The organism is Actinomyces johnsonii, assembly GCF_006546835.1.
GTDB classification, from domain to species: domain Bacteria; phylum Actinomycetota; class Actinomycetes; order Actinomycetales; family Actinomycetaceae; genus Actinomyces; species Actinomyces johnsonii.
The window spans coordinates 1-57,671 of record NZ_VICB01000010.1; the positions used below are offsets into that span (position 1 = coordinate 1).

Here is a 57,671-nt window from a genome sequence, read left to right on the forward strand (position 1 = left end):
CGGGCCAACTGCATTCTTACAGCCGCCGGAAGCAGACTGAGTCGCCCCGTCCCTCACGCCGCGGTTAGGGCCGCGAAGAGCGGCTGCTCCCAGCAGCGGAGTCGTCCCCAGCGGGCGCCTCGCCCGTGAAGAGATACTCGATGAGTGGATCCGCCGGGCGATCGTAGTCGAGCGCTGACAACGTCGTCGCCAGCATGCCAACGGCGAGAAGACTTCTGGTTTCATTTCGCGGAATACCCAGATCGTCGTGCAGCAGGTGGCTGACTCGAGTGAATCCTTCACGCGCCAGCGGGCCGAGTTTCTCATCGGTGCCGCAGACGAACAGCTGGGCCAGGAGCCTGAGCTCGTCAGATGAGAAGGCCAGCTCCTGGAAACGCTTGCCGAACTTGTGGCGCTGGCCGGGGTCGCTCAAGGGAGCGGTGTCGCGGAACAGCTCCTCGATGTGGGTGGAGGCCTGCTCACACAGAGTCCGGATTAGCTTGGTCTTGGAACCGAAGGCACGCACCACGTATGCCTGGCTGACGCCGGCCTCGCGGGCGATGCGGTCGGTGGTGATGCGAGCGAACCCGTATCTGCTGAACAGGTGCAGTGCCGCATCCAGGATGCGTTCGCGTCCCGATGTCCTTGGCTCAGTATCGCTGGATGCCGGCGGCTCCTTCATGGGGCCAGTCTAGACGCTATGGCGCATGTAGTCATTGGGTGATAACCTCGTCTGGTTATCAGTCAATGACTACAGGAGGTTGCATGTCATGTCGTCTGACGAGATCGCCTGGGAGGCCCGCATCATTCCACGCGCGACTGTCGTTCGTGCGGTACTTACCGTGGCCATCTCCGCGTTGCTGACCGGGGTGCTCTTCAGCTACTTCTACATTGAGGTGTTCAACGCGCCGGAGCCGCACCGTCTGCCTGTGGCTGTCGCAGGTGCTGACACGGCACATCTGCAGGATGCTGTGGGCGACGGGTACCGGTTGGTTCCTGTGACTGATCGTCAGAAGGGGCTCGATCGACTCTCCCGTCACGAGGTCTACGGCGTCATTGCGCTGGATGGGAAGGGCAGGAGTATCGAGCTGTCCTACACCAGTGTCGATGGGACTTCCGTGCTGTCCTATATGCGGCCGCTCGCCGAGCGAATCTCGGAGCGATCGGGGATGCCGCTTCGGATCTCCAACACGACCCCGGGTGTGGCCGCGAACGCGTCTCCGGGCCGCAGCGTGTTCTTCGCGGTGTTCGGCACCGCTCTCACCGGTTTTGTTCTCTCCCAGGCCCTGTCCTCGGTCGCTTCCCAGGTTGGGCTATCGCTGCGGGCTCGACTGATGGTCATGGTGGGGGTGTCTGCAGTCGCGGGATTGCTGGTGTCCCTCATGCTCGATCCCTGGTTTGCTATCGCTCCCGGCGCCTTCTGGAGTAGCTGGCCAATGGTCTTGCTCCTGTGTTTATCGGCGGTGACGACGGGGTCGGCCATGCTCGACGTCGTCGGGCCGTTGGGACAGGTGGTCACGGCGGTCCTGTTCGTAACCCTGGGCAACGCCACAGCCACCGGAATCCTGCCGATGCCGTTTCTGACATTGCCCTATCAGGTCATCAGCAGGCTGCTTCCCACCGGTAATGTGGTGCGCGCGGTGCTCAATGAGGCCTACTTCGAGGGCGCAGGATGGCAGTGGGGTTACCTCGTCCCACTCGTGTGGATCCTCACCGGTATCGGCTTGCTGGTTGTCTTTGACCATCGGTCGCGGAGGCACCGTTGATCCAAGTTGGGCGCCTCGATCTGCCTCGCTGCACCTCGCTGCCTCGGTCCTGCAACGGTGCTGCCGGGCCGTATGCGCTTTAGATCCAGGACTGCAGGAACATGTGCGTCAGCCAGAAGGCGCGCGAAACGGTCCGCCCGGTCCAGATCGGCCACCAGAAGGCTGCAGCGGTGCAGGCGAGGGCGGTGACCACGATGATGAGGGAGATACCCTCGCTGCGGATCTGCCATGTGGGTACCGACGTCCAGTTCGCCAGCCACGCCCACCGGTTGCGCCGGCCGGTGTCGTCCAGGCCGTCGTCTCCGCCGTCAAGGGAGGGTGGCACCGCAGTTGTCGTGGCCGGGTACCCGGTCAGTTCGGCCATGGCCTGCGCCCCCGCCGTGTCGGCCTGGCGGGCGGCGTTGGCGGGGGCCTCGACCTCGGGGTCGCCATCATCCGCTTTGGTATGGATGCGGTACATACCAGGATCGGTCTCCACTACCGGCGGTGTCCACACTGGTGTGCGTCCGAACTGCGGGCCGAAGCCCAGGAACCGGGCACCCACCCCGCGCCAAGGACGGATGCCGGCGCCGATCTGCCCGTTCCTGAGGGCGGCCACCTGCGCCTCCGCTCCCGCAGAGCCCGGCAACGGGGGCAGCAGACCGGCTCCCATACCCAATGCCAGCACGAGGACGAGCACGACGCAGGGGACGAAGGCGACCGTGTAGAAGGTGAAGATCGTGCGGTCCCGGTACTGGAACCACGGCACGTACATGCCCAGGTAACCGATGAGGGGCACCCACGCCCGCCAGTCGCGGTTCTTCACCCCAATGATGACGACGACCGCCAGCGCCACCACGGCGGACCACCAGATGGCGATGTTTCCGATCGAGGTGATGGCCTGGACACAATCCCCACCCGAACAGGTTTGCGGGACCTGGGCCTTGTCCTCCCAGAAGAAGGAGGTCGGCCGTGTCTGCAGCAGCCAGCCGTAGGGCTTCGACTGGTAGGTGTGCGGTGAGGCCAGGCCGACGTGGAACTCGTACATCTGCTGGTGGTAGGCGATGAAATCGTTGATGCTGTTGGGCAATGAGGGGAAGGGTACCGGCTGGTGATCCCTGATCTGCTCCAGCGTCCATCCGTGCTTGTAGGCGCTGGGATGGGTGAACCAGGACCACCAGCACCCGACGTAGACGACCACGGCCACCGGAACCGTCTGCAGGAAGTCGCTCACGCCCTGGGCGACCGTCCCCTCCAGGAACCAGGCCCGGGCCCCTACCCGTCGCAGCGCGAGCGTGTCCCATATGACGACGGCGAGACCCACGACTGCCAGCAGGTAGATCCCCGACCACTTGATGGAGCAGGTCAGACCCAGAACGATACCGGTGGCCAACAACCAGGGGCGGAGTGTGGCGTGCGGCGCCCTCGCCCCAGGCCTGGTCCCCGCCAGCAGGCGAGCCAGTCTGGCGCGTGACCACTCGCGGTCTCGCACCAGGCAGTACAGGGACAGGGTGGCGAAGAAGCCGATGAATACGTCCAGCAGCCCGATGCGCGACTCGGTCAGGGCCACGCCGTCGACCGCCAGGAGCAGGCCGGCCAGACCGGCCAGCAGCGGCGAACGAGTCAGACGCATTGTCAAGCGCGTCAGCAGCAAGACTGTCGCGATCCCGGCAATGGCCGGCATGACGCGCCAGCTAAAGGACGACTGCGGCCCGAAGACCTCCATGCCGGCGCCGATGAGCCACTTGCCCAGCTGCGGGTGGACGACGTAGGCGGCCTGGGTGGACATCCCGGAGAAGTCTCCGGAGGCGAAGGCCGCGTCGGAGTCCTTCGCCCAGTTCGCCTCGTAGCCCAGGTGCCACAAGGCGTAGGCGTCCTTGACGTAGTAGATCTCGTCGAACATGAGCGTCTTGGGGTGGCTCAGCCCGATGAGGCGCAGCAGTGCGGCGATGACACCGACGACACCGGTGACGATCCAACCGTAGATCCTCATGGCGCGAGGCATGGCCCAGTCCAGCGGGCCGAGCCCGAGTGCGGTGCGCAGCTCGTTCTCAGTGCGTTCCCCGCCGTCGGTCTGCCCGATGGTGGATTCGGCGGCGCTGTCGGCACCGGCGGAGGCCTCGGCCGGTGCGGTATCCGGTGTCTCAGCCCGCGACGGGGCCGGTTCCTGTGCTGGTTCCTGTTCCGCGTACGGGCCAGGGGAACCGTCGCGGGACTGCTCGTGGGATTGTTCAGGAGACAGCGCGCTCGGAGTTGTCACCCTCCGAGTGTATGCGGCCGCGTCGATCGAGACGGCGGAGACATACTGTGTCCTATGACCGAGAGCATCCCGCCCGCAGAGAACCTTGCCGTCGGGGACCGCCACGATGACAGGATCGACGAGGGTGGCCAGGCCAGTGCCGCCGATGTTGCCGCCGATGCCGCTGGCAGTGCCGATGCCGTGCCCACTGCCCACAGCCCTGACCTGCGTGCCGGGACCATCACTCTGGCTGCCACCCCGATCGGCAATGCGTCCGACGCCTCCCGGCGACTGCAGCGGGGCCTGGAACAGGCCGATCTCATCGCCGCCGAGGACACGCGCCGGCTGCGCGCCCTGGCGCGACGCCTCGACGTCGAGCCCCGCGGACGCATCATCGCTTTCCACGAGCACAACGAGCGCGAGCGCGCTCCCGAGCTGCTCGAGGCCGCTCGCGGCGGTCGGCGCGTCCTGGTCGTCTCAGACGCCGGTATGCCGTCGGTCTCCGATCCCGGCTACCGACTCGTCCGGGCCGCCGTACAGGCCCGGGTTTCCGTCACCGTCGCCCCGGGCCCCTCTGCGGTCCTGGCGGCCCTGGCCCTGTCCGGGCTGGCCTCGGACCGGTTCTGCTTCGAGGGCTTCCTACCCCGCAGGTCGGGGGAACGGCGCCGCGCCCTGGAGGCCCTGGCCACCCAGGAGCGCACCATGATCTTCCTGGAATCGCCCCGACGCGTCCACGACGCCCTGGTCGCCATGGCCGAGACCCTCGGCGGCGAGCGCCCGGCGGCGCTGTGCCGGGAGCTGACCAAGACCCACGAGCAGGTGCTGCGGGCGCCGCTGTCCGAGCTTGTCCGGGCCACGGCCGACGGCGTCCTAGGAGAGGTGGTCCTCGTCGTCGCCGGCGCTGAACCCGCCCTCGCCGGTCCGCAGGAGGCCGCGCGCCGGGCGATAGAGCTGGCCGAGACCGGCATGCGTCTCAAAGCCGCGGCGGCCCGGGTGGCCGGCGAGGTCGGCCTTCGCCCCAACGAGGTCTACCGCGCCGCCCTCGAGCTGCGTGAGACCAACGCCTGAGCCGGGACGGCTCCGCCCCGCACTAATTCGCACCGATTCGCCTCGATACACCTCAATACACCTCGCACGGCGCGGACATCCTCGCACCGGAGAACCGTTTGGCCCGCCATCGCGCTATGGTCGGGCTATGAGCGAGCAGCACACCGGCCCGGCTGCCAGCACCCGCCGGGCCCTCATCGTCGTCGACGTCCAACCCACCTTCTGCGAGGGCGGCGCCCTGCCGGTCGCCGGCGGCAATGCCGTCGCCGAACGGATCGCCGCCTACGTGTCCTCCAGCCGGGAGGACTACGACCTGGTGATCACCACCCAGGACTGGCACATCGATCCCGGTGCGCACTTCTCATCCGAGCCCGACTTCATCGACACCTGGCCCGTCCACGGGGTGGCCGGCACCGCTGAGGCCCAGCTGCACCCCGCCTTGGACGGCCTGGTCGCAGACGTCGCCGTCAAGAAGGGGCAGTACGCCGCCGCTTATTCCGGATTCGAGGGTATCGACGACGAGGGGCGCGCTCTGGCAGACGTCCTGAGCGCCGCCGGCATCGAGACCGTCGACATCGTCGGCCTAGCCGAGTCCCACTGCGTCAAGGAGACCGCCCTGGACGCGGTCCGGCAGGGCTACCGGGTCCGGGTCCTGACAGACTTGACCGAGCCGGTCAGCCCCGAGCTGGGGCGCGCCGCCCAAGTCCAGATGCGCGCCGCCGGCATCGAGCTGACGCCCTCGCGCTGAGGTCGTCAAGACCGCGCCGCTTGAGCAACGGGCGCCCTTGCCGAGCAAGAGTCGGCAAGGGCGCCCGAGCGACATCAAGGTGCGCTACTGCGCCGGCCAGCCACCGGGCTGGTTGTACTGGCCCGGGTGACCGGGTTGGCCCGGCTGATACTGGTCTGGCTGACTGGGTTGGCCTGGTTGGTACTGGCCCGGCTGACTGGGCTGGGTGAATACCGACGGTTGTTCCGGCTGGGCCTGCTGCTGAGCCGGTTGCTGGCCCGCCCAACCGAGCTGAGTGGTAGGAGCCATCGGCGAGTACTGGGGCGCTTCCGCCCCGGCGGCCGAGGGCGCGTAGGGGGCCTGCTGCGCTGCGGGGGCGGGCTGCTGGAATTGAGACTGCTGGGCGTATTGCTCGTAGGGGGCTTGCTGGCCGGACTGCCATGCGCCCTGCGTATAGACGGCGGGGGAACCGGGCGCCGTCCCGGTCGCCGTGTCGAAGGATCCGCCTGCCGCGGCCGGAGCGGGCGTTGCTCCAGCCGCAGCCAGCTTGGAGCGCCAGGCCATGCCGCCGGCGCCCATCCCGAGTCCCAGGACGGCGAGGATGATCGAGCCGACGACTCCGAACAGCGACAGCAAGGTCGCCTTCGCCGACGAGGGAGCGACGATCTCGCCCACGGAGACTCCCGAGGCATTGTTGCAGTCAACGGTGTAAGAGCCCGACTCGCTGGAGGAGAAGGTCGTGAAGAGCGTGCCGCCCTTGACCTTCGTGGACGACGAGCTGGACTTGGTGGCGACGTCGTCGCCGCCGGGCGAGGTGACCGAGCAGTCCGGTGCATCGTCGCCGTCGCTGTAGAAGAGCCCGTAGGTGCTGCCCTTGTCTAGCCCCACCGTGGCTGCCTGCTCGTCCGGCAGATCGGCGATAGTGGCATCGAACTGGCCACGAGTCACCGCCGAGCCGATCCCGCCGATGATGGCGATGAGAAGGACGACGAGCCCGGCCGCGGCCAAAATCGTCGGAGCCATCAGATTCTTCGATGCCGCCGGCTGACCCGCCGCCCCCGGGTAGCTGGTCTGAGGGGCCTGGAACGGTGCGGCCGACGGGTACTGCGAGGGCTGACCGCCGGGCGGGGCCGGGTCGTAGCCGTTCGCCGACCATCCTGCTGAGCTCGCGGAGTACGCGGAGCCGGGGTACTGGGACATAACTGGCCTTCCTGGTCCATACGTGTCCATGTGGAGGCGTGTGGGAACACGTCATGAGGGCGTACGCGGCTCGAACGCGATGCGAGGACATGCCGATGCGAACCAGGACGATCCAAGACGAGCGCTGAGCGGGCGCCGCATGACTCGGGACAGACTACCGGGTACCGGTCCGCCCGCGCAGGTCGTATCCGATGCCGCGCGGGTGGACCGGTCTCGGGTCGAGGAGAGGGGCTCGGGCAAGAAGGACGCGGCTGCCGTGTTGCGCGCGGCCTTGCCCGGCCGGGCCCTCTGAATGCTGGCGGCAGTGTGGGAACGGTTCGGACCGGGGTGCGCTGGTGTGTACCGGCTCGTGCGCCGCGTGGTGAGCCACGGCCGGTGGGGACTGAAGCGGCCGGGAACCGGATAGGCTGACCCCATGACCCACATCCTGTCCGCAGTCGCCTGGCCGTACGCCAACGGCCCGCGTCACATCGGCCACGTCGCCGGCTTCGGTGTTCCCTCAGACGTCTTCTCGCGCTACATGCGCATGGCCGGTCACGACGTCCTCATGGTCTCGGGCACCGATGAGCACGGCACCCCGATCCTCGTCGCCGCCGACGAGGAGGGCGTCAGCGCCCGCGAGCTCGCCGACCGCAACAACCGTCTCATCGTCGAGGACCTCGTGGCCCTGGGCCTGTCCTACGACCTGTTTACCCGCACCACCGCCGGCAACCACTACCGCGTGGTCCAGGACATGTTCACCACCGTGCGGGACAACGGCTACATGGTCCAGCAGATGACCCGCTCGGCGATCTCCCCCTCCACCGGGCGCACCCTGCCGGATCGCTACATCGAGGGCACCTGCCCGATCTGCGGCGCCGAGGGCGCCCGCGGGGACCAGTGCGACACCTGCGGCAACCAGCTCGACCCCACCGACCTCATCGGCCCGCGCTCGCGGATCAACGGGGAGACCCCCGAGTTCGTGCAGACCACCCACTGGTTCCTGGATCTGCCTGCACTGGCCGATGCCCTGGGCGCCTGGCTCGACGAGCGCGAGGCCTCCGGGACCTGGCGGCCCAACGTCATCAAGTTCTCCCAGAACCTCTTGGGCGACATCCGCCCGCGCGCCATGACCCGCGACATCGACTGGGGCATCCCGGTGCCCGGCTGGGAGGACCAGCCCACCAAGCGCCTCTACGTCTGGTTCGACGCCGTCATCGGCTACCTGTCGGCCTCCGTGGAATGGGCGCGCCGCAGCGGCGACCCCGAGGCCTGGCGCGCCTGGTGGAACGACCCACAGGCCCTGTCCTACTACTTCATGGGCAAGGACAACATCGTCTTCCACTCCCAGATCTGGCCTGCCGAGCTCCTGGGCTACAACGGTCAGGGCGACAGCGGCGGTGAGCCCGGCCGCCTGGGCGTGCTCAACCTGCCCACCGAGGTTGTCTCCAGCGAGTTCCTCACCATGGAGGGCAAGAAGTTCTCCTCCTCCCACGGCATCGTCATCTACGTGCGCGACTTCCTCGCGCGCTACCAAGCCGACGCTCTGCGCTACTTCATCTGCGCGGCCGGCCCCGAGACCGCGGACGCGGACTTCACCTGGGCGGAGTTCGTGCGGCGCACCAACGGCGAGCTCGTGGCCGGCTGGGGCAACCTCGTCAACCGCACCGCCTCCATGATCCACAAGCGCTTCGGGCGGATCCCCGAGCCCGTTGAGCTTCAGGACATCGACCGGGCACTGCTCGACGCTGTCGAGGCCGGCTTCGCCTCCGTGGGCGGCCTCATCGCCCAGCACCGGCAGAAGGCGGCCCTGGGCGAGGCCATGCGACTGGTCGGCGAGGCCAACAAGTACGTGGCCGACACCCAGCCCTTCAAGCTCAAGGGCGAGGACCCCGCCACCCAGGCCCGCCTGGCCACGGTCCTGCACACGCTGGCCCAGGTAGTCACCGACCTCAACCTCATGCTCTCGCCCTTCCTGCCGCACGCCGCCAACGATGTCGACCGGGTCCTGGGCGGACGCGGCCGGATCGCCCCGATGCCCCACATCGAGGAAGTCGACGAGCTCGACCCCGAGCGCCTGCCCGAGGCTTTCGACGGGCGCACCGGCTACCCGATCATCACCGGCAACTACGAGGACGCCCCCACCTGGGAGCGCCACCCGATCGAGGTCGGCACGCCCGTGGCCAAGCCGGCCCCGGTGTTCACCAAGCTGGACGAGTCGATCGTCGAGGCCGAGTTAGCCCGTTACACCGGTTCCGCGCCCGACGACGTCACCGGCGCCTGAGCGCGGTGCCCGCCGCGGCGCTCACCGTCATAGCCACTGTCACGGCCACTGCGGTGCCCACTGCGCTGTCCCGTGCGGATCGGCTGGCGCGCCAACACCCGGCGCACCCATCCTCTGAGGAGCACGCATGACCCCCAAGAAGCGCGACCGCTCCTGGCCGCCGGCCGACGCCGTCGAGCCGTTGGCGGCCCCGGTAACCGACAACCACACGCATCTGCCAGTCCCCGCGGACACCGGCGGGCCCGGTTCCGAGGCGCCGCTGACCGCGGCGGAGCTGGTGTGCCGCGCCGCCGCCGCCGGCGTCACCCGCGTGGTGACCTCCTCCTGCGAGGTCACCACCTGGGCGGACAGCCTGGCCCTGGCCCGAGAACTGCCCGGTGTGCGCGTGGCTCTGGCGGTGCACCCCAACGAGGCCGTCCTCCACGCCGGGGTGAGGGAGACCGGACCCGACGGGCTCGAGCCCCGCGCGCAGGCGCATCACACCGAACCCCTGGACTCGGTCATGGCCCGCCTGGAGGGGACGCTCAAGGCGAACGCCGACGTCGTCGTCGCCGTCGGGGAAAGCGGGCTCGATTTCTTCCGCACCGGTGAAAAGGGGGCGGACGCCCAGCGCGAGGCCTTCCGGGCCCACATCGCCCTGGCCAAGGAACTCGACCTGCCCCTGCAGATCCACGACCGCGACGCGCACGCCGCCTGCGTGGAGGTACTGGAGGCCGACGGCGCCCCCGAGCGCACCGTCTTCCACTGCTTCTCGGGCGGGGCGGAACTGGCCGCTGCCTGCGTCGAGCACGGTTGGTACGCCTCGATCGCCGGTCCGCTTACCTATCCGGCCAATGGGCCCCTGCGCGAGGCGGTCGCCGTCCTGCCCAATGAGCTCCTTCTGGTGGAGACCGACGCGCCCTACCTCCCTCCCAAACGTTGGCGCGGGCGGCCCAACGCCTCCTACCTCATGGGGGATACGGTTCGTTTCCTGGCTGAGCAGCGGGGACTGGGCGAGGAGCGGCTTTGCCTCCGCCTGCAGGCCACCACCGACGCGGTCTACGGGACCTGGTAGGCCGCGCACGGACCTGGCCTAGTGATCGCCGTCGGCTGTTCCGGATGAGGACTGGGGCGGGTGCCGACCGTCGGCCCCCTGACGTCCTGCAGGGTGCGAGCCGTGAGTGCGAGAGCCTGACAAAGAGACGGGCGGAGGCGTCATGAGACCGAATTTGTCCGGACGAACGACATTCGGGCTGTCATTATTCTTTCAGGGGTGTGTCAGGTGGGGGACAGTGGGGAATCAGGGCTTCTCCGCACGGTTCGGTCACAAGCCGCTGGGGTGTGAGCAGGTGCATTGGCACGCCCCCGAGTCATCGGCTACGGTGACACGCAGTCGTCAAACGAAGGAAGTTCTATCGTGGGTCGTCACTCCCAGACCAGCTCCCTGAGTACTACACTCGCCGGCCTCGGCTCCATGGCCGCTAAGAAGCGGACCGCCTCCGGTGTTCGCGGCCGTCGGCGCGCTGAAGGGCCCGCCAAGACCGCTCTGACCCCCATGCTCTTCAAGGCGGGAGGCGCCGCAGCCGCCTTCTCCCTTGCCGTCTCCGGTGCCGCCTATGCGGCCATCTCTGCGGGGGATGATGAGGGGCACTCCTCCTCGGGAGGCTCCTTCGGACTGCTCGGCGCTGAGTCCGACGGGCAGGCCAAGGCCACCGAGGATGCGGGTGCCGGCAAGATCGCCAGTGCGGAGATCTCCACCACGACCGTCGACGAGCCCCAGCTCCACGGCACGGTTCAGAAAGAGAGCGATGCTCTGCCCGCGGGCCAGACCCAGGTGGAGACCCCCGGCGTCGACGGGCTGGTGCGCACCACCTATGAGGTCACCACCCAGGACGGCAAGGAGATCTCACGCACCCCGGTCGCACAGGTGGTCGTCACTCAAAAGGTGGACGAGGTCGTCATCGTGGGCACGGGCGCGCAGCCGGCCCAGCAGGAGGCCGCGGCCACCCCGCAGCAGGCGGCGGGCGACACCGCTGCTCAGACCCCCCAGGCTGCCGAGACCCCCGCATCCAGTGCGCCCGCCGCCCCCGCAGCGGACCCCGGCGCGGGAACCGACCCCGCCGGTGCCAAGGCCATCGCCCGGTCCATGATGAGCAGTTACGGCTGGGACGACTCGCAGTTCTCCTGCCTGGAGAATCTATGGAACCGCGAGTCCGGCTGGAACTACCAGGCGGAGAACCCCTCCTCGGGCGCCTACGGCATCCCCCAGGCGCTGCCCGGCTCCAAGATGAGCTCCGTCGCCGACGACTGGTCCACCAACCCCTCCACCCAGATCACCTGGGGACTCGGCTACATCTCCGGCCGCTACGGCAGCCCCTGCTCGGCCTGGGCTCACTCTGAGTCCGTCGGCTGGTACTGAGCCGACAGGCCGGCCGGGACGCCACTTCGCCCTGCCGGCACTCGACACTATTCGACGGCGTCCGTCCCCCGGTGGGGCGGACGCCGTCGCGATACGGGAGAGGCGTATCTCACACGGGGGTGAGATGGCTTATTGTCAGGACCTTCGTCATTCCACTACCGTGGCACTCGCCGTCGATCGGAAGGACGTCTCCCCATGAGTCCCACCACCCATCGTCATGCCCATGCTCTGCCCGAGGAGCCGGTTGTGCCAACCTCCCGGGAGAAGGCTGAAGGTCGCGGGAATACGCGCACCATGGCGCTGCGCGCCGGTCTCGTGGCCCTGGCCCTGTCGGTGGCGGTCTCCGGCGGCGCCTACGCCGCCGTACGAGTCGGTGAGCACGGCCGGGCGGCCGGTGGAGGCGCAGCGGACCATCGCATCGACGCCCTCGGCGCCGAGGGCGGTCGCAACGGGGTCTCGGTCACGAAGAGCACTTCCACGCTCACCACCGAGACGGTTGACACCACCGACCCCCACAGCTCTCTCCAGCAGGAGAGCGGCGACCTGCCCCAGGGGGAGACCCGGGTCGTCACACCGGGCGTCGATGGCCTGGTGCGCACCACTTATGAGGTCACCACCGTCGACGGCAAGGAGGTCTCACGCACCCCGATCGCACAGGTGGTCGTCACCCAGAAGGTGGACGAGGTCGTCATCGTGGGCACCGGCGCCGCTAAGCAGCAGGAACAGCCCCGGACGCAGGCCCCTGCTCCGTCCGCCTCGCCTGACTCCTCCGGCGGATCGTCGTCTTCCGGTGGCTCGACGTCCTCCGGCGGTTCCGACGGCGGCGCTGGCACCACTACCGAGAGCGGGGTCGGGGACGACGTCTGGGCCAAGCTCGCCCAGTGCGAGTCCGGCGGCAACCCGAGGACCAACACCGGCAACGGCTTCTACGGCATGTACCAGTTCACCCTGGAGACCTGGCAGTCCCTGGGGGGAACCGGCTATCCCCACGAGGCCGACGCCGCCACCCAGACCGAGATGGCCAAGAGGCTCCAGCAAAGGGCCGGCTGGGGCCAGTGGCCCGGCTGCTCCGACAAACTCGGTCTGCACTGAAGTAACCGCGCCTTCGAAGCGATCGAGGTGACCGGCGCCCCGCTGGCCGCGGCTGCCCGCCCCGCGCGGTTCGCGAGGCATTGCCGGCCGTCAGAGAACATACTGCGTGTTCCCAGATATCTCACAGTGACAAAGGGCGGGCGCCGATTACTGTGTCCCCATGACATTGCCGGTACCCGATTCACAGGTGCCCCCGGCAGGAGGCGCCCGAGCGAACGGGCCTGGCCCTGCAGGAGCCTGCGAGGCCGCCTCTGAGGCCCCATCCGACCCCGCTTGCGCGGACCTCATCCCGGAAGACGCCCGGCGCCCCCGGAACCAGCACGCGCCCACGCCCCCGGGCTCCCGAGCCGCCGGCCTCCTGGGACCTTCCGAGGTCCGGGGCCTGTCCCGAGCGTTGGGCATCCGCCCCACCAAGACGCTGGGCCAGAACTTCGTCCATGACGCCGGCACCGTGCGCCGCATCGTCAGGAGCTCCGGTGTTCTGCCCGATGACACTGTCCTGGAGATCGGCCCGGGCCTGGGCTCCCTCACCCTGGCGCTGCTGGAGACCGGGGCGCGCGTCATCGCCGTCGAGATCGATCCCGCCCTCGCCCGGGCCCTGCCCATCACCGTCGCCGACCGCATGCCCGAGGCCGCCGACCGCCTCGGCGTCGTCGAGGCCGACGCGCTGAGCATCACTGGGCCCGAGGCCCTGGGCGGGGTCGATGTCCCCCCGCCCACTCGCCTCGTGGCGAACCTGCCCTACAACGTGGCCGTCCCCGTCCTGCTCACGGTCCTGGAGACCCTGCCCAGTCTGGAGACCATCACCGTCATGGTCCAGGCCGAGGTCGCCGACCGCCTCGCCGCCGCGCCCGGCTCGCGCACCTACGGTGTCCCCAGTGTCAAGGCCGCCTGGTACGCCGCCGCCCGCCGCACCCTCACCATCTCCCGCCACGTCTTCTGGCCCGCGCCCAACGTCGACTCCGCCCTTGTCGAGCTCGTCCGCCGCAGGCCCCCGGACACGCGCGCCACCCGCGAACAGGTCTTCGCCCTCGTCGACGCCGCCTTCGCCCAGCGGCGCAAAACCCTGCGCAAGGCCCTAGCGAAGGCGGCCGGAGGAGCCGACGCCGCAGAGACCGCCCTGCGCGCCGCCGGCATCGACCCCACGCGGCGCGGCGAGACCCTCGACATCACCGCCTTCGCCGCACTGGCCGAGGCGCTGCATCCCATCGACGCCGATGAGGCCGCCGCGCCAACGCCTCCCATCACCTCTCAGGAGCAGTCATGAACCACCTGCGCGCCGTCCCCGGCGTTCCCGCCGGTCCTCGCGATCCCTCGACGCCGCCGCCCCGCAGCGGCTCGGCCAGCTCCGTGCGCGTCGAGGCCCCCGGCAAGGTCAACCTCTTCCTGTCCGTCGGCGCCTCCGGCACCGACGGCTACCACCAGCTCACCACGGTCTTCCAGGCCGTGCGCCTCATCGAGACCGTCACCGCCCGTCGCCAGTCCGCCCGGGACCACGGAACCGTCACCCTCACCCTCGAGGAGCCCGACGCCGACGTCCCCACCGATGCCTCCAACCTGGCCGTGCGGGCCGCCGAGCTCCTGGCCGAGACCACAGGCGTGAGCGAGGGCGTCGACCTCCTCCTGCGCAAGCGCGTTCCCGTGGCCGGCGGCATGGCCGGGGGATCGGCCGACGCCGCCGCCACCCTCGTGGCCTGCAACATCCTGTGGGGCACAGGCCTATCGCTGCTCGAGCTCTCCGCCCTGGCCGCCCGACTCGGGGCCGATGTGCCCTTCCCCTTAACCGGGGCCACCGCCGTCGGGTCCGGCCGCGGCGATCTCGTCACCCCGATCATGACCCGGGGCTCCTACCACTGGGTCTTCGCCCTGGCCGAGGAGGGCCTGTCCACGCCCGCAGTCTTCCGTCGCTTCGACGAGCTGACCGGTACCGGAGCGCCCGCAGTGCGGGATGTGCCCGAGGCCCTCACCTCGGCCCTGCGCGCCGGGGACGCGCCCGCCCTGGCCGCCTCCCTGCACAACGATCTCCAGGCCGCAGCCCTCGACCTGCGCCCCGAGCTGGCCCAGGTCATCGCCGTGGCCGAGGAGGCCGGGGCCCTGCGCGCCATCGTCTCCGGATCGGGCCCCACCATCGCCGCCCTGGTCGAGAACCCGGCCGGCGCTCAGCGGGTCTCTCGCGCGCTGATGGCCTCGGGCCTGGTCACCGACGTTCTGCGCGCCGACGCCCCCGTGGCCGGTGCCCGGGTGGTGGGCTGATGGCGCACCTGCTCGGTGTGGAGAACCTGCGCCTGACCGTCGGTTCGCGCCTGCTCCTGGAGGACGTCACCCTGGGGCTCGAGGACGGCGCCCGCGTCGGCGTCCTGGGCCCCAACGGCGCCGGCAAGTCCACCTTCCTGGCCGCCCTGGCTGGCCATCGGGAGCCCGACGGCGGCCGCGTCACCCGCACCGGCGGCGTGAGCGTGGCCGTTCTCAGCCAGGCCGATGACCTGCCGTCCGGCGCCACCGTGCGCACCGCCATCCACGGCCAGGCCCCCGAGCACGAGTGGGCCTCCGATCCGGCCGTGCGCGATATCCACGCCGGACTCATCGCCGACCTCGACCTCGACGCGGACGTTGCCACCCTCTCCGGTGGTCAGCGCCGCCGTGTCGCCCTGGCTGCGGTCCTCACCCGCCGCGCCGACGTCGTCATCCTCGACGAGCCCACCAACCACCTCGACGTCGAGGGCGTGGACTGGCTGGCCCGCCATCTTCAGGCCCGCTTCTCCGGCTCTGGCGGACGGGGCGCCGGGGCCCTGGTTACCGTCACCCACGACCGCTGGTTCCTGGACGCCATCTGCACCAACGTGTGGGAGGTCGTCCCCGGCGTCGACCCCGGCGGCGGCCGCCCCCAGGTGGCAGGCCGCATCGAGACCTACGACGGCGGATACGCCGCCTACGTCCTGGCCCGCGCCGAGCGCGCCCGCCAGGCCGCCCTGGCTGCCGTCAAGCGCGAGAACCTCCTGCGCAAAGAGCTAGCCTGGCTGCGCCGCGGAGCCCCCGCCCGCACCTCCAAGCCCCGCTTCCGCATCGAGGCCGCCGAGGCCCTCATCGCCGACGTGCCACCCCCACGCGACACGGTGGCCCTGACCGCCATGGCCACCGCCCGCCTAGGCAAGAGAGTCCTCGACCTCGAGGACGTCACCGTGCGCTACCCGGTCTCCTCCGACAGAGCCGGCGCCGGGGCCCGGGCCGAGCGGGAGGTCCTGCGCCACGTCACCCTCAGGCTCGCGCCGGGCGAGCGGGTCGGCGTCGTCGGCGTCAACGGAGCCGGCAAGACCACCCTGCTGCGCCTGCTCGAAGGCGTCCAGGAGCCCACCGGCGGCCGCGTCGTACGCGGCAAGACCGTCCAAGTGGCCACCCTGTCCCAGTCCACCCATGAGCTCGACGCGCTCGCGGATCTGCGCGTCGTCGAGGCCGTGGCCATGGTGGGGGAGCGCGTTGTGGTCGGTGACAAGGAGATGACCGCCGCCCAGCTCGTCGAACGCCTCGGCTTCACCCGCCAGCGCGCCTGGACCCGGGTCGGGGAGGTCAGCGGCGGGGAGCGCCGCCGTCTCCAGCTGCTGCGCCTGCTCATGACCGAGCCGAACGTGCTCCTGCTCGATGAGCCCACCAACGACCTGGACACCGACACCCTGGCTGCTGTTGAGGACATCCTCGACTCCTTCCCGGGCACGCTCGTCGTCGTCTCCCACGACCGCTACCTCCTGGAGCGGGTCACCGACCACCAGGTCGCCCTGTTGGGCGACGGGAGTGTGCGCGACCTGCCCGGAGGGGTCGAGCAGTACCTCCGGCTGCGCCGTGAGGCCGCGGGCCCGGCCCGGGGCGCCGCCGCATCGGCGAGCTCCTCGACGACGTCGATCGCGGGCGGGGCCCGGGCGGAACGCGGCGCCACGAGCGGGGCCAAGCGCCACGAGGCGAGGAAGGCCCTGGCGCGCATCGAGCGGAGGATGGAGCGCTCGTCCCAGGTCGTCGCCGCTCTGCACGTGCGCATGGAGGAGATTTCGGCCGATCCCGCTCGGGTGGGGGAGCTGGCCGAGCTCGGCCGCGAGCTCGTGGCCGCTCAGGCGGCCCATGCGGAGCTGGAGGAGCAGTGGCTCGAGGCGGCGGAGGCGCTGGAGGCGTGAGGCGGCGCGGTCGTGCGTCCTGACGGAGGGGGACAGGGGAGAGACGGGAAGGGCTTGATGAGGCGGCTATGAAGCGGGGGAGGGGGCGGGATGGGGAGACGGGAGCGGCCGGTGGCAACCTTGCCGACGACCTCGGTGACGGTCGGTTCGGTCCGAAGACCGTTCAGACGACGGGGGCGACTTGACGGGCCAGCTCGACGAGGTGGTCCAGGTTGGGGGCGATGTCCTCGGCGGCGGCGCCCCACAAGCGCATCACCAGGTCCACCGGGACTGTGGGTAGCCCGGCCAGGCGCAGGACGACGACGCCCTGCGTGGGACCGTTCGACTCGTAGAAGGCGGAGAAGCCCACCATGTCCGGTCCCGGCCGCAGCCGCACCAGCTCGGCCTCGGGCAGGAGCGCGGCGATGATCTGACGCTGGGTGGCGCGGCGTCCCTCCTTGGAGCCGTCATCCTTGGCGATCTCCAGGCTGAGGTCGATAACGAAGGGCGGATGGGAGACGTCATCGATGTGCATGAGGCGCGCGAAGCGACCCTGGCGCTCCATGGCCTGCAGCTCGTTGAGCAGGGACTCCAGCTCGGAGCGCCACTGCGGGCCGGTCACTCCCAAGTGGGCGCTGCGGTGCCTCGCCTCCTCCCGCGCCCAGCCCGGTGGTGGGAAGGGCGGGATGATCACCCATCGCTGGGGATCAGGCGTGACCGCGATCTGCACTGTGTGCTCCTTCCGAGACCTCGTCTGACTGCGAGGCAGTGGACTGGGCGCTTACCATGTCTGTCCTATGAGGACCCGAGAGCGACATACGACAATTATGCCTGCATCCGCACGCCGCCGTGTGGTCCGCGTGCTGGTAGATGCCGGGCTCATCATCGCACTCTGTGCCGTCACGGAGCGCTGCTGTGGAATCTTATTCGCTGTTGGGGTGGTTGTGCTGCTTATTGCTGTGATGACTGCCATGATGGCGATAACCGGTGCCACACTCGGGGGGTTGGTGACGGGTGTCCGGCTTCGGAAGGTGACGGACCCGAATGGCCCACCCGGCCGCTCGGCGGTGATTTACGTCGCATTTTTGTGCTTTTCTTTGGTGGCAACCGCAGGGGTCGCCCCCTTGGTTTTGTGGATCCTCTCACTGTGGCGTGCTGAACAGCGCACCTGGTTCGACCGGTTGGCCGGGACGGTCCTCCTCAGCGCTAGACCGACCTCGGTGTGGACCTGCTCCCTGGTGGTTGAGGGGTCAGTAATCCCCGTTCTGGGGCCGATTATCCTCGGGCGAAGGCCCGCCCCGATCGAGTCCCACCCGGACGCTCAGCTCGTTGCGGTGCTCCGCTCGGAGGACTCCGTGTCCAAGACGCATGCACTGTTCGTGCCCGCCTCCGATGGGGTGCTTGTCACAGATCTGGGCTCCACCAACGGCACCCATATCGAGGACGAGGAGGGGGTCCACCGACTCTCGCCGGGCCGACCGGAGTACGTGCACCGGGGACGGCAGGCATACTTGGGTGACGGTGTCTGTATCGTCCGTTGAGGAGAAATATGATGACAAACAGCCCGAACAGCAGCGCGAACAACGAGGTCTGGTGGACCGAGGGTTCGTGGACGGGCGTGGTGACGCCACGTGCTGTGATGATCCTGCCCCCGTCGGTGCCGCAGGACCTCACTGAGCGCCTGTGGCGGCTGCTGCGCAGTGAAGAGGCTTCGCTGACGCGGGCCCTGGATGAGCTGGTGATGGGGATGGGCGGACGTCTGGGGGCGATCCCGGACTTCGTGCTCGCCGTTTCGGCGCCTGAGGACGTCTTCCACGTGGCGCTGCGCGGTGCCCCGCAGATGGAGGTCGACGGCAAGGCGCTGGACGCCTCCGCGGTCACTACCTGGTTCGAGACGACGGTGACCGGCCCCAACTCGGTCATCGTCAGTGCGCCCGACGGCGCCGGCCAGGTGCGTCGCCCGGCGGTCGACGCCGTCGTGAGCACTGGCCACCTGGTGCTGCGCGGATCCGAGAAGTCGGGTGGGGCCCCGTCCCCCAGCCACGCATCGTCGAAGGGGTCCGGCGACTCCGACGACGATGACCCTGACCCGGCCGGTCCTGACTACTCCACCATCTCCGCCGGCTCCCCCGGCTCCGCTGGCTCTGCCGGCTCCCCCGCCGCAGCGGTGAGGCCCTCTCGGACCTCCCGCCGGGCGTCACGCCGTTCCTCGCGCCGGCAGTCCGCCTCGTCGGACCACTCGGAGCAGGATGATTCGTCTGAAGGGGCGCCTGCCGAAACCGCCGGTTCTCCCGACGTCGTCGACGACCTCATCGAGATTGCCCAGAACAACGCCGAGCAGCAGGCCCTCGATGGTGCCGAGATCGCTGCGTCGTTCGAGGCCGGCGTGACCGGGCAGTCCGCCGCCTCTGCCGAGGTCTCGGGTGCTCCCGAGGATGTCGCCCAGGTCGCCGAGTCCGACGGGCCCGCCGATCTGCTGGCCGTTGTCGCCGGAATCACCGAGGCGGCTGAACCCGTCGAGGCAGCTGAGGAGACGAGCCTGAGCGCTGGCTCGGCCTCCAGTGCCCGCAGTGCCGAGCCCTTCGGGGCTCCCGATGCGACCGAGGACTCCCAGTCTCCTGAGACTGCCGAGGTCGCCACCCCGTCCTCGCCGGAGGCCTCCGACCAGGACATGATGATCGCCCCCGTCTTCGATATCCCGGCCCTGCCGATCCCCTCCGCTCCGGAGGCAGAGGCCATGATCCCGCCCCCGCCACCCCCGTCGAGCGAGGATCTTGAGGCTGCTGGTATCAAGGACGCTGCCACCGAGGTCACCGAGGTCGTCCAGGCCCCGGCCGACTTCGTGCCCGCCGAGGCCGCCGAGGCCGCTGTGGTCGCGGAGGCCACCGCTGTCGCCGAGGCCGCCGCGCAGGCGCACGCCGAGGACGAGCCCGTACGCTCCGGGGACCATGACGGGCAGACCATCAACGGCCTGCCCGAGGACCTTTCCCAGGAGCTGCGTGCCGAACTGCTCAACCAGGGGCTCGGCCCCCTGGAGCCGAGCCGCTCGGCGCAGTCCGCTGAGACGGTGGTCGAGTTTGTGCAGTCCTCCGCCGACGAGCCCTCCACCGGGGAGCTCGGTCGCGGGGACCATGACGGGCAGACCATCAACGGCCTGCCCGAGGATCTGGTGGGCGAGCTCGTCTCCCTTGTGGGCTCTGGGCCCTCCAGCCCGGCGTCCCCGGACTCGGCGAGTTCTCCCGGTGAGCCCGACGCCATACGGATCGTGCTGTCGGCGGTGTGCCCCCAGGGCCACCCCAACCCCACGAACTACACCGTGTGCCGTGTCTGCGGAGCCGAGCTCAACCGTCCGGCCAAGTCGGTGGCCTGCCCCCCTCTGGGACGCGTGGTCACCTCTGGCGGCGAGAGCATCGAGCTCAACCGTCCCCTCCTGGTGGGTCGCAACCCTGTGGCGGACGACATCACCAGCGTCGCGGAGGTCCCCCTCCGTCCGCTGACCGTCGCCAGCCCCAACCAGCTCGTCTCGCGCAACCACATCCTCATCGACTTGGATGCGTGGAGCGTGCTGGCCCAGGACCTGGGCAACTGCAACGGTACCGTTCTCAACCGCCAGAACGAGGCGCCCGTGCGCCTGTCCTCGGCGAACCCGGTACTCCTGCGCAGCGGAGACGTTCTCGACCTTGGCGACGGCCAGACCCTCGCCTTTGAGAATCTCCCCTGATGCTGGATCACAAGGGACCGCCTCCGGTTATCTCTGGGTTCACCTACCTGGAGAGACTCGGAGCGGGAGGCTACTCCACGGTCTACCTCTTCGAGCAGCACATGCCCCGCCGCGAGGTCGCGGTCAAGGTCATGAACGCTGACGTCGAGGACAAGACCGCCTCCCGCTTCGAGTCGGAGGCGAATCTCATGGCGCGGGTCTCATCCCACCCGGCCATCCTGTCCATCTACGGCGCGGGCGTCTCCGCCGATGGCCACCCCTTCCTGGTCATGGAGTACTGTCCGCCGCCGCAGTTGGGCGCCATCTTGCGCCAGGGTCCTCTCAACGTCGCCGAGACCCTGTCGACGGCGATCCAGATCGCCGGCGCGGTGGAGACCGCTCACCGGGCCGGCATCGTCCATCGGGACATCAAGCCCGCGAACATCCTGTTCACCACCTACCGTCGCCCGGTGCTCTCGGACTTCGGCATCTCCGCCATGAGCGGCCCGGAGGCCTCCGAGGAGCTGCGGGGGATGAGCGTGCCCTGGGCGCCTCCCGAGCAGCTGGTCGGGATGCGTTCGGCCAACCCCGCCTCCGACATCTACTCCCTGGGCGCGACGACCTTCGCGATGCTCACGGGGCGCAGCCCTTTCGAGACCGACGGGATTCCGGACATCTACGAGCTCTCCCGGCGCATCGTCAAGGATCCCCTGCCGCCGCTGGGACGCCAGGACGCTCCGCCGTCGCTGCACCGCGTGCTGTCGGTGGCCATGGACAAGAATCCGGACTCGCGCTATCCGACCGCCCTGGCCTTCGCCCGGGCGCTCCAACAGGTCCAGGCCGAGCTCGACCTGCCGATCACCACCGTCGATCTGTTCCAGGAGCCGGATAAGGCGGCGAAATCCGCGCGGCGTCCCAGCTCCGACGAGAACGACACCGCCACCAAGATGGGGGTGTTCAACCAGGTCGACGTCACCAGTGAGCACATCGCCATGCGGGTGGAGCCCGACGGCGACGACAAGCGCTCGCCGTCGGGCTCGGAGACTGGCGAGTCGAGCCGCCCAAGCCGAATGATGGCCGTTCTGACGGCCCTGTTGGTTGTGGCCATGGTTGCGGCCGTCATCAGCGCGATTATCTTCTCCCAGAACCGGGATACGCGGAAGAAGCCGGACAACCCCATTGCCACCATCGCTCCTCAGCCCGGTGCCAATCCGTTGCAGGCTTCGGTGCCGATGGTGGGCGATATCGAGGGCGAACCGCTCGATGACGGTACGGTGAAGTTCACCTGGGGCGAGCCTGAGACCGGCTGGACCGGCAGCTACCTCTACCGGATCAAACTGCCCGATGAGGACACTCAGGTCGACTCCATCCGCACCAACGAGGTCGTCGTCGAGGCGCAGGAGGGGCGAACCTGCCTGGAGGTCACCGCGGTGCGCTCCGACGGCAAGGCATCCCAGGCCAAGACCGCCTGCGTCGACACGCCCTGAAACTGGCACCGGCCGGACCGCAAAGCGTCAAGCAGTCGGGGCCCGCACTCTCGCAGAGTGCGGGCCCCGACGCTGAAGGAACTGTGCCGGGCTCAGACGACCTCCACCTTGAAGGCGATGCGACCGAAGTAGATCGTGCTGCCCTCCAGCGCCGAGAGCGCCTTGTCTGGTACGGCCTCGACGTTGCGCCCGTCGCGGTACTCCACCCGGGTGCCGTTGGTGGAGTGCAGATCGGTGACCCACACTCCGTCCAACAGCGGGAAGATCGCCGCGTGCGTCTTGGACACCGAGCGCGTGGGGTCGTCGAGGGCGACTCGTTCCGCGCCGGGGTAGGCGGAGATGTTGTCGGGATCGCGGCCCACGACCGTGGGCTCGTGGATGAGGATCGGGTTGCCGCCCAGCAGCGGGACAAGACGCACCGACAGGGCGGGGGCGGCCGAGGAGGCCGACGGCAGCGAAGGCGTGGCCGTCTGAGCGCTTGCTGCGGGCACCGGGGTGGGGACGGAGGTCCGAGAGGCGGGTGTCTCGGCGGGTGCTGCGGCACCCGCACTGCCGGCGCTGTGCCCGGTACGGGCCGCGCCGTGTCCCGATGCGCTGGCGGCGGTCGGACTCGGCCAAGCGTGCTCCGGGGTGGCAGGGGTACGGCTCTCACGACGCGAGGCCGGGGCCTGCGCGGCACTCTCGTCGTTGCGGGAGTCGCTGTGCGCCGTCCGTTCCTCTGCGGGCTCGGGGATCCCCGGTCCCTGGAAACGGTGTGAAGCGTGAGTGCGCCGCGACGGCGTCCCCTCCGATGCAGCCAGGCCCGCGGAGCCGCTGGCGCCGGAGGTCTGGGCGTGGCTGCGGTGACTGCGCACGGTGGGGTGGGCATTGCCCGCCGACGTCGCCGGTACGCCGCCGGGCACAGTGGCGGGGTCGGTCAGGTCCAGCTGGGAGGAGGCCGGAGAGGCCTGCAGGGGTGAGTCGTCGTCGGAGACGATGACTCCCTCCGGCAGGGAGTCCACCGTGGCCGCGTCCACCGAGGTGGGAACCGATGACCAGGGCACTGAATCGATGAGCGCCTGTGTGTTGCGGTCCTCCGAGGGCAGGATGCTGGAGGTGTCGAAGGTGTGCGCGACCTCCGGGGCCGAGCTCGCCCCGGCGGCGAAGCGGTGCCGCTCGGAGGTGAAGAGGCTCTCGCGGCGAGGAACACCGGGCTGTGACGCCGGCTCTCGCTGATCCTCGGCAGGGGCAGCAGACGAACCGGAGGACTTCTTACCGGAGCTACCGGGTTGAATCCTCCAGCGCTGGGCGTGGGCGTGTCGTGGTTCCATCGTCTGTGATGTTACGGCCTTTGTGGCTTTCGAGCGCGGGACTTGTGTCGATGGTGTCGCATCTTGCGAAGTTGAGGCCTGGTAGGTCTCGGAATCGGCCGCCGTTTTGGAGGATTCCGCTGAGGGCGTCGTCGCTTCCGGGGACTGATGGACGGCCGGGTGCCGCGGTGAGGAGGGAGCGCGGGTCGACGGCACCTCGGCCTCGTCAAGGGCATCGGAGTGCTCCGGTGCGTCCTCCACCGCTTCGAGGGTCGCGGTTTCGGCGTCCATCTGCGAGGACTGCTTCGAGGCGGGGCGGTCCGACCCGGAAGGGGCGTTGGCCGGCTTCGTGGGGGTCTGCGTACCCGTGGCCGTCCTGGTCGTTGCCGACTCTTCCGCAGTGTTCTGGGCGGGCGCCGCGGGCGAGGCGGCAGACGGTGCGCCACCGCCGGCCGAACGGTCGGTTGACGGCGCAGACTGCGCCGATCGTGTCGACTGCCTCTGTTCGGCCGACATGGCGGAGGCCTCAGCGGCGGCCAGCGTCGCGGAGGCCTGAGGGTCCATGGGTGTGGCGGAGGCCACGGCGACGGCCGCCGCGTCGACGTCGGAGACGGCAGGACTGGCGGAGGACGCCGATGCCGCCGAGGAGGACGACACAGTCGCCGCCCTGGTGGCCCTGGCCGTGGTCCTGGAGGCGGTTCCGGCCGTCCTGGGCGCCTGAATGACGCCGTATCCGTCGGCTGAGATCTTGCCTCTCGAGACCGCCGAGGAGTCGTCATGTGAGCCGGCGGCCATGGCGCGGCCGGCGTGCCGGGCGGGCTGACCGGGACGGGCGGGGCGGGGCCGGCGGATCGAGGAGGAGACCGGGTCCGAGGTCGTCGGGTGCGCGGTCCCACCGCGAGATGCGACGATTCCGGCCTCGGTGGCGCTCTGGGCGCCCACGGTGGCCGCGGTGGAGTCCGCAGCCTTCCGCGTGCGTGTGGAATCTGCCCGGGAGGCGCGTTTCGAAGCCCTTCCCGCCCTCTTATCCGCTCTCCTGTCGGCTTTCTCGGAGCGCCGGCGACGGGGCCGGGGAGTGCCTTCAGAACCGGTCGCGGGGGAGGACTGTTGAGTGGGCTCCGCCCCGGCGGCCTTCTCGGTGGGTTTGATGTAGAGGGCCTCGCGCTCGGCGGCGTCCCGGGCGTCGTCGGAGGCCGGAGTGCTTTGCGAGCCCGATGCGGGGCCCGCCTTGGAACCGGTCGGCGCACCGGCGGCGGACTCGGACGCGGAGACGGCGCCCCGATCGGGCCGGTTTGCCGCCCTGGTGCGCAGTAGCGCCATCCCGGAGAGTTTGTCGTGCCAGCCGCGCCCCTCGGGGTCTGCGGCCGCTGTGCGCATGAGCGCGATGGTGCCCAGGCCGAGCGTGGTGACGCTGATGGCCAGGATGAGGTCCGCGTGGATGAAGGAGCCCAGTGCTGAGGGGGCCTGGTTGCGGGCCCCCAGCATGCGGACCTTGAGCAGCAGTCCCCCCAAGGACCAGCCGGTGGCGGCGATGGCGAGCCATCGCAGAGCGACGACCACTCCGAAGGCGATCAGTCCACTGGTCAGGACCGGGCGGCCCCCCACCTGCCAGACGAGGGCGGTCAAACCTCCGGTCAGGAGCGACCCGACAGCGAGGTCAATGACCCCGGCAACGACACGAGCCCTGATCGGGGCCGGGGCGAGCCGACGACGGGGCGGGTGCGGCTTGTCCGCAGAGAGCTCCGAAGGCTCCGCGCCCCGTGTTCGGGGAGCGTCCTGCGGGTCGGCCTGGTCGCCGTCGGGACCGGCGAGGGTGACCGGCATCATGCCGTACGGGCTCACGATCGCGGCCTGCGACGCGTCATCGGACGATTGAGAGGACGTCGGTGGTCCCACAGCGGTCGGGGCGCCGCTACGGGCGTCAAGCGTGATCGTCATGACCGCAACCTCCTGGGTCGACGTGGCCGCCTCCCGGCGGGATGGATAAGAGAGCGTGGGGACAGGCGGGCCATCACCCGCCCCAGGCGCGAGCGCTGCGCGCCCATGGAGCGGACGATCACGTCTGAGGATTCCCACAACTCACCTAGAGCGTACGTTGCGGGCTCCCCAGAGCTGAAGACCTGGGTGTCAACTGCTCCGGCGAAGCGGGGCAGATCGACCTGCGGGAAGTGTGGGGACAGCTGTGCGGCGGCTTCCCGTCGGGTGGCGCCCCATCCGGGGACCCGCCCCAGGTCACGGGCACGGTCGAGGATCTCCTCCCAGGCACCCAGGGCCTTGCCGACGCCTGTGCGTCCACGCCGTCGGCTGCGTCTCCAGGCCTTCCATCCCAGGATGGAGCCCACGATCGCCGCGACGGCGAGGATGGAACCGCCGGCGACGATGACCGCGGTCGGCAGACCGCCCTTGTCGTCGTCCTGAGGGTCGTCGCGCTGGGGGTCCTCGTAGTTGGGGGGCAGCTGGGCCGGGTCCTCGTTGGGCAGCGGGGGCTGGAGGACATTGGGTTCGGGGTTGGAGACCTTCTGGGTGGTCTGCTGCTGGGGCACCTGATCGCGGTCCGGGGTCACGTCGAAGGACACCCAGCCCAGGCCCTCGAAGGGTATCTCCACCCAAGCCTTGACGTCCTCACCGGTGACGGTCTTGGCGTCACCGTCGGTGGCCGGGTCGAAGCCCATGACGATGCGGGCCGGGATGTTGAGCGAACGGCACATGAGCATCATGAGAACCGAGTACTGCTCGTCGTCGCCGATAAGGGAGTCCGCTTCCACCATCGAGGCTATGCGGGCGGCTCCGTGCCCCGGCTGCGAGGGGCTCTGGGTTCCGTCGGAGTAGTAGCTCGTACGCAGGCGCTGCTGGAGCGCCCGGATCTGGGCGATGGGGTTGGACTCCGCCCCGACGATCTCCTTGGCCAGAGATGCCACTGACGGCGGTACCTGCTCGATCGGGCCCAACGAGGTCTGTGCCATGGAGGCCTTGTTGAGCGCCGCTTCGGAGGGCGGCGTATAGGGAGCCACCCGCTCGGTGAGAACATCGCCCTCGGCCAGGCCGCTGGTGGCGATACCGGTGGAGGAGAACTTGTCGTAGTACATGCCCTCGCGTAGGGCCGACTGGCGCTGGCCGGAGGACTCGATGCGGATCGTCTCGGGCATGGTGGGGACCCAGGGGAAGCTGTAGTTCTCGATCGTCAGGGACGAGGTTTGCTTACGCCCGTCGATGCGGCTCGCCGTCAGCTGGGTCTTGTCGCCGATGCGCTCGAAGCGCGACTGGCCGTTCGCGTTCTGTCCGATATGGGCCGACAGGCCGTCGTAGGAGTCCAGGGCGGCGATGCGGATGCGCCCGCCCTTGGGCAGGTTAGAGGGCTTCATGAGCCGGGTGTGGGCCTTGTCGGTCTCCAGAGTGCGCACCAGGGACAGTGGACTGGCGTACTCGGTTAGGTCCAGGGGCGGCTGGAACAGATCGCGCACCACCGTCCGGGAGGTGGGAGCGGTGGGGGTGAGGACCAGGGCGGTTAGGGAGGTGACCAGGAGCAGGACTGCCGCGATGACCGCCCCGCGCAGGGCCGCTCGGCCGAGGTCTCCGGTGGAGCGGGCGCTGGTCGCCCCCGAGGTCGTGGAGAAGGAGCTCAGGTCCAGGGCCTCGATGACGTAGCTGCGCCGCTGCCGCAGAGAGCCGCAGGTCCACAGGGCCAGGATGCCGACGACGAATAGCGTGCCCAGCACGGTGGGGCGCACGGCCTCTTGTCCGCCCCAGCCGATGCCGACGGCGGGCAGCAGGACCAGGCTCAGCCCTGCCAGGACCTCGCGGCCGGCCAGAATGAGGCGGGTCGCCAGCGCCGAGACGATCAGCCCGCTCAGCCACGGCAGCACTGTCATGCCGCTGAAGGAGCTCAGTGGCATCGGCACGGTCAGGGCGTCACGCCACACGGTGACCGTGGAGGCCAGAACGGTCTTGATGGCCGTGAGCCCGGAGCCGACGTCGGTCAGCAGCCAGGGGGCCACCAGGACGTGCACCAGGGCCAGGGCGGCCATGCTCGGCAGCACCGACAGGCGCAGACGCGAGCAGACCATCGCGGTCAGGGCGCCGACGAGTGCTCCGTAGCCGACGGCCAGGCAGCCGGCGAGAGAGGCGAAGACCGGCAGGAAGGGGACCGTGCCGATGGCTAGGATCCCGGCCATCAGGGTCAGCTCGAGGGCGGCGACCGCCGGTGCGGGCGGCTTGGCGCCGCGCCTGGGGGGTAGGAAGCGCCGGGCCGAGAGCGCCGGTCGGGACGGGCGCGACAGGAGCGGGCCGGCCCCGGTGATTGACCGGGCCGGTCGGGTCGTCTCGGTGCTGTAGAGGCTGCGAGTACGCGACGACGTCGCCGTCGACCAGGAGGAGGCGGACTCGGGCGAGCGCGCGGAGGGCCGCTCCGCACCCCGCGAGGGGGCCTCGGCCGGGGACGGCGCCCCGGCGGGGGAGCTGGAGAGCGGAGAGTCCGCGGTGCGCGGCGGCAAGGTAGTCGAGGTCGTCGTGGGGGTCATAGTGCTCGCCTCAGGGCGGTGGGAAGCTGCTCAAGACGGTCCATGTCCACAACCGGCATCGTTCCGGCGTGGTGACGCGACAGGCCGTGCTGGCCTGCACGCAGAGTGACGGCCACCATGGACAGGGGGGCGAAGCCGCGGGCCCGGGCCAGGGTGGCGCGGTCGACCTGCTGACCGGTGACAAGGACGACGATAGAGGCCTCGGGGTGCGCCGTACAGGCGTGTCGCACCAGGAGGTCGCAGCTGATGTCGTCCTCACCGGTACTCAGCAGACAGGACGTGTCCAGCATCCGCAGGGCCGAGGAGACGGGCAGGGCGCCGATCTGGGTGATGAAGCGGACCTCACGCCCATCCTGGATCGCGTCCATGGTCAGGGAGCAGGCGATGGACACCGCGGTCTCGAAGTCCTCTTCGCCGGCGTAGTCGTCCTGGCGGGTGGACAGTAGGACGAGCAGGCTGGAGCGGCGCGTTTCCTCGAACTGACGGACCATGAGCTTGCCGGTGCGCGCGGTGGTGCGCCAGTGGACGTTGCGCCGATCATCTCCGGGAACGTAGTCGCGCAGGGCGTGGAAGGCGACGTCGGAGCTGGACAGGTCCTGGGTGACGGCGCCCTCGATGTCGCGCAGGACGCCGTGCAGGACGGTGCCTAGGCGCAGAGTGCGCGGGTGGATGTGGATGTGCTGCGGTGTGGTCAGGGAGCGCTCGCGCTGAAGCAGTCCCACCGGGTCGCGCTGAACCGCCAGGACCGGGCCCACGGTGACGATGCCGCGGCGCTGGGTGGGCAGAACGAATCCGCGCTCATGGATAGCCCGGGGGGTCAGGGTGGGGACGACGAAGACGGCGCGTCCGGGCCCCACCGGCATTTCCATGCGCGAGGGCAGCAGCGGCCGGGTGCGGGGGTTGGTGACGGTCAGCCGGATGAGGGCGTGGTCGCCCACGGTGACACGGGACTCGAGCAGGTTGTGGTTGACCGAGTACCCGCCGCGGGGGATGAGCCACAGCCAGGCGCTCGCCACGACAATGCCGACGACGATGGCGGCGCTCCAGGCCTCCTGCCAGCCCATGACGGCACCGGTCAGTCCGCAGGCCGTCAGTAGTGCCGCACTGCCCCATCCGATCGGGGTGATGGTGTGCAGCAGCCAGCGCAGTGGCCGCAGCAGTACTGCGACGGCATCGATCAGCCGGGATCGCGCCGGCCTGGCGGCCAGGGCGGCGCTCGCCGATGCTGATGACGCAGCGGGTGCCGGGGACGCCGACGCTCCCGGGGACTTCGGTGAGGCTGCGGCGGAGGCGGCGGATGCGCCGGTCCTGCCCGCGGACCCCGGGCGGGCCTGGCGGGCAGAGGTCTGCGACGTCGTCTGAGTCGGCATGCGGCTCAATCGCGGGTCGTGGGCGCGGGGACCTGGCCCAGGGCAGCGGTGATGACGCCGGAGGCGGTGGCGCCGGTGAACTCGGCATCGGGGTCCATGACCAGACGGTGGGCCCACACGACATCGGCGAGGTCCTTGACATCGTCGGGCAGGACGAAGTTGCGGCCCTGGGCGGCGGCCCAGACACGGGCGGCCCGGGCCATGCCGATGGCGCCGCGCGTGGACACCCCCATGCGGGTCTCCTCGGCGTCCCGCGTGGCCTCGACCAGGGCGCCGATGTAGTCCAGCACCGAGTTCTCGATGTGGTTGGTGGCGGCCAGGTCGGCCATGGATGCCACGACGGAGGAGGCCACCACCGCGGACAGGTTCTTGGAGCGATCCGGGTGGGCCGAGCTGGACAGGATCCGTGTGAGCGCCTCCCGGCCCGGGTAGCCCACGGAGGCCTTCATGAGGAATCGGTCCAGCTGGGCCTCGGGCAGGCGGTAGGTGCCGGCCTGCTCGATAGGGTTCTGGGTGGCGATGACCATGAAGGGACGCTCGGTCGTGTGGCGCACGCCGTCGACCGTCACCTGGGATTCCTCCATGACCTCCAGGAGGGCCGACTGGGTCTTGGGGCTGGCCCGGTTGATCTCGTCGGCCAGGACGATCGAGGAGAAGATCGGGCCGGCGTGGAAGTCCCATGAGCCGGTCTTCTGGTCGTAGATCGTCACACCCGTGATGTCGCTGGGCAGCAGATCGGGGGTGAACTGGATGCGCGAGTGTGTCCCCTGCACCGAGGCGGCCAGGGCCCGGGCCAGGGCCGTCTTACCGGTGCCGGGGGCGTCCTCGAGCAGGAGGTGCCCCTCGGAGAGCATGGTGGTCAGGGCCAGCTTGATCACATCGTCCTTGTCGAGCAGCGCCTGACCGACGTTGTTGACAATGGTGGAGAAGGCGTCAGCGAACCATGTCGCGTTCTCGGGGGTCATCGGCATGGAATCAATGATCCTTCGGGTGGAGGGGGGTGAGTGTGTGAGTTGTTGCGTAGCGGGCATCGATCCGGTCACTGATCCGGTCACTGCTGGGTGCAGGTGATGGTCTGGTTCCAGTTCGGTGTCCGGTGGGGGAACTTGTGCCGGGCGTACCCGTTCTTATCGAGGGCGACCTCTTCTGTGTACTGGTCCGGTTGCCAGTCCCAGGTGTCCCAGTACCAGTATCCACAGGACAGAGTGCTGTTGGGATTGCCGTACAGGTCGACAACCATCTGGTAACAGCGCCCCCAGGGCCCGAAGCCCCGTGGTGAGCAGGTCTGGGTGTAGTCGATGGTGAAGGTCTGCTGGGTGCCGACCGGGACATTGTTGCCCCTGTCGTCATCATCATCGTCGCCGTCGTCCTGCTTGGGCGGCCTGGTGACGGTGTCGCAGCCCCACTCCGAGGTGCCGGCGTTGTTCTTGGCGCGCACGCACCAGGTGCGTGACTCTCCGCGCTTGAGCTTGCTTCCGTAGGTCTCGCCGACTTCGATGCTGTCGACGGTCTTGCCGCCGTTCTCGGTCTGCTCATAGCTGGTGCCCGCCCCGTTGTTGGCCCCGGGCGTCCAGGAGCACTCGACCTTCTTCTGCTTCTTGCCGGTGAGCTCACAGCTGACCGAGGGCGCCGATGGCGGGCCGTAGGGTGCCACCGGCGAGGAGGCGACGACGTCGGAGTACTGTCCGCCGCCGTTGGCCCGGGCGTAGACCGTGTAGGCCTGCCCGTCTGTCAGGCCCCGGATGGTCGAGGAGCTGGTCCAGTTGACCTGGTCGACCGAGTACTCCACCGACAGATCGCCCACGCTCCAGCCGTTGCCGGCTCGGGGCGAGGCGTTCACGGACAGTTCGCCGCTGTTGCCGGTGGCCTTGACGACGGGGGTCGAGGGGGCCAGCGGGGTCGACTTGTAGGTGTAGCTGGCCTGGGCCGAGGTCTTGGTCCCGTGGCCGTTGTCCGCCACGACCCAGAAGGTCCAGGTGCCGGGAGACAGCGAGACGCTGGTGGAGGTGGCGCCTCCGACGCTCTTGGAATCGCTCGTGTTGCCGTTGGAGTAGTGGAGCGTGTAGCTGACGGAACTGCCGTTGCCGTTGGCCGCCTGCCAGCTGACGGCGACGGTCTCCCCGTTGGGGGTGATGACGGGCGTTCCGGGCGTTCCGGGCTCGCCATAGGGCGTCACCGAGTTGGACGGGGAGGACCAGTCCGAAGCGGTCCCTTGGCTCGACTTGGCGCGCACCTGTGCGGTGTAGGCCCGTCCCGGGGCGACGTCGATGGACGTCGATCCCCCGGTCAGGCCCGTGAGCACCGTCCCGTCCGACAGGCGCACGTCATAGCTCAACGCGCCCCCGAAGGGGTCGTCCACCTCGGACCAACGCACGATGAGGCTCCCCGCGCCGGCTGTCAGCGTGGGCGCGGCCGGCGTCTTGGCCGTGGCATTGTGCTGGTAGGACATCGATGCGGCACTGGAGTCGCCGTACTTGTTGGTGGCCACCACCTGGATGTTGTAGGTCTGACCGGGCACCAGGTTGTTGATGAGGCAGTTCGAGGTCGTGCAGGTCTGCTCGACGCCGTCGACACTCACCTTGTAACCGGTGATGGGGGAGCCATTGGCGGAGCCATCGGTCCAGGACACGCGCGCTGAGGTGGCCCCCGCCGGCGCCACGGTCAGCCCGGAGGGGGCTGTGGGCGCCACGCCGCCGACCTGCACCGTGATCGTGCCGGTGACGGCCCGTGACTCGGAGCCGGTGGAGTCCAGCACCTTGTACTGGGCGGTGATAGTGCCGTGGAAGCCGGCGTTCGGGGTGATGGTGACCGTGGTGCCGGAAGCGCTCACCGTTCCCTCACCGGAGGTGATCGTCGGGGTACCGGACAGGGTGATCGGCTTGTCCGGGAAGGGATTGCTCACCGCCGCGGACACGTCGGTGCTCACCGCCTCGCCGTTGCGGGACTCCAGGTTGATCGGAGCCGTGGTCATGAGCGGCTTGGTGGAGGCGCTGACCCGCACGGGCAGGGAGGCGTTGACCGGCGGGTTGACGCCGTCGGAGACGGTGATCGGAACTGAGCCGGTGGTGCCTTCGGTGGCTTTGTCGGCGGCCTTGACGGACAGCGTCGAGCCGCTTAGGGAGATATCGAAGCCCTTCGGGGCGGGGCCGGCCTGGAAGGAGAGCTTGTCGCTCGGGTCCGGGTCGGTGGTCATGGCCGCCAGATTGGCCGTGACGGCCCCCTCTCCGGGCGCCACCGTCACCTCGGTGGGGGTGAATGTCGGCGGCTTGTTCGTCGAGGAATCCACAACGATCGGCAGCGTGAGCGTGGCGCTCAGCGCGTCCGAGCCGGTGCCGTCGGCCACGGTGAAGGTCACCGAGGTCTGACCGGTGAAGCCCGACTCGGGCGTGAAGGACAGCCCCGTCCCGCTCGAGGTGATCTTGGCATCCTTGGTGCCCTTGGCCATGTGGATGGACGAGGCGTCCGGGATGACGGGCTTGGTTCCCTCACGGGTGAGGATGTAGGAGGACAGGTTGATATCCGTGGTCTTGTCCGCCAGAACGTGGGCGGGCACGGCCGAGGGGTTGATGCGGGGCCGCAGGGCGGACCGGGCGGGAACCACGACGACGGCGTGACCGGTCAGTCCGTCGGCATCGGTGATCGTGTAGAGCACGAGCCGCTGGGTCTCGCCCACCGTGAGGCTGATGGAGTCTTTGCCCACCTCGACGTCGGGGTCGGAGGAGGAGAGCTTGAGGTCCCACGGCGAGCCGTCGGTGTCCTTGTCGTTGTCCAGGACCGGGATGGTCACCTTGCCGTTGGCGTCGACCTGGTCGACGGTGACGTAGTCGTCCACGCCTACCGGGTTGGCCAGGGGGGCGTTGCTGGAGACCTGGACGGTGACGGTGCCCGTGTCGGTGCCGCCGCGCCCGTCGGAGACGGTGTAGGTGACCGAGTGGTTGCCCTCTTTGTCCGGCAGGTTGAGCACCAGGCGTCCGGCACGGGTGGATACGCCCAGCGACGGGTCGCTGGAGACCGGGTCGCCCTCCAGCGACAGGGTGTCGCCGTCGGTGTCCAAGTCGTTGGACAGGACGTCCACGGCCACGGTGCGTCCCGGTTTGGCCACGACCAGGTCGTCTGTGGCCACCGGGGCCACGTTGACCGGGGAGGCCTGGGCGACGCCCACGCGGACCGTGCCGGTGGACTGGGCCCCGAAGCGATCCTCGACGACGTAGGTGAAGGTGTCGGTACCAGTGGCGCCTTCGGCGGGCTTGTAGGTGAGCCACGAGGAGTTGACCTCCACCGAGCCCAGGGAGGGGGCCTGGTTGAGGCCCACGAGGCTCACCGAGTCGCCGTCGGGGTCGATGCCATCCAGGGGCACGGTGATGTTCGTGGCCGAGCCGGCTAGGGTACGGGCCTCGAGGTTTTGCGGCGAGGGCGCGGAGTTGTGCTCGGTGTCCTGCGCGCGCACCTCCACGGTGAGGACACCTGAAGCGGTCTGCCCCTGATCGTCCTTGGCCGTGTAGGCGTAGGAGGTGCGTCCGGGCTGGTCGCCGGCGCGGAAGCGAACGGTGTTCTCGCTGACCCAGGCGGTGCCCAGCTCATCGCCGACGAGGCTGACCTGAGAGTCCACCGACAGGTTGAGCCCCGAGGGGGAGGTGTCGTTGTCCAGAACCTTGGCGGTGACGACGTCGCCGGCTCGCACGACGGCGGTGTCGTTGGTGACCACCGGCGGCTGGGGCTGGGACTGCGTCACGGGGACAATCGCGACCTTCCCGGTGGTGGAAGAGGTGCCGTTGGTGACGGTGTAGTCGACCGTCAAATTGGCCGGGACCGTACTGGCCGCGGTGATCTGCAGCAGGGAGTGGTCCACGACCGTGACGGTGACCCCGGAGTCCGGCGGAGTGCTCACCGACTGCAGGACCAGGATCCCTCCGGAGGGGTCGAAGTCGTTGTTAAGTGGGGCAATGGTTGTCGAGCCGCCGTTGCGCAGCAGGGCGGTGTCGTTCTCGGCCTCGGGCGGCACCGTGGCCTCAGCCTTGGGGGTGACGTCCACGCGCACGATCCCCTGAGCCGTATTGGCCCCGTCCATGACGTCGTAAGTGAGGTAGTAGGTCTGGGCCTGGGCGTTCGCTTCGGTGGAGAAGGTGAAGACGCCTGCCTGCTGGTCGATATCGATCGAGGTCCCGGCCGGGGCGTCCTGGACCGCGGCCAGGCGCAGGGTCCCCCCGGAGGGGGAGGTGTCGTTGTCCAGAGGCGAAACGACAGCCTTGGTTCCGGCGACGACGCGTACGTGGTCGGCGTTGGCAATCGGCTTGGCCGACTGGGCTGGCTGCACATCGACCTTGACCACGCCGGAGGTGGTCTCCCGGCCGTCGGAGACGGTGACGGTCAGATCCCGGGAACCGGTGCCGGCGCCGAGTTCGCGCACCGAGACGGTGCCCTCGTTGGAGACCTTGACATCCATCCCCTCGCCCTGGGCGGAGACCAGGTAGAGGTCGTCCCCGTCAGGGTCGAGCCAATGGCCCAGCACGTCCAGGGAACCGGAGGCGCCCTCGGCGACGGTGAGGGTCGGCGTGGTGATCTGGTTGGGGGCGGCGTTGACCTCCCAGCCGTGGACGTCCACGGTGGCAACGGCGGAGTCGCTCATGCCACGGCCGTCGTCGGCCGTGTAGGGCACAGAGTAGCTGCCGGTGGCGTTGTCGGGGATGTCCATGCGCAGGGCCAGCCCGCCCTGGGCCTTGGTGGCGGCCAGCGAACCGCCGTTGTCCTGCGGAGTCGCCGTGAGGACGTCCCCGTCGGGGTCGGAGTCGTTGGCCAGGACGGGCAGGAGCGCCGAGCGGCCCGGGCGCACGCCGAAGCTGTCGTCGACAGCCTTGGGGGCGTGGTTCTCCTCGGTGCGCTCCGGAGGCGTCTGGGACTCCGAGGTGTTGGCGGAGTCGTCCTTCTGATTGGCGTTGTCATCGGTCTGGGCGGTCTTGTCCGTCCAGTCGTCAATGAGGACGAGGTCATTGTTGGGCAGCCACACCGAGCCCGACTCCAGGTCGTTGAGCACGATGGCGTCGCGGTTGACCCGGAAGATCGGGGCAGAGGAGGAGGCGAGTTTGTCGTCGTGGATGGTGTCGGTCCCGCCGAACAGGCCCGAGCAGCTGCGCACGAACTGGCCCGAACCGGACCAGGCGGCGTAGACGCACTTGCCCAGGCGCACCGGCTGGGCCGCAACGCCCTCGGGTGCCGGATCCTCCTTGGCCGACGGCGTTTTGGTGACCTTGCCGCCGTCGAGGGGGACGGAGATGAGCTCGTTGCGGGAGGCGACCAGGACCGAGTCGGCCTCGGGGCCGGGCTGCTGGAGGGCCAGGCCGGCGGCGCCCAGGTTGACGGTCTTGCCCTCGGGCAGGTGGAGGATTCCGGTGGAGCGCTCGAGGACTACGGGCTTGTCGCCGACGGCGGTGATGGCCAGATCGGTGCCGGAGGTCAGTGTCAGGGAGGTGTTGGTGGCCTCCTTCCAGCCCTTGTCGTCGGCCTCCAGAGAGACCAGGGATTTGCTGGTGGCCGAGGCCGCGTGGATCGCGCCGTCCTTGCCGACGACGGCCACGACGTCGGGCATGCCGGTGACTACCGGGGCGGCGGAGGCCAGGGAGCCGGCGGCCTTGGCCTTGGAGGCCCGGATGGTGCCCTGGACCTTGTCGACGGCGATGGCTCGGTCGCCGCCCTGGGCGACTGTCACGCCCTTGGTGAGCTGGGTGCGTCCGGAGAAGGAGACCTGGGAGGGGTCGACTGAGGAGACCGAGGCGTCACCGGTGTCGGGGACCAGGATGTCCTCGGCGTTCTGGGTGACGTCGAAGGAGGATGAGGAGGTGCGGATCGTGCCGTCGACCTCGCGGGAGGGGTAGTTGAGGCGGGCCACGAGGTGGTTGGTGGTGGAGGTGACCCACACGCCGCCGTCGTTGAGATGCAGATCGGCCTGGGCCACGCCCTCGTGAAGCCAGGCGGCCGTTCCCAGGGCGGTCACGCATAGGACCGCCGCCAGGGAGGACAGGCGCTTGCGCAGCCGCTGACGCTGCGCGCGCGACTGAGGGATGCGGAAGGTCGCAGCCAGGCGGGAGGTGGTGGTTCCGGAGGTGAGTCCCGAACCCGTGTCCTGTCCGTCGCCGGCCGATGCGGAGCCCTTGGCGTTCCGGGTGCTTGTGGCTCGCCGCCGGGGACGCAGAGCGCTCGCGGCGCGGGCGAGGAGACCGGGACGGTCCACGGCAGACTGAGCGGTGCTGGAGTCGGATCGGTTGCCTCCGCCATCGCCGGCACCGGGGGCGGCGGAGGCGGAGTCGATGCTGCTCGACGGGTTGTCGGGCGCTTCGAAGTCATTACGTGAAGTGGTCACTTGGCCCCTTGGGGACTGCGGGAGGCGACCTCTTGGACGAGGGTGCGTCGCAGCATCGTCGAGGAGGTGGTGGGTGTGTAGGGCAGGTAGATCACGGAGGCGCCGACCTCCGCCATCTCGGCCTCGAGGCGGCGGCCCTTGTCTGTGCCCTCCCAGTCGGTGCCCTTGAACAGCACGTCGAAGGGAGAGCGCTTCCAGGCCAGGCGCTTGTCCTGGTCATAGTCGGGGACCACGGAGTCCACCATGCGTAGGGCGGCCACCATGGCCATGCGTTCGGCCAGGGGCACGATGGGGCCGCGCCCCTTCATCCTTTCCAGAGACTCGTCGGTGGCGACTCCCGCGATGAGGCGGTCGCAGCGCTTGGCCGCCTCGGTGAGGATGTTGAGGTGTCCCACGTGCAGCATGTCGAAACCGCCCGGGACGTAGCCGGTGATCATCAGTAGGCTCCCTTTCCGCCGATAACCGCGCGCAGCGTTCCGGCGAAGATCTTCGCGTCCAGGGCTCCGCCCCGGTTCTCCACGTAGTGGCGGTCCAGGGCAACGGTGGAGGCCCAGGACAAATCTGAACGTCCAGAGATCTGCCACAGGCCGGTCAGTCCGGGCTTGACCAGGAGACGACGCAGTGCCTCGGCGTCGTACTTGGCGACCTCGACGGGAAGTGCGGGGCGGGGCCCCACCAGGCTCATGTCCCCGCGCACGACATTGATGAGCTGGGGCAGCTCATCAATCGACAGGCGGCGGATCCAGCGGCCCACGTGGGTGATGCGCGGGTCCTGGCGGTCCTTGAACATGACCTCGTTGCCGGCGTCGCCGCCGGCCTTGACCACCGACGCGCGGCGGGCGTCGGAGTCGATGTACATGGAGCGGAACTTCCACATGGTGAAGGGCTTGCCGTTCTGCCCCACGCGGGTCTGGGTGTAGAAGACCGGTCCGGGGGAGTCGATGCGGATCGCGATCGCGGTGACCGCCAGCAGCGGCGAGATGAGTGCCAGCCCGATGGCGCCCGCCAGACGGTCGAACAGGGCCTTGCCCAGAGCACGGGTGCGGCGGGTCTTGATGGCGATGAGGCCGGTCCAACCATGGGTGACAGTCAACGCCCGCATACGCCCGGGCACGACGTCCTGCAGACCGGGGGCGACGACGAGGCGCACCTGGGTGTTCTCCAGCCCTCGCATGAGGGTGACCAGATCCTCCGGGGTCACCGATCCGATCGTCATGACGGCGTCGATGCGCTCGGCGTGCAGGGTCTGGGCGATGTGGTGGGGGCTGCGCACCGGCTCGGCCGAGTGGAAGGCCCGGTCCTGCCCGGAGGACAGGTAGCCCACGATGAGGAAGCCGTCCATGGGGTGGCGGCGGAGCTGAGTGAGCATGGGCTGGGCGCCCGAGCCCATGACGATGAGGGTGCGGCGCAGCGCGTGGCCTTCGAGGCGACGGCGCCGCAGCCAACCGGACTCGATGGAGCGTCCGGTGATGGCTAGGAGGAGCTGGACCGCCAGGGCGGTCAGCAGGGTGGTCCGGGCGACACCGGAGAGGTCGGCCAGCAGCAGGGCGACCGGGAGGCTCACGGCGGCAGCGGCGACGAAACGGCCCGTGCCGGGACCGGCCTGCTCGACGGCGTCGATGCCGAGAGCGCCCAGGAACCAGGCGATGAGCACCATCGTGATGCCCACGGTGGCCGCGGACCAGACCAGTGACAGGTGGCCGCCCAGGAGAGCGGCCCAGATGGGGGCGGCGATGGCGAAGAGGTCGGACAGGACGAGCCAGATGATGAGGTCGCGGCGCGTGCGCGCCCAGGGACTGCGCGGAGCGGTGGAGGTGGCGTCGGCTGCTGCTGTCGAGGGACGCCGGTGCTGCTCGCGCTGGGGCAGTGTCAGGGTCGAACTAGACAAGATGGACTCCGCAGGGATGATCGAGGGTGGGCTATTAACTGGTTGAGTAGTGCTGACGGGACGTCGCGAACAGCAGCAGTTTTAGAATGCTACTAACTCTGGGCGCCGTTATTTGTGGGAAGTGGCCAAGATCGCAGGGATGGACTGGGGGGTCGTCGTGCGTTTGGGATGACTCTATGTTACGGGTGCGCAACGAAACGATGGTGCCAATACACTTATGAGGGACCTTTCAGGGTTCTCCCAGAAACCGCCGTTCTCCCTGGTAGGGGCGGGTTTGCTGGGGTTGTGTCAAGGGGGGTGGGTGGGGGTCGGTCAATGTCACAAGTCGATAAACAAAAGATAGCAGGTTGCTGATGATTATGCGTCTACTCTCGTGCCTGTCTTTCGGACCTTCCCCGATACTGGTTTGTGACCTTCCTACAACATCAGGAGTGCGATGTGACCCAGTCGAGTTCATCGGCGCCCGCGCCGTCCTCTCCGGCATGCGCCGCCCCCGCAGGTGCTGCCGCCAGCGGGCTACCTGCGGATGTGGCTGACACCGCAAGCCGTTCCGGGGCTGAGGGGGGTGGGGCTCCGGCCTCCGCGCCGGCCTCTCGACGCTCGCCGCTGCGGCGACTCGTCGGGACTTTGCGGCGGGGATCGTCGTCGGGGGCCAGCTGGTCGTCTGTGGGAACCACAGCCATCGCCAAGGTCGTGGTCATGGGGATCTCCGGCGTCTTCGGCCTGGTCAACACCAGTCTCATCATCAGGCACTTCGGGGCCGACGCCTTCGCCCAGTACGGCTTGCTGGCCACCTTCCCCACCCTCATGCCCTTCACCGATCTGGGGATCGGAGCCGTCATCCTCAACACGGTGGCCAGCTCGGCCGACCCGGCCCATGACTCGACCGTGCGGCGCACGATCACCACCGCCATCCGGGTGCTGCTCGGCTCCGCCCTGGTCATCAGTACGGTCGGCATCGTCCTTATGCTGCTGGGGGCCTGGCCCTGGTTGCTGGGCGGCAAGCTCATGGAGGGGGGCGGGCTCACCGCCACCGTCTGCCTCATCATCTACGCCGCGGCCCTGCCGCTGTCCGTGGGGCAGCGCGTCATCATCGGCCTGGGGCGCTCTGCCACGCAGGTCATCAGCCAGGGGGTCGTCTCCCCGGCCATGTCCTGCTTCCTGCTGCTGGCCATCGTCACCGGCCTGGGACGCGGCAACGCCGTGTCCATCTACTCCTACATCGCCAACGCGCTGGTCTCGGTCATCTGCATCGTCGTCGCCTGGCGCGCCACCCGCCCCCTGTTTTCCGGCGCCGTCCGGAACGTGCTGCGGCTGCGCAGCGTGCGGGGCGTGCGCATCGTCAACACTGCGGGGCCCCAGCTCCTCCAGTCCCTGGCCATCCCGATCGCCTTCCAGACCGACCGGCTCCTCCTGTCCCACTTGGGTCAGTCGCAGGCCCTGGCCGAGTACAACCTGGCCAACAATCTGTTCAACATGCTGACCCAAACTGTCATGGCGGCAGGGGTGGCCATGTGGCCGATGTTCGCCCGAGCCCGGGCCGACAAGCGCATCGAGAGCCCCTTCAAACCGGCGATGCTCTTCAGCGGAGGGGGCTTCCTTCTGGCTCTCGCCCTGGTGGCCGTCACCCCCTGGGCCGCCCGGATTATGTCCCACGGCAAGATCGTCCTGCCCGCGGCCCTCGTGTGGGCCTTCGCCGTCTATGTCGCCGTCGAGGCCGCCAAGCAGCCGTTGGGCATGTACATGACCGACCCCCGCGGGCTGCAGTTCCAGGTGATCCCGGTGCTCGTCCTGGTGCCGATGAACCTCGCCATCTCCTGGGCTCTCATTGGGCGCTTCGATGCGGCAGGCCCTATTCTGGGGTCGGTGATCTCGGTGATCCTGTGTCAGATCATCCCGTACGCCTGGTGGGTTCGCCGGGACGTCGCCCGACGGCGTCGCGAGCCGGCCGAGCAGCGGGCGCAGGAGGCAGGGCGGTGATCCCGTGCCCGCCGACCGGCGGCTCCGGGCCGCTCCCGTGACCCGCGCGCCGGTGCCGTTCCGAGTCTCCTCGACCGCTCCCCGACCTCCCTTGACTCCCCTCCCCACCGTTCCTCACCGTTCACCATCCCGGCCCGGTTCCACGGGCCCCATCCGAGGAGATGCCTCATGAGCTCCCCTGTCAGTTCCCCCACCATCGCCGAGAACATCAGGGCCCTGTCCCGCGCCCAGAAGTCCAAGGCCGGTGCCCCCCTCTACTCCCGCGTCATCAACCGCCCCGCAGGGCGGGTTCTGGCCGCGATCGCCCACCGGCTGGGCGCGACCCCGGACCAGGTCACGGTGCTCTCGGCGCTGTGTACCTACACCGGCATCGCCCTCATCGCCCTGTGGCGTCCCGCAGTCGTGTCTACTGTGGCGACCGCCCTTCTGCTCATGCTCGGATACGCTCTCGACGCCGCCGATGGCCAGTTGGCAAGATTGCGCAACGGGGGTTCAAAAGCCGGCGAATGGCTTGACCATGTTGCCGATGTCATCAAGTTATCGACAATTCACGGAGCAATTGCGATCTCTCTTTTTCGGTTCGCGGATCTGCCTCCTTCGATCCTGCTTATTCCTCTTGCCTTTGGGGCGGTCCAAAATATCCATTTCTTCAGTTACATCCTGACCTATCAACTGCGTTATCACGGCGGTATTCCCATGGCCAAGGATGAGGCTCGGCCGGGCGTCATCAAGTCGGTCCTGTCTGCCCCCACGGATTACGGCCTCATGTGCTTCGTGCTCATGACCCGCTTCGCCCCGACAGTCTTCCTGTGGATCTACGGCGTCATGCTCGTGGGGTACGCGGGCTACGTGATCTTGGCACTGCCCAAGTGGTACCGCGACCTGCGGCGCGACGCCCGGTAGTCCGCTGGCACCCGCCGTCGAGCCTCGGGAATCCTCTGCGGGCCGCCGGCGGGGCCTTCAATGTGACGGCCGTTTCAGTAACTCCCCTCCAACAACCTTCGCTTAAGGAATCTTATGGCTCTGATTACTGGTCGCAAGGCGCTACTGGTCTATACCGGGCGCAGGGACGGTCTGGGCAACCGTGTGCGCGCGCTGCTGTCCGCCCAGGAGCTCGCCCGGGTCGAAAATCGAGACTTCTACTACGTGTGGAGCACCGATGAGTACTTCGGCCCCCGCATGGATGAGCTGTGGCACTTCCAAGGGGGCACCTCGGTTTCGCGCCTGGTCTCCAGAGCGCTCATTCCCCTAGCCCGGTACCGCCCGCCCAAGGGCGTCCAGGTGACGCCCGCGCTGCGCCGTGCTCACCTGTGGCAGATCCACTCCCATGGTCTGCCCATCACCTGGCAGGACTCGGCATGGACGCAGGACGGGGTGGACACCGGGCCGCGTCCCTGGACCGAGCTGCTGCGCGAGCTCACCCCCGTCGACGAGATCGCCGATCAGGTGCGCTCCATCTACGACACTCACCTGCGCGGTCGCCCCTATGTGGGCGTCCAGGTGCGTACCCACGCGGTCTCCCACGCCAAGACCATCGAGTCCTCGCCGGTGGAGTGGTTCGCGAACCGGATGCGCCAGATCCGCGCCGACCACCCTGACGTCCCCTTCTTCCTGTCCTGCGACACCCCCGAGGCTCAGGAGCAACTGGCCAGCGAGTTCGACGGCTGCGTCTTCCTGACCGACAAGGGCGGCTACAACACCACCACCGGCGTGCGCTCGGGACTGGTCGACCTCTACCTGCTGGCCAGCTCCCAGCATCTCATCGGGGCCTCCTTCTCCAGCTTCGTGGAGATGGCCGTTTTCCTGTGCGACGGCGTTGTGCCCTTCGAGAGGCCCGATCAGCCCCTCGAGGGTGACTTCAGCCTGTCCCTGGGGCTGGCCGAGGATCCCCTGCGCCCCGCCCTGCGCTAGTACCCGGCCGAGCCGGGCATCTTTCGCGTAGCCCTACAGATTTTCTGTAGGGCTACGCGAAATCTGTCGGTCTCGGTGGAACTGGCGGGGTCTCAGCGCTCGAGGAGCTCGTCCACGATCCGGGTCATGGCGGTGCGGTATCCGGCCACGGAGAACCGCTCGGCCGCCTCACGCGAGCCCTGCTCGGCCAGCCGGGCCGCCAGGGCCGGGTCCGTCGCCAGGGTCCCCAGGGCCTCGGCCAGGGCCTCGGCGTCGTCGGCGGGCACGAGCAGACCGGTGACCGCGTCGGTGACGACTTCGGCCAGACCTTGGACCCGGGAGGCCACGAGCGGTCGGACGGCGTGCATCGCCTCGACCGCCGTATTGCCGAAGGGCTCGGCCCGCGAGGGCACGACGACGGCGTCGGCGGCTTCCAGGACGGGCCAGGTGGGGCGCACGTAGCCCAGCAGCTCGACGTGCCCGTCCAGATCCGGTCGGGCGGCGCGCTCGCGCAGTTCCTCCTCGTACCACTCATAGCCGGGGAAGACCGATCCGCATACGCTCAAGGAGGCCTCCACCCCCGAATCGCGCAGCAGTCCGATGGCGTCCAGGGCCACGTCCACGCCCTTGCGCGGGGAGAGGCGCCCCACCATGGCGATCCGGAACGGATCGCCGGGCCGGCGACGATGCAGGGGCTTCAGGGGGTGGTCCGGACCGGCGACCCCATTGTGGACCACCTCCGTGCGCGAGGCTAGACGGGGCTGGGCGTCCAGGAGGGCGTCGCGGGCGGCCCCGGAGTTCACCACGATCCGGGACGCGGCCAGGAGCGGGGCGTTGAGCCCGGCCCGGAGGATCCTGCGCTGGGTGTCCTCGGCCTCATGGACGTGCGCCAGGACCGGGATGCCGGCGGCGCTTGCGGCCACCGGCCACCACGGAATCGTCACCGTGTTGGTAAGGACCACCTCGGCCTGGCTGGCGCGGATGACTGCGCGCAGGCGCGCAACCTCCGGAGCCGCCTGCGCCGACAGCCTCATCAGGCCCTTGGGACTCAGCAGAGCCTTACGCAGGACCGTGAACGGCATGACGGCCACGCGGGCGCCGGCCTCGCGCAATACTCCGACCAGGGGACCGTCCAGGGGCAGGGCCACAAGGACCTCGTGGCCGGCATCGATGAGCCCATGGATGGTCTCGACCAGCTGCCAGTCCGAGCCGTAGAGGTCGGGGGAAGGATGGGCCACGAGGATCCGGGCGGTATTGGCGCGGTCGCCTCCCGCCTCGCCCCGGCTCACAGACTCACCTTCCCGGTGCGTCGTCCGGAGGGACGGTGGCGAGTCGGGCCCTCGAACGCCAGGCGTCGGGCCAGGGTCTCGTAGCCGGAGGCCACCTCGTCCCAGTCGTAGAGTGCAGCGCGTTCACGAGACTCCTCGCCGCGCGCGGCCTGGGCCTCGACGTCGGACTCGGCGGAGGCGACCAGAGCGGCCACGTCGTCGGGCGAGGTCCAGTAGCGGCCGGCCTCGCCCAGGACTTCGCGGTTGAAGGAGACGTCGAAGGCGTCCACCGCGGCCCCGGCGCCGATGGCGCGCAGGAGGGAGGGATTGGTGCCGCCCACGGAGTGGCCGTGGTAGTACACCAGGGCGCCGGCGTAGAGGGCGTCCAGCAACTCTTGGTCCCATAGGCCGCCGAGGAGACGAACCCGGTCGTCGGCCAGGGACTCGATGCGGGCGGTGTACTCGTCGGCGTAGGGGGCCGAGCCGACGACGACCAGCGGCAGCGCGGCACCGGAGCGCACGTAGCCCTCGACGATGACGTCGACGTGGTTCTCGACTTCGAAGCGGGCCACGACCAGGTGGAAGCCCTTGGGGGACAGGTCCAGCTCGGCCAGGCGCGAGGTGTCCGCCTTGATGCGGGGCGCGCCGTAGGAGATGAGGTCGGTAGGGGCGTCGAACTCGTCGGCGTAGTAATCGGCGATGCCCTGGGCGTCGGCGATGAGGGCGTCGGAGTAGCGCACGGCCAGGGCCTCGGCCGCGCGGTAATAGCGCTTGCCGGTGGGGCCCCACTTGCCTCGGCGCCACTCCAGACCGTCGACATGGGTGGCCACCGGGACGCGGGCGGCCCGCAGCGCGGGCAGGAAGGGGGAGTTGGCGGCGTTGAAGACGAAGGCCGCGTCCGGGTGGGTACGGCGCAGCAGGTGGGCCACCGACAGAGCCGTGTGCGACAGGGTCTCCAGACTGCGGTTCTTGACCGAGGGTAGCTCGACCAGCCGCATCCCCAGGTAGATGTTGGGTAGGGGCGTGTCCGGCTCGGGGTTGCGGCAGTAGACGAGGACTTGGTGGCCGCGGTCGGCCAGGCGCCGGCCCACCTCCTCGATGGCGGTTTCAAACCCCCCGTACCGGGCGGGGACGCCTCGCGTCCCGATCATGGCGATGCGGAGCCTGTCCGGGTTCACAGCAGTCAACGGAGTCCTTTCGAAGGGCGGCGGAGCCGACAAGGGATGGGAACCGGCGATCCCGGTCGGATGCGATCGTCGAGCACGGCATCGGTTGAAGGATCGCCAAGGAAGGGGACCGGGGAGCGATGACAACGACGAGTCGGGGCTCTCTCCCGCGGGCTCACGGCACCCGCTGGGCTGATCGCACCGCCTGTGCCCAGCACACCCGGTCAGAAGTGTAGAGCTGGTGGGGCTCGCTCGCGCGATGTATGCGATGGCGAACGGGATCGCTCAGGTGCAGAACCGTGTCGGCGCCCCGTCGCAACGGCGGACGAAGCGCTCCGCCCGGTTCCGGTGCGAGTGGTCTACTCCACCTGAGTGGAGGCTGGGCATTCCGGGCGAGAATCAGGTGTGGAAGACGACGTGAGTTGATGAGAAGCTGTCGGTGGAAAAAGCAACCAGAGGGATGGGGCCGTTCGATTGGTGATTGATTCCACAACAAGTGGTGGGATGAACTCCTCTCGAACTGTTACCAAAGCGTTACCGCTGTAATAACCTCGTGACTGGCGCCGGTCTCGCCATTCGTCGCTCGGGTCGGAGGCGGGGGCCGCCCCCGTCGCACTGCGCCGCTTACCCAAGTTCCCTCACGTCTTTAAGAACGGAGCACTCGTGCATCCTTTCCGTGCTGTCTCCAGTGTGGGGGCGGTCCTCACCGCCCTCCCTCTCGCCCTTGGCGCACTCGCCGCTCCTGCCGCTGCGCCGCCAGCCGCCGCTGCCCCGGGGCAGACGGCTCTCGCCTCCCCGCAGGCCTTGCCCACCGCTCAGATCGACGGCGTCGTCTGGGATCAGGCGGTTGTGGGCAACACGGTCTACGTCGTCGGGGAGTTCACTAACGCTCGCCCCGCCGGTGCTGCTGCCGGTGAGAACGAGTCCCCCCGTTATAACGCCATGGCCTACGACATCACCACGGGCGCGCTGCTCGACTGGGCACCGAAGGTCAACGGCAAGATCAGCTCGGTCGAGGCCTCGGCCGACGGATCCACCATTTACCTCGGCGGCAACTTCACCTCCGTCAACGACGAGACCGTCTACCGCGTCGCCGCGGTGGATGCTGCCGGTAAGCGCAAGCCGCTGGGGGCATCGGCCAACGGGGCGGTCATGGACATGGAACTCTCGCCCGACGGATCCACCCTCTACATGTCCGGCTCCTTCACCCAGCTCAACTCCTCATCGCGCCAGCGCGCCGGTGCTGTGGATCTGAAGACGAACAAGGTGACCAGCTTCGCCCCCCAGGTCGATGACTTCATGGTGCGCTCCATCACGGTGGCTACCGACAACTCCGCAGTGGCGATCGGCGGTTCCTTCACCTCGGTGGGAGGCTCCTCCGACGGATACGGTGTCGCCATCCTGGAGAAGGACGGGTCCCTGCGGCATACCAATATCACCAGCGTTGTTCGCAACGCCGGGAGGGACTCCGGATTCATGAGTCTGAAGTCCGACTCCCGGGGTGTCTACGCCGTCGCCTACTCCCAGGAGGGAGCCTTCGAGGGGATGTTCCGGGCCAGTTGGACCGGAGGGGACATCGATCTCATGGCCGACTGCCACGGAGACACCTACGACGTGCTGCCCACCAGTGACGTCATCTACATCGCCAGCCATTCCCACGACTGCAGCAATATCGGCGGCTTCTCCGACGGGGAGCAGAGTGGTACCTACCACCACGCCGTCGGCTTCTCCAGCACGGCTACCGGAACCGTGAAGAGCAACAGTGTCTGGGGATACACCGACTTCGGGGGGCAGCCCGCGCCCACCCAGTACAACGGCTTCCTGCCCGGTTTCGCGACCGGTAGCTACACCGGACTGACCCAAGCCGTCTGGACCGTTGAGGGCAATGGTCAGTACATCGTCTACGGCGGTGAGTTCCTGGCCGTCAACGGCACTCCCCAGCAGGGGCTCGTCCGCTTCTCCGCGAGCGGGGGCGATGCCAACGACCAGGGAGACAACGGCGACAACGGTGACAACGGCAAGGACAAGGACAAGAAGAAGAAAAACAAGAAGGACAAGAAGAACAAGAAGAAGAAAAACAAGAAGAACCAGGACGACTGGGACAACCAGGAGGGCGACTGGGACCAGGATGACTGGGACAACAACCAGAACGACGGCTGGTGGTGGTGGTGACCATGAGGTCCTCCGGAGTGACTGATGGCCGCAAGTTTTCCGCCGGATCTTCCGGTTCTATAGGTGGCTGTGGTGTGCTTCCGGACTCAGTGGTCGCCGGGGGCGGCGCCCGCCGCGATGGAGGTCGTACGCTTCGGCACGTGTCACGAACTCGAATGCTGATCCTGCCCGCCGTTCTGGTGCTGGGGGTGGGGCTGGCCGCCTGCGGAGGCGGGAAGTCCCACAGTGCCGCCAGCTCCTCCGCCCCGTCCGCGTCCGCCAGTGGCTCGGCCTCGGCTCCCGCCGCGTCGTCGGCCGCCGCCACTCCGACGGTCCAGACCGCGCAGCCCACGGAGGCGCCCGCCTCACCGTCAGACGGCTCCGTCACCACCCCGGACCCCTCCGCGATCGATCCCAAAGCCGTCGAGAATGGCGACCTGTCCAAGGACGAGTACCCTGAGGTGCCGCTGGACAAGTCCGTCAGCATCGACGGGGGCGTGGTCATCTCCTTGGGACAGCTGCAGGCGCAGGACTTCGCCAGCGGCCCGGGTGAAATTGGAGGCTCCGGCGTCCTGGTGCCGGTGACGGTGACGAACAATTCCGGCAAGGACCTGCCGCTGGCCAGCGTGCTGTCTACGACGGTGAACTATGGCGAGGGGAGCGGAACGCCCGCCAGTGAGATCGTATCGGCCTCCGATGCGGTGCCCGCTACGCTCGCCGCCGGTCAGACGGTGACCGTCAACCGCGCCTTCGTCGTCCCGGCCGAGGGGCGCGGGAACGTCAAGGTCTCCGTTGATCTGGGAGCCGACCACGGTGCCGCCACCTTCCGGGGGTCGGCGGGCTGAGCCGGATCAGCCCCGGTCGGTGCGACCCTGCGATGCATCCCGCATCCATTGTGTCGAGGCGCCACCCACAGCTCGTCAAGGCGAGCGTGGGTGGCGCCTCGATGCGTGTGAGGCGGACCGACATAGTCGGGCGGATGTTGCCTGGTTGTGACATCGCCTGAAAGTGTTCTGAGGTCGAACTGAACGATGTCTAGGTGTGCTGAGCGGATTCCGTGACTGTGGCAGCCAATGGCGGCGTAGGTCTTGGAACGACTACAAATCCGCGTGATCTGACCGAAAGGTCGACCTAGCTCGAGGGTATCCCCGCATTGTGGTATGTGCTAAATGCTCGGCAATCGTGTTGTGCTCGGTGTACTATGAGCCAGCCCGACGACCCTGGTCGGGCGCGGAGTACCAGCCATTCGTAAGGTTGTGTGTCCGTGATCTGCGTATGTTCTGAATGGAATACCTGTGAAGCTCCCCCGCCGACTCCTGAGCGGCCTTTTGGCTGCGGCTCTTGTTCCCCTCGGTGCCGTGACACTAGCCCCGGCGGCACCAGCCGCCGCGGACCCGGCCCCTGCCGGTGCTGCCGGTACCCCTAACACCGTCTCCGCTGACGCCCTGCCCACCGCCCAGATCAACGGCATTGTCTGGGATCAGGTTGTGGTGGGCGACATTGTCTACGCCGTTGGCTACTTCTCCTCGGTCCGTCCGGCGGGATCGCCGGCAGGCCAGAACGAGTCGCCGCGCCGCAACGCGATGGCCTACAACATCAACACCGGTGAGATCCTCGACTGGGCTCCCACCACCAACGCCACGATCAACACGATCGCCGCCTCCGCCGACGGTCAGACTCTTTACCTCGGTGGCGAGTTCACGGAGCTCAATAACCAGACGGCGTGGCGCATCGGTGCAGTCGGGGCCGCCGACGGCCAGCGCGTCCCGCTGAACGCCTCCGCCAACGGCAGCGTCAAGACCCTGAGCGTCTCCGCCAACGGCTCAACTCTCTACATGGGTGGCGCCTTCACCCAGATCAACTCCTCGGCCCGCCAGCGCGCCGCCGCGCTCAGCCTCAGCACCCAGCAGCTGACGAGCTTCGCGCCGAAGGTCGACAACTACTATGTCCGCAGCATCGTCGAGGCCTCCGACGGCTCGGCCGTGGCCATCGGCGGTGCTTTCGAGTCCGTCGCGGGCAGCGACAAGCCCGGTTACGGCCTCGCCATCCTCGAGAGCGACGGCAGCCTGCGCAAGAACAATGCCACCTCTGTGGTCCGCGGAGCCGGCGCCTGGGCCTCGGTCATGAGCGTCAAGGCCGATGAGCAGGGCCTGTACGCCGCGAGCTACTCCCAGACCGGTTCTTTCGAGGGCGTTATGCGCCTGAACTGGAAGACCGGGGACATCGACTACATGGCCGATTGCCATGGCGACTCCTACGATGTGCTGCCTGCCGGCGACGTCGTCTACGCCGCTAGCCACTCCCACGACTGCTCCAACATCGGTGGCTTCCCCGACGTCACCAACCACTACCACAATGCGGTGGCCTACACGAATGCCTCCACCGGGACGGTCCAGGCGACCCACAACGGCAGCTATCAGGACTACGAGGGCCAGAACGCTACCACCAACCTCAACTTCTACCCCGACTTCACACCGGGGAAGATCTCCGGTGCCAACCAGGCCACCTGGACTGTCGAGGGCAATGACAAGTACGTCGTCTACGGCGGCGAGTTCCTGGCCGTCAACGGCACCGCCCAGCAGGGGCTGGTGCGCTTCGCCCGTCGCGACATCGCCCCCAACAAGCAGGGCCCCATGGACAAGGGCGGTGCTTTCAAGGTCACCGGCTCCTCTCCGCGCGCAGGCGTCGTGTCCCTGTCCTTCAAGGCCAACTGGGACCGCGATGACAAGACGCTGACGTACAACGTCTACCGCGATTCCATGAACGGCCAGCCGGTCTCCAGCCAATCGGTGACCGCCGGCTTCTGGGAGCGCTCCGACCTCAGCGCCACCGACGTCGTCGACCCTGGAAGCACTCACCGCTACCGGGTGCAGGTGACCGACCAGTGGGGCGCCTCCACGGTCTCGGACTGGGTGACGGTCAAGGCCGGTGAGGGCCAAGGCCTGAGCAAGTACGGCTCCCGCGTCCTGGCCGACGGCGCCGCCCACTACTGGTCCTTCGATGAGACCAAGGGCGACAAGGCCGAGGACTTCGTTGCCCAGCGCAACATGACGATCCGTGGCAAGGCATACAAGCGCGGCGGTGAGTCCGTCCTGGGCTCCGGCGCCTCGCTGACCATGACCTCGGACTCCAAGAACAAGTCGCACGCCGCGACGCGGGTTGCCTCCCAGGCCCCCACCGCCTTCTCCATGGAGGCATGGGTTCGCACCAGCTCGACCTCTGGCGGGCAGATCATGGGCTACGGCTCCTCCGCGACCAACCAGTCATGGAGCCGTGACCGCCTGGTGTACATGCGCAATGACGGCGCGCTCAGCTTCATGCTCTACCCGGGCAGGCTGACCACCATCACCACGCCCAAGAGCTACAACGACGGTCAGTGGCACCACATTGTGGCCTCCATGAGTCCGTCCTCAGGCGCCATGCTCTACGTGGACGGCAATCTCGCCGCCTTCGATGCCACCATGACCGCCGGGCAGAGCTACTCCGGGTACTGGCGCATCGGCGGGGACACGCTCAACGGTGTCAACGGCCAGCCCTCCAACACCAACATCCAGGCCGACATCGACGAGGCCGCCGTCTACAGCACGCCGCTGTCCGCCCGCCAGATCGCCGAGCACTACACCGCCGCCACCGGCAAGCAGGTCGAGCCGGACAAGGGCGATGGCAACGGCAAGGGCAACGGCGGCAAGGATAAGGACAAGGACAAGCAGCCCGAGGGCAGTGCTCTGCTGGACGACTCCTTCGAGCGCAGCGTGAACGGCGGCTGGGGCAAGGCCAACACCGGCGGCTCCTGGAAGACCTCCTGGAATGCCGCGGCCTTCTCCGTCGACGGCACCAGCGGCCGCATCGCCATGGCTGGTCCGCGTTCCTCGGCCGCGATCATCTCCGAGGAGATCAAGTCGACGTCCACCGACGCCGTCGTGGACTTCTCCCTGGACTCGGTTCCCTCCGGGAACGGTGCCTTCATCTCCTACGCAGCCCGCACGACCAAGGCCGGTCAGTACCAGGCCACGGTTCGTATCGGCAGCGCCGGCAACCCGGTCGTGACGGTCTCGCGCGTGGTCAAGGGACGGGAGACGGCCCTGGGCAGCTACGTCCTGCCGCAGGCCTATACGGCCGGTCAGCCCCTCCACCTGCGCATGGTGGTTGACGGTGCCGAGTCCACCAGCATCCAGACCAAGTTCTGGGCTGGAGACACCGAGCCTGCCGAGTGGGGCATCGAGACCGTCGACAACGACAAGACCCTCAACGGGGCCGGCACTGTGGGTCTGACCACCTACATGTCCAGCTCGGCCGGTCCCGAGACCGTCACCCTGTCGGTCGACAAGGTCACCGTCAAGCAGCACTGACGCCGCCAGGCGCAGCGCCGATACGGGCCGGGCCGGGGCGCTGCGGCGTCGATGTGATCCGTATCCTCCGCTAGCGCATGGACCCTGCCAGGCGCCTGCAGTTCCATCGCTCACGGCTCGGTCACTTCCCGATACGTCACACGGCGGCAACATGGACCGTCCCTAGGATCGTCCTGTAGCAAATCCCCACCAGGAGGAACCATGATCAGGGTAGCGATTAACGGATACGGCAACCTTGGCCGCGGCGCCGAGCAGGCCATCACCAAGAACAAGGACATGGAGCTCGTCGTCGTCTTCACTCGGCGCGACCCGGCCTCGGTCACCACTCAGGGCGCCCCCGTTGCCCACGTGGACGACATGGCCGCCTGGGCCGACAAGGTCGACGTATGCCTGAACTGCGGAGGCTCCGCTACCGACCTGATCGAGCAGACCCCGGCCGCCGCAGCCCTGTTCAACACGGTCGACTCCTTCGACACCCACGCCCGTATTCCCGCGCACTTCGCCGCCGTCGACGCCGCCGCCAAGGCCTCTGGGCGCGTCGCCCTGATCTCCACCGGCTGGGACCCGGGCTTGTTCTCTATGCTGCGGGTCCTGGGTGAGGCTGTTCTGCCCGACGGCGCCACCACCACGTTCTGGGGGCCCGGCGTCTCTCAGGGGCACTCCGACGCCCTGCGCCGCATCGATGGCGTCGTGGACGCCAAGCAGTACACCCGCCCGGTGGAGGCGACCGTTGCCGCGGTCAAGGCCGGCGATGACGTCGAGCTGACCACTCGTTCCATGCACACGCGTGACTGCTACGTGGTGGCTGAGGAGGGCGCCGACCTGGCCCGCATCGAGCGGGAGATTGTGGAGATGCCCAACTACTTCGCCGACTACGACACCACCGTCACCTTCATCACCGCCGAGGAGCTGGCCTCCGAGCACGCCGGTATCCCGCACGGCGGTTCCGTTATCCGTCGTGGGCACACCTCCGACGGTGTCGCCGAGACCGTGAGCTTCGAGCTGCAGCTCGGCTCCAACCCGGAGTTCACCGGTTCGGTCCTGGTCGCCATGGCGCGCGCGGTGGCGAGGCTGGCCGCTCGCGGCGAGTCCGGTGCGCGCACCGTCTTCGATGTGACGCTCGCCGACCTGTCCGCCACGACTTCCGAGGACCTGCGCGCCCACTACCTGTGAGATGCGCGGATAGCGAGAGGCGTCCCGCCGCCGACGCCGAGCCGGCGGCGGGACGGCGGAAGAACAGCGCAGTCAGCCGCGGATGAGGGGCTGGTCGATGTCGGGCAGCTCCCCACGACGGGCGGCCCGGAGGAGCCTGAGACCGTCGCGGGTCGCCTGCGCCGCCGTGATGAGTGGGCGCCGAGTGTGCAGGAGCTGGCGCCTGCCGCCGCGCAGGACGATTTCCCGGGCGGCCCGGCCGGCGGTGGCCACCCACCGGCGCTGCGCGGACCGGTCCAGGTGCAGGCCCGCGTACAGCAGCCGATTGCGCACGTTGTAGTAGTAGTAGATGTCCGATTTGGCGCGGCCCTCCTGCTCGCCGTCCTCGGACTCGGCGGACCCGGAGTGGGTGCCGCCCTCGTCGTGGACGGCGACGGCGTCGCGCGCCAGGTCTAGGCTGCCGCCGACCGCCAGCACCCGGGCCGAGAAGTCCACGTCCTCCCAGTACAGGAAGTAGCGAGCGTCGAAGCCCCCGGTCGCTTCGAAGAGATCCGTCGATAGGGCCAGGCAGGCGCCTGAGAGCCACGGCTGGGTGCCGCCCGGGGGGATCGGACGCGGCGAACGGCGCGAGCGCATCGAGCCGTCGGCCAGGCACACGACAATCCCGTCGGAGACGATGCGGCCGCTGGAGTCCTTGAGCACCGGCGCCACCAGGGCCAGCCGGTCCCCGTGAGCCCGGGCTGCGAGCCGGATGAGGTCGGCCCGACCGATGACGGCGTCGGGATTGAGCAGGACCAGCAGGTCGGCGCCGAGCTCACGGGCTCGGGCCGCCCCCAGGTTCATGCCGCCCCCGAAGCCCGTGTTCGTCTCCGGCAGGACCGCCTCCCAACCATGCGAAGAGGCCAGCGCCACCAGCTCCTCGCGGGCGGTGGGCGTGGAATAGTTGTCGACGACGATGATGCGGGCCTCGGGCGAGTCCTCGGCCACGCGCGCCAGTGTGCGCTCCAGCAGTGCCGCCGAGTCGTAGCTGACAACGACGACTGCCGTGCGGGAGAGCAGCTCGTGGCCGGACCGGTCGCGGGTGCCGTCGGTCGCGCTGTCGACGGTCTCATCGTCTCCTGCGGTCCCGACGGCCCCGGCAGGATCGGGGCCGGCTGGTTCGGCGGTTGCGGCGTCGGCGCGCTGGGCTGGCTCAGGGGTGGCGGTCATGGGGGCAGGAGCCTTCCGGGTGCGGGGCGGGTGCTTGGACCGTGGGGGTGTTCCCGGCCTGTGATAGTACCGTTAGGCCCTGATATCAAGTCGTGAGCCGCCGGCGGGCGGGAGGAAGGACGGGGCTGAACGTGCACGTGACCATTGCGATGCTCACCTATCGGCGCAATGAGTACCTGGCGCAGGTCATTCCGCATCTGCTGGAACAGGTTGCGGAGTTCTCCGGGCCGAACAAGTCAGCGGGCATTCTCATCATCGACAATGACCCGCAGGGCGGTGCGCGCGCCGTCGTCGAATCCGCTCAGGAGGTCGAAGCGGCGCAGATGGCCGAGCGGGCGAAGTCGGCCGGGGCTGCTGAACTGCCCGAGGTGTCGAGGTTGGCCTACATCCACGAGCCGGAGCCCGGGATCGTTGCCGGACGCAACCGCGCCCTAGACAGGGCCCATGGCACCAACGCCCTCGTCTTCATCGACGACGACGAGATCCCCGCTCCGGGCTGGCTGACCGCCTTGGTGAATACCTGGCGCTCCCAGGGGAGCGCCGCTGTCACCGGCCCCACGCCGCCGGCCTTCGAGGTCGACCCCTCGCCGTGGGTCAGCGCCTCGGGCGCCTTCGACTCCTGGGAGGCGGCTGACGGCGCCCAGGTGCCCAGCGCCGACACCGGCAACCTGCTCCTGGACCTGCGGCTCATCGAGCGTTTGGGGCTGCGCTTCGACCCGCGCTACGGGCTCACCGGAGGCGAGGACTCCCTCTTCACCCGCCAGCTCACCCGGGCCGGAGGCGTCATCCGCTTCGCGGCCGGAGCGGTCGTCACCAAGCGCGTGCCCGCGGCCCGAGCCACGCGCGCCTGGGTGCTCGAGCGTTCGCTGCGCTCGGGCTCCTCCTGGGCGCGGGTGCGTATCGACACGGTCAAACCCGCCGACGGCAGCGCCGCCGGAGTACTGACGCGTCTGGGGCTGCGTCTGGGCTATGGCGCCAAGGGGCTGGCCAAGGCCTGTGTCGATGGGCTGCGCGCCGGCGTGGCCCGCCTGCGCGGCGATGTGTCCGCGCAGGCCCGCTATGAGGTCTCCTCGCGCGGGGGGCTGGGCATGGTCATGGGCGCGCTGGGGATGCACGTGCGCGAGTACGGCCGCCCGCGCAACCGGCGGGGTGGGCGGCAGACCGGAAGGAAGGCCGTATGAGCCGGTTGACGATCGCCATCCCCACCTTCCGACGCCCCGAGGATCTCAAGCGGGCCATCAGCGGGGTTCTGGGACAGGCTGCGGAGCAGGCCGGTGGCGAGATCGTCTCCGACGTCGAGGTCCTCGTCATTGACAACGACGCGCGGGGCTCGGCGCGCGAGGCCGCCCTCGCCGCAGCTGCCGGAGCCGCAGTGGCGGTGCGCACCTCGCCGGACGAGCCGATGGAGCCGGGGGGCGTGGGTGTGCGCTACGTCGTCGAGGAGCGCCCCGGTGTGGCGGCGGTGCGCAACCGCGCCCTCGATGAGACCGCCGAGCGCGACCTGCTGATCTTCATCGACGACGATGAGGAACCCGAACCCGGCTGGCTCGCTGCCCTCGTGGGGCTGCGGGCCTCGACCGGTTGCCAGGCGGTGGCCGGGCCCGTCATCCCGGTCTACGAGGTCGAGCCGGAGGAGTGGGTGCGCCAGGGGGAGTTCTTCGTGCGCAAGACCTGGCCCACCGGCACGATCCGTCCGGTGGCGGCCTCCAACTGCCTGCTGCTGGACTTGGGGTTCGTGCGCCGGAAGGGGCTGCGCTTCGACGAGGCCTTCGGCGCCACCGGGGGAGAGGACACGCTCTTCACCCGCCGACTGAGTGCCGCCGGGGGCGTCATCCGCTGGTGCGACGAGGCGCGCGTGCGAGACCACGTCCCGGCCTCCCGGCTCGCCCGCCCCTGGATCCTGCGCAGGCAGCGCTCCCACGCTGCCACCTCGGTGCGCGTCGAACTGGCCCTGGCGGGAGGTGGGGTCCAGCCGGCCATCCGGGCTCGGGCCGCGGTCGGCGGGCTGGTGCGCATCGTCGTGGGCGCTCTGAGGACGGCCGGCGGCACGCTGATCCGCGATCCGAGGCACGCTGCCAAGGGCGCTCGGCTGCTGGCGCGCGGCCGCGGCATGCTGGCGGCCAGTACCGGTGGCGGCGTCCACCGCGAGTACGACCACTGAGACGGCCCGACGTTCAGGCCTGAGCGGGCTCTGCCTCGGTACGGGACTCGGGTTCGGGCCGGGTGCCGGGCTCCGAGGCGGTCTCTCTCTGAACGCCGGAGACTGATGAGGGAGTCGCAGCGTCGTCGGCGGGCTCACCGCCCGGCTCGTCATCGGTGCCCAATGGGACAGCGTCGCGTAGAGCGGGTTGCAGCACCGCGGCCCCCAGAACGATCGGCAGATAGGGCGGCAGCACCGTCCACGGTCCCACGAACACGTTCTGCACCACGGTCAGGGCCGCGAAGAACAGCCACGGCGTGGCCTTGAGCCGCCCCAGGTCTCGCATCATCGCGGCCAGCGCCATCCCGGCGATGAGCAGCAGCAGAAGCGCTCCGGGGATCGACGCCGCCGCCCACATGTCCATGAGCCCCGAGTGCAGCTCGATACGGCCCCCGAACATGAAGTTCTCGACGTATCCGTTGTCCGGGTCGTAGCCCAGGGCCGCCATGCCCTGCTTGGCGACCCACAGGTCATCGAAGCGGGGCTTGACGCCGGCGCCGTACCCCCACGGGCGGTTGCGGAACAGGGCCCAGGAGGCGCCCAGCTCGGGCCGGGCGGACAGGAGCAGACCCGCGGAGCTCGAGGATTGGGCGATGGTCCGGTTCTGGGCATCCTCCCCCAGGGTCCCGGACTCCGAGGCCGCAACGACCCCGGCCATCGCCACGGCCCCCACGACCCCCAGGACGGCGATCTGCGATACCGCCAGGCGGCGCGGGGTGGGCACGCGCCAGCGCGCCCAGGACGCCAGGGCCTGCCAGGCGACCGTGCCCAGGATGATGGCGAGGAAGGCCAAGGCAGAGCGCGAGTCGGAGACAAGGAAGACGCCGCTCAGCCCCAGGAGGGCCACGATCTGCACCAGTCGGCGCCGGTTCGCCACGAAGCTGAGCACCATGATCGACACCGCCGCGCCGACTCCGAACTTCCACGGGTTGGGATTGGTCTGAAACAGCGACAGCGAGTCCAGAAACATGCCGAAGCCGACCGCCAGTGCCGCGCGGCGCACGCCCAGCCGACGCGCTCCCCACACGAAGACGGCCACGGCGCAGGGCACCGCCAGCAGGCTCAGGGTGGTAACGCGGCGGGCCCAGGCCTCGACGGCGAAGCTGCTCTCCGCCAGCAGGGACATGATGTAGGCGGTACCGGCCGCCAGGATGGACAGCATGAGCATCAGGGAGAACCGGCGCGCGTTGCGCACGGCCGTCCAGGTGATGGGAATCGAGACGAGCGCGACGCAGTCCCCGACGCTTAAGGCAGCGGCCAGTTCGCGGCGCACCCCCACGCAGATCAGGAGGACGACGGCGATCGTCATCTCCAGCCTCCGCCGGGGCCTCGGTTCAGGGCTCACCTGGGAATCAGCCTCCGACGACGTTCGCGATCCGCCGTGGAAGGGAGCCTGCGACCAAGATTGGGCCACGGCCGGTCAGGATTCTTTCCGGGAACGGCGGCGCCCGATGATGAGCAGCGGATCCTCGACCTTGTCCTGCGGGTTCTTCTTGCTCAGGAAGTACAGCAGGATCGCCATGATGGCTCCGGCGGCAAGACCGATAGCGGCTCCGATGAGTGCGGTGGACACGGCCGACAGGCTGGACGGGGATGTCGGGGTCGTCGGCGGATTGTCCACCGCGAGGGTCAGGTCACCACTGCCCGGCACCAGGTATGACTGCTCCCGGGCCACCGAATCCAGTGTCCCGATCTCCGCCTGGGCGATCGCATGGGCCCGCTCGGGGTCGGTGCTGGTGGCCTTGATCTCGATGATGAAGGTTCCGGTCTTAGCGCTCACCGAGATCGACTTGCCCAGCTCGGCCTGGCTGATCCCCGTGGACTTGGAAACCTCCGAAAGAGTGCTCTCCGAAGTCCCGAGCGCCACGAGCG

Annotated in this window: 39 protein-coding genes (1 of these 39 running past the window's edge); 22 read left to right on the plus strand and 17 right to left on the minus strand. The window is 69.0% G+C overall.

Translation table 11 applies throughout. The annotated features are described in order from the left end of the window. Nucleotides 1-64: 64 nt before the first annotated feature. Nucleotides 65-661: a TetR/AcrR family transcriptional regulator gene (locus FK256_RS07115; protein WP_141424259.1), complete on the minus strand. Its 597-nt coding sequence runs from the start codon at nt 659-661 to the stop codon at nt 65-67. 88 nt (nt 662-749) lie between these two features. Here FK256_RS07115 and FK256_RS07120 point away from each other — a divergent pair, with 88 nt between their 5' ends. Then, the gene (locus FK256_RS07120; RefSeq protein ID WP_141424260.1) at nt 750-1,745 is read left to right on the plus strand and encodes a hypothetical protein; all 996 of its coding nucleotides are present in this window, start codon (nt 750-752) and stop codon (nt 1,743-1,745) included. A 79-nt stretch (nt 1,746-1,824) separates the two neighbouring features. Here the strand turns inward: FK256_RS07120 and FK256_RS07125 are convergent, their stop codons facing one another. Beyond that, nucleotides 1,825-3,984, minus strand: a complete 2,160-nt coding sequence (locus tag FK256_RS07125; RefSeq protein WP_141424261.1) for a dolichyl-phosphate-mannose--protein mannosyltransferase — start codon at nt 3,982-3,984, stop codon at nt 1,825-1,827. A 54-nt stretch (nt 3,985-4,038) separates the two neighbouring features. Between FK256_RS07125 and rsmI the strand changes: the two genes are divergently transcribed. Both rsmI and FK256_RS07135 read left to right on the plus strand, forming a co-directional pair. Continuing rightward, on the plus strand, nt 4,039-5,031 hold the full coding sequence (rsmI, locus tag FK256_RS07130) for a 16S rRNA (cytidine(1402)-2'-O)-methyltransferase (RefSeq protein WP_141424262.1): 993 nt from the start codon (nt 4,039-4,041) through the stop codon (nt 5,029-5,031). 127 nt (nt 5,032-5,158) lie between these two features. Further along, entirely contained in the window at nt 5,159-5,758 is a 600-nt protein-coding gene (locus tag FK256_RS07135; protein ID WP_021607126.1) for an isochorismatase family protein, read from the plus strand. A gap of 84 nt (nt 5,759-5,842) precedes the next feature. Here FK256_RS07135 and FK256_RS07140 read toward each other — a convergent pair whose 3' ends face one another. Then, a complete protein-coding gene (locus FK256_RS07140) occupies nt 5,843-6,937 on the minus strand; it encodes a hypothetical protein (protein ID WP_141424263.1) in 1,095 nt (364 codons plus the stop codon). Nucleotides 6,938-7,352: 415 nt separating this feature from the next. On the opposite strand from FK256_RS07140, the gene metG reads away from it, so the two are divergent. From metG to FK256_RS07175, 7 genes are all read left to right on the plus strand, one after another. Continuing rightward, nucleotides 7,353-9,200 carry a methionine--tRNA ligase gene (metG, locus tag FK256_RS07145; RefSeq protein ID WP_141424264.1) on the plus strand — a complete coding sequence of 616 codons (1,848 nt, stop codon included), beginning with the start codon at nt 7,353-7,355 and terminating at the stop codon, nt 9,198-9,200. 127 nt (nt 9,201-9,327) lie between these two features. Beyond that, nucleotides 9,328-10,254 (plus strand): TatD family hydrolase, encoded by a 927-nt coding sequence (locus FK256_RS07150; protein ID WP_141424265.1) that lies wholly within the window; start codon nt 9,328-9,330, stop codon nt 10,252-10,254. Nucleotides 10,255-10,596: 342 nt separating this feature from the next. After that, entirely contained in the window at nt 10,597-11,598 is a 1,002-nt protein-coding gene (locus FK256_RS07155) for a G5 domain-containing protein (protein ID WP_141424266.1), read from the plus strand. Between the two features lie 195 nt (nt 11,599-11,793). Continuing rightward, the gene (locus FK256_RS07160; RefSeq protein ID WP_141424267.1) at nt 11,794-12,690 is read left to right on the plus strand and encodes a resuscitation-promoting factor; all 897 of its coding nucleotides are present in this window, start codon (nt 11,794-11,796) and stop codon (nt 12,688-12,690) included. Nucleotides 12,691-12,850: 160 nt separating this feature from the next. Beyond that, entirely contained in the window at nt 12,851-13,957 is a 1,107-nt protein-coding gene (rsmA, locus tag FK256_RS07165; RefSeq protein ID WP_141424268.1) for a 16S rRNA (adenine(1518)-N(6)/adenine(1519)-N(6))-dimethyltransferase RsmA, read from the plus strand. Beyond that, nucleotides 13,954-14,943, plus strand: coding sequence for a 4-(cytidine 5'-diphospho)-2-C-methyl-D-erythritol kinase (locus tag FK256_RS07170; protein ID WP_141424269.1), 990 nt, complete (start codon nt 13,954-13,956; stop codon nt 14,941-14,943). Before rsmA ends, FK256_RS07170 begins: the two co-directional genes overlap by 4 nt. Continuing rightward, nucleotides 14,943-16,850: an ABC-F family ATP-binding cassette domain-containing protein gene (locus tag FK256_RS07175; RefSeq protein WP_141424270.1), complete on the plus strand. Its 1,908-nt coding sequence runs from the start codon at nt 14,943-14,945 to the stop codon at nt 16,848-16,850. Before FK256_RS07170 ends, FK256_RS07175 begins: the two co-directional genes overlap by 1 nt. Before the next feature lie 163 nt (nt 16,851-17,013). Here FK256_RS07175 and FK256_RS07180 read toward each other — a convergent pair whose 3' ends face one another. Then, nucleotides 17,014-17,559 carry a hypothetical protein gene (locus FK256_RS07180; RefSeq protein ID WP_009234748.1) on the minus strand — a complete coding sequence of 182 codons (546 nt, stop codon included), beginning with the start codon at nt 17,557-17,559 and terminating at the stop codon, nt 17,014-17,016. Nucleotides 17,560-17,803: 244 nt separating this feature from the next. Between FK256_RS07180 and FK256_RS07185 the strand changes: the two genes are divergently transcribed. The 3 genes from FK256_RS07185 to FK256_RS07195 are packed head-to-tail and all read left to right on the plus strand — an operon-like array spanning nt 17,804 to nt 22,016. Further along, complete coding sequence (locus FK256_RS07185; protein ID WP_231681187.1) at nt 17,804-18,370, plus strand: FHA domain-containing protein; 567 nt, start codon at nt 17,804-17,806, stop codon at nt 18,368-18,370. 8 nt (nt 18,371-18,378) lie between these two features. After that, entirely contained in the window at nt 18,379-20,550 is a 2,172-nt protein-coding gene (locus FK256_RS07190; RefSeq protein ID WP_141424271.1) for an FHA domain-containing protein, read from the plus strand. Further along, complete coding sequence (locus tag FK256_RS07195) at nt 20,550-22,016, plus strand: serine/threonine-protein kinase (protein ID WP_141424272.1); 1,467 nt, start codon at nt 20,550-20,552, stop codon at nt 22,014-22,016. The genes FK256_RS07190 and FK256_RS07195 overlap by 1 nt, the downstream gene beginning before the upstream one ends. Before the next feature lie 92 nt (nt 22,017-22,108). On the opposite strand, the gene FK256_RS07200 is transcribed toward FK256_RS07195, so the two are convergent. The 8 genes from FK256_RS07200 to FK256_RS07240 all read right to left on the minus strand — a co-directional run bounded on the left by FK256_RS07200 (nt 22,109) and on the right by FK256_RS07240 (nt 39,135). Next, nucleotides 22,109-25,243, minus strand: coding sequence for an RDD family protein (locus FK256_RS07200; RefSeq protein WP_141424273.1), 3,135 nt, complete (start codon nt 25,241-25,243; stop codon nt 22,109-22,111). Next, a complete protein-coding gene (locus FK256_RS07205; protein WP_141424274.1) occupies nt 25,240-27,822 on the minus strand; it encodes a transglutaminase-like domain-containing protein in 2,583 nt (860 codons plus the stop codon). The genes FK256_RS07200 and FK256_RS07205 overlap by 4 nt, the downstream gene beginning before the upstream one ends. Continuing rightward, nucleotides 27,819-29,192, minus strand: coding sequence for a DUF58 domain-containing protein (locus FK256_RS07210; RefSeq protein ID WP_197274124.1), 1,374 nt, complete (start codon nt 29,190-29,192; stop codon nt 27,819-27,821). The genes FK256_RS07205 and FK256_RS07210 overlap by 4 nt, the downstream gene beginning before the upstream one ends. Nucleotides 29,193-29,197: 5 nt before the next feature. Continuing rightward, entirely contained in the window at nt 29,198-30,163 is a 966-nt protein-coding gene (locus FK256_RS07220) for an AAA family ATPase (RefSeq protein ID WP_141424275.1), read from the minus strand. Nucleotides 30,164-30,243: 80 nt separating this feature from the next. Next, nucleotides 30,244-36,546, minus strand: a complete 6,303-nt coding sequence (locus FK256_RS07225; RefSeq protein ID WP_141424276.1) for an Ig-like domain-containing protein — start codon at nt 36,544-36,546, stop codon at nt 30,244-30,246. Continuing rightward, nucleotides 36,543-36,983, minus strand: a complete 441-nt coding sequence (locus FK256_RS07230) for an FAD synthase family protein (protein WP_021606967.1) — start codon at nt 36,981-36,983, stop codon at nt 36,543-36,545. Before FK256_RS07230 ends, FK256_RS07225 begins: the two co-directional genes overlap by 4 nt. Continuing rightward, nucleotides 36,983-38,434 (minus strand): sugar transferase, encoded by a 1,452-nt coding sequence (locus FK256_RS07235; RefSeq protein ID WP_021606968.1) that lies wholly within the window; start codon nt 38,432-38,434, stop codon nt 36,983-36,985. Before FK256_RS07235 ends, FK256_RS07230 begins: the two co-directional genes overlap by 1 nt. Nucleotides 38,435-38,859: 425 nt before the next feature. Next, complete coding sequence (locus FK256_RS07240; RefSeq protein ID WP_141424277.1) at nt 38,860-39,135, minus strand: hypothetical protein; 276 nt, start codon at nt 39,133-39,135, stop codon at nt 38,860-38,862. Between FK256_RS07240 and FK256_RS07245 the strand changes: the two genes are divergently transcribed. From FK256_RS07245 to FK256_RS07255, 3 genes are all read left to right on the plus strand, one after another. Next, entirely contained in the window at nt 39,134-40,414 is a 1,281-nt protein-coding gene (locus FK256_RS07245) for an oligosaccharide flippase family protein (RefSeq protein ID WP_141424278.1), read from the plus strand. The two genes, FK256_RS07240 and FK256_RS07245, sit on opposite strands and share 2 nt — an antisense overlap. A gap of 168 nt (nt 40,415-40,582) precedes the next feature. Further along, nucleotides 40,583-41,317 carry a CDP-alcohol phosphatidyltransferase family protein gene (locus tag FK256_RS07250; RefSeq protein WP_141424279.1) on the plus strand — a complete coding sequence of 245 codons (735 nt, stop codon included), beginning with the start codon at nt 40,583-40,585 and terminating at the stop codon, nt 41,315-41,317. A gap of 114 nt (nt 41,318-41,431) precedes the next feature. Further along, nucleotides 41,432-42,325: an O-fucosyltransferase family protein gene (locus FK256_RS07255; RefSeq protein ID WP_141424280.1), complete on the plus strand. Its 894-nt coding sequence runs from the start codon at nt 41,432-41,434 to the stop codon at nt 42,323-42,325. A gap of 92 nt (nt 42,326-42,417) precedes the next feature. Here FK256_RS07255 and FK256_RS07260 read toward each other — a convergent pair whose 3' ends face one another. Beyond that, nucleotides 42,418-43,593: a glycosyltransferase family 4 protein gene (locus FK256_RS07260; RefSeq protein WP_141424281.1), complete on the minus strand. Its 1,176-nt coding sequence runs from the start codon at nt 43,591-43,593 to the stop codon at nt 42,418-42,420. Next, a complete protein-coding gene (locus tag FK256_RS07265) occupies nt 43,590-44,723 on the minus strand; it encodes a DUF1972 domain-containing protein (protein ID WP_141424372.1) in 1,134 nt (377 codons plus the stop codon). The genes FK256_RS07260 and FK256_RS07265 overlap by 4 nt, the downstream gene beginning before the upstream one ends. A gap of 678 nt (nt 44,724-45,401) precedes the next feature. On the opposite strand from FK256_RS07265, the gene FK256_RS07270 reads away from it, so the two are divergent. The 4 genes from FK256_RS07270 (at nt 45,402) to FK256_RS07285 (ending at nt 52,411) form a co-directional block, all read left to right on the plus strand. Beyond that, a complete protein-coding gene (locus FK256_RS07270; RefSeq protein ID WP_039893605.1) occupies nt 45,402-46,910 on the plus strand; it encodes a hypothetical protein in 1,509 nt (502 codons plus the stop codon). A 155-nt stretch (nt 46,911-47,065) separates the two neighbouring features. Further along, complete coding sequence (locus FK256_RS07275) at nt 47,066-47,734, plus strand: hypothetical protein (protein ID WP_141424373.1); 669 nt, start codon at nt 47,066-47,068, stop codon at nt 47,732-47,734. Nucleotides 47,735-48,184: 450 nt separating this feature from the next. Further along, nucleotides 48,185-51,238 carry a LamG domain-containing protein gene (locus tag FK256_RS07280; RefSeq protein WP_141424282.1) on the plus strand — a complete coding sequence of 1,018 codons (3,054 nt, stop codon included), beginning with the start codon at nt 48,185-48,187 and terminating at the stop codon, nt 51,236-51,238. 201 nt (nt 51,239-51,439) lie between these two features. Continuing rightward, nucleotides 51,440-52,411, plus strand: coding sequence for a diaminopimelate dehydrogenase (locus FK256_RS07285; protein WP_141424283.1), 972 nt, complete (start codon nt 51,440-51,442; stop codon nt 52,409-52,411). Nucleotides 52,412-52,483: 72 nt separating this feature from the next. Here FK256_RS07285 and FK256_RS07290 read toward each other — a convergent pair whose 3' ends face one another. Next, a complete protein-coding gene (locus FK256_RS07290) occupies nt 52,484-53,599 on the minus strand; it encodes a glycosyltransferase family 2 protein (RefSeq protein WP_141424284.1) in 1,116 nt (371 codons plus the stop codon). Between the two features lie 131 nt (nt 53,600-53,730). On the opposite strand from FK256_RS07290, the gene FK256_RS07295 reads away from it, so the two are divergent. Continuing rightward, complete coding sequence (locus FK256_RS07295) at nt 53,731-54,780, plus strand: glycosyltransferase family 2 protein (RefSeq protein ID WP_141424285.1); 1,050 nt, start codon at nt 53,731-53,733, stop codon at nt 54,778-54,780. After that, nucleotides 54,777-55,760, plus strand: a complete 984-nt coding sequence (locus FK256_RS07300) for a glycosyltransferase family 2 protein (protein ID WP_141424286.1) — start codon at nt 54,777-54,779, stop codon at nt 55,758-55,760. The genes FK256_RS07295 and FK256_RS07300 overlap by 4 nt, the downstream gene beginning before the upstream one ends. A gap of 13 nt (nt 55,761-55,773) precedes the next feature. Here FK256_RS07300 and FK256_RS07305 read toward each other — a convergent pair whose 3' ends face one another. Together FK256_RS07305 and FK256_RS07310 are read right to left on the minus strand one after the other, a co-directional pair. Continuing rightward, a complete protein-coding gene (locus FK256_RS07305; RefSeq protein WP_141424287.1) occupies nt 55,774-57,108 on the minus strand; it encodes a hypothetical protein in 1,335 nt (444 codons plus the stop codon). Between the two features lie 111 nt (nt 57,109-57,219). Beyond that, a protein-coding gene (locus FK256_RS07310) for a YveK family protein (protein WP_021606011.1) crosses the window boundary here: on the minus strand, nt 57,220-57,671 show its 3' portion. 211 nt of this gene lie beyond the right edge of the window; 452 of the gene's 663 nt are visible here — the last part of the coding sequence; its start codon lies beyond the right edge, outside the window — the gene reads right to left on this strand; its stop codon occupies nt 57,220-57,222.

Excerpts from the sequence above, each read along its gene's own strand:
- FK256_RS07115 (WP_141424259.1), bottom strand. The coding sequence starts at position 661 with ATGAAGGAGCCGCCGGCATCCAGCGATACTGAGCCAAGGACATCGGGA.
- FK256_RS07120 (WP_141424260.1), top strand. The coding sequence starts at position 750 with ATGTCGTCTGACGAGATCGCCTGGGAGGCCCGCATCATTCCACGCGCG.
- rsmI (WP_141424262.1), top strand. The coding sequence starts at position 4,039 with ATGACCGAGAGCATCCCGCCCGCAGAGAACCTTGCCGTCGGGGACCGC.
- FK256_RS07135 (WP_021607126.1), top strand. The coding sequence starts at position 5,159 with ATGAGCGAGCAGCACACCGGCCCGGCTGCCAGCACCCGCCGGGCCCTC.
- FK256_RS07140 (WP_141424263.1), bottom strand. The coding sequence starts at position 6,937 with ATGTCCCAGTACCCCGGCTCCGCGTACTCCGCGAGCTCAGCAGGATGG.
- metG (WP_141424264.1), top strand. The coding sequence starts at position 7,353 with ATGACCCACATCCTGTCCGCAGTCGCCTGGCCGTACGCCAACGGCCCG.
- FK256_RS07150 (WP_141424265.1), top strand. The coding sequence starts at position 9,328 with ATGACCCCCAAGAAGCGCGACCGCTCCTGGCCGCCGGCCGACGCCGTC.
- FK256_RS07160 (WP_141424267.1), top strand. The coding sequence starts at position 11,794 with ATGAGTCCCACCACCCATCGTCATGCCCATGCTCTGCCCGAGGAGCCG.
- rsmA (WP_141424268.1), top strand. The coding sequence starts at position 12,851 with ATGACATTGCCGGTACCCGATTCACAGGTGCCCCCGGCAGGAGGCGCC.
- FK256_RS07170 (WP_141424269.1), top strand. The coding sequence starts at position 13,954 with ATGAACCACCTGCGCGCCGTCCCCGGCGTTCCCGCCGGTCCTCGCGAT.
- FK256_RS07175 (WP_141424270.1), top strand. The coding sequence starts at position 14,943 with ATGGCGCACCTGCTCGGTGTGGAGAACCTGCGCCTGACCGTCGGTTCG.
- FK256_RS07185 (WP_231681187.1), top strand. The coding sequence starts at position 17,804 with ATGGCGATAACCGGTGCCACACTCGGGGGGTTGGTGACGGGTGTCCGG.
- FK256_RS07190 (WP_141424271.1), top strand. The coding sequence starts at position 18,379 with ATGATGACAAACAGCCCGAACAGCAGCGCGAACAACGAGGTCTGGTGG.
- FK256_RS07195 (WP_141424272.1), top strand. The coding sequence starts at position 20,550 with ATGCTGGATCACAAGGGACCGCCTCCGGTTATCTCTGGGTTCACCTAC.
- FK256_RS07200 (WP_141424273.1), bottom strand. The coding sequence starts at position 25,243 with ATGACGATCACGCTTGACGCCCGTAGCGGCGCCCCGACCGCTGTGGGA.
- FK256_RS07205 (WP_141424274.1), bottom strand. The coding sequence starts at position 27,822 with ATGACCCCCACGACGACCTCGACTACCTTGCCGCCGCGCACCGCGGAC.
- FK256_RS07210 (WP_197274124.1), bottom strand. The coding sequence starts at position 29,192 with ATGCCGACTCAGACGACGTCGCAGACCTCTGCCCGCCAGGCCCGCCCG.
- FK256_RS07220 (WP_141424275.1), bottom strand. The coding sequence starts at position 30,163 with ATGCCGATGACCCCCGAGAACGCGACATGGTTCGCTGACGCCTTCTCC.
- FK256_RS07230 (WP_021606967.1), bottom strand. The coding sequence starts at position 36,983 with ATGATCACCGGCTACGTCCCGGGCGGTTTCGACATGCTGCACGTGGGA.
- FK256_RS07245 (WP_141424278.1), top strand. The coding sequence starts at position 39,134 with ATGGGGATCTCCGGCGTCTTCGGCCTGGTCAACACCAGTCTCATCATC.
- FK256_RS07240 (WP_141424277.1), bottom strand. The coding sequence starts at position 39,135 with ATGACCACGACCTTGGCGATGGCTGTGGTTCCCACAGACGACCAGCTG.
- FK256_RS07250 (WP_141424279.1), top strand. The coding sequence starts at position 40,583 with ATGAGCTCCCCTGTCAGTTCCCCCACCATCGCCGAGAACATCAGGGCC.
- FK256_RS07255 (WP_141424280.1), top strand. The coding sequence starts at position 41,432 with ATGGCTCTGATTACTGGTCGCAAGGCGCTACTGGTCTATACCGGGCGC.
- FK256_RS07265 (WP_141424372.1), bottom strand. The coding sequence starts at position 44,723 with ATGATCGGGACGCGAGGCGTCCCCGCCCGGTACGGGGGGTTTGAAACC.
- FK256_RS07275 (WP_141424373.1), top strand. The coding sequence starts at position 47,066 with ATGCTGATCCTGCCCGCCGTTCTGGTGCTGGGGGTGGGGCTGGCCGCC.
- FK256_RS07285 (WP_141424283.1), top strand. The coding sequence starts at position 51,440 with ATGATCAGGGTAGCGATTAACGGATACGGCAACCTTGGCCGCGGCGCC.
- FK256_RS07290 (WP_141424284.1), bottom strand. The coding sequence starts at position 53,599 with ATGACCGCCACCCCTGAGCCAGCCCAGCGCGCCGACGCCGCAACCGCC.
- FK256_RS07300 (WP_141424286.1), top strand. The coding sequence starts at position 54,777 with ATGAGCCGGTTGACGATCGCCATCCCCACCTTCCGACGCCCCGAGGAT.
- FK256_RS07305 (WP_141424287.1), bottom strand. The coding sequence starts at position 57,108 with ATGACGATCGCCGTCGTCCTCCTGATCTGCGTGGGGGTGCGCCGCGAA.